This window comes from Halomonas sp. M4R1S46 (assembly GCF_025725685.1).
Taxonomy (GTDB): domain Bacteria; phylum Pseudomonadota; class Gammaproteobacteria; order Pseudomonadales; family Halomonadaceae; genus Halomonas.
This window is the reverse complement of sequence record NZ_CP107008.1, coordinates 2935951-2993034: the sequence shown is the minus strand read 5'-3', so window position 1 is coordinate 2993034 and position 57084 is coordinate 2935951. Positions and strand designations below refer to the sequence as shown.

Genomic DNA, 57084 nt, shown 5'->3' with positions numbered 1-57084 from the left:
CAACCCCTGAGCGGGGGCCGGCCCTTTCCAAGGACGACACAGCGCATCGGAGGTGACCCGCCCGGTCGGGGCGTGACCGCTCGGGTCCTCTGCATAGGAATTTATGATCCTTTTCTTCGAATTATAATATTTTATTTAATCAGGAGGCCGGGACTATCGTGACCCTAAGGTCGTGACACACGTCAATGCGATCCCGACAACAACGACTCTGACAACGGAGACCCACCCGATGGCGGCACATGATCTGTCCTTCTGGCGTGACCTGCGCTCCCGGCTGACCCTGCCGGATGGGGCCTTCATCGACGGCCGGCGCGTCCAGGCCGGCGACGGCGAGACCCTGACCACCTGGAACCCGGCCACCGGCGAGGCCCTGACCGAGGTCGCGGCCTGCGGTGCCGAGGACGTGGATCGCGCCGTGGCCGCGGCGCGGCGCAGCTTCGAGGCCGGTGACTGGTCGCGCGCCGCGCCGGCCAGCCGCAAGGCCGTGCTGCAGCGCCTGTCGGCGCTGATGATGGCGCATCAGGAAGAGCTGGCCCTGCTCGAAACCCTGGACACCGGCAAGCCGATCCGCGATGCCTTCGAGCTCGACATTCCCGGCGCGGCCGGCTGCTTCGGCTGGTACGCCGAGGCCACCGACAAGCTCTACGGCGAGGTGGCGCCCACCGATGGCGACAACCTGGCCACCATCACCCGCGAGCCCGTCGGCGTGGTGGCCGCGGTGATCCCCTGGAACTTTCCTCTCGATATCACCGCCTGGAAGCTGGCCCCGGCGCTGGCGGCGGGCAACAGCGTGATCCTCAAGCCCGCCGAGTCGTCCCCGCTCACCGCCCTGCGCCTGGCGCAGCTGGCCAGCGAAGCGGGCATCCCCGACGGCGTCTTCAATGTCCTGCCGGGCCACGGTCACATCACCGGCGAGGCCCTGGGCCTGCACGCGGACGTGGACTGCCTGACCTTCACCGGCTCCACGGCCACCGGCAAGCGCTTCCTCGAGTATGCCTCCCGCTCGAACATGAAGCAGGTCTGGCTGGAGTGCGGCGGCAAGAGCCCCAACCTGGTGTTCGCCGACAGCGATCTGGACGCCGCGGCGAAGACCGCGGTGCAGGGCATCTACTTCAACCAGGGCGAGGTGTGCTCGGCCAACTCGCGGATCCTGGTCCAGCGCGACGCCAAGGACGCCTTCGTCGAGCGCTTCGTGGCCGCCGCCTCCGAGCTGGTGGTCGGCGACCCGCTGGACCCGGCCACCGACGTCGGCTCGCTGATCGACGCCGGGCATGCCGGCAGGGTGCGCGACTACATCTCGCTGGGCCTGGAAGAGGGCGCGCGTCTGGCGCTGGGCGAGGCGCCGAGCGGCGAGGAACAGGATGCCTTCGTGTCGCCGACGCTGTTCGAGGCCGTGACCCCGGAGATGACCATCGCTCGCGAGGAGATCTTCGGGCCGGTGGCGGTGCTGATCGAATTCGCCGACGAGGACGAGGCGGTGGCCATCGCCAACGACTCCATCTACGGCCTGGCGGCGTCCGTGTGGACCGAGAACCTGTCGCGGGCGCATCGCGTCTCGCGCCGCCTGCGGGCGGGCACGGTCTCGGTGAACACCGTGGACGCCATCGACTTCACCACGCCCTTCGGCGGCTACAAGCAGTCCGGCTTCGGCCGCGACCTGTCGCTGCATGCCCTGGACAAGTTCACCCAGCTCAAGACCACCTGGGTGCGCCTATGAGCCGCCCCTGACCCCGCCCGCCGGTGCCTCACCGGCGGGTGCGACCCCCCACAACAACAAGAGGGTGACGACAATGCAAGATGCCATATCCAAATCGGCGGCGGCCACGACCGCCACCGACAAGAAGGCCCGAGGCGTCCTGGGTCTCAAGTCCCTGATGGCCGTGGCGGTCGGCCTGGTGGTATCCCAGGGCGTCATGGTGCTGATGCTCCAGGGCGTCGGCATCGCCGGGGCCGCCTTCATCGTGCCGTTGGCCATCGCCTGGGTGCTGGCGCTGTGCTATGCGGCGTCCTTCTCCGAACTGGCCCTGCTGGTGCCCCGGGCGGGGAGCCTTAGCGCCTACACCGAGGTGGCCCTGGGGCACTTCCCGGCGATCCTCTCGGTGTTCTCCGGCTATGTGGTGGTGGCGATGTTCGCGCTGTCCGCCGAGCTGATGCTGGTCAACTACCTGATCGGCGTGCTCTATCCGGCCGTGGAAGGGACCCACTACGTCGCCTTCGGCATCCTCGGCGCCTTCACGGTGCTCAACCTGCTGGGCATCGATGTCTTCGCCAAGCTGCAGAACGTGCTGGCCTTCGCCATGGTGGTGGCCCTGACCCTGCTCGGCGTCAGTGCCCTGACGGGCGGCTTCGCGCCTCATCGGTTCGCGGCCGCCGAGCTGGCCGCCGGCTTCAACCTGGGCGAGGGCGCCTTCACCCTGATCGCCCTGGCCATCTGGGGTTATGTGGGCGCCGAGTTCGTCTGCCCGCTGGTCGGCGATACGCGCCGTCCCGAGCGCTATATCCCGCGCTCCATGTACCTGGGTCTGACCGTGATCTTCGGGGTGTTCGCCCTCTACTGCCTGGGCGCGCTCTTCTACCTGCCGCGCGACGTGCTGATGACCGCCGAGCTGCCGCACCTGGAGTATGCCAGTGCCGCCTTCGGCGGATCGGGCACCTTCCTGCTGGCCGTGGCGGCGATCACCGCGACCTGCAGCACGGTGAACACCTCGCTGGCCGCCGTGCCGCGGATGCTGCAGGGCATGGCCGAGCAGGGCCAGGCCTTCCCGATGCTGGGCTGGCTGACCCGGTCCACCCGCGCCCCCTGGGTCGCGGTGCTGTTCACCGCCGGCGTCACCGGCCTGCCGCTGCTGATCTGGGGCAACGACGCCAGCACCGTGGGCCTGTTGCTGATCTCCGCGGCCATCGCCTGGCTGATCGCCTACATCATCGCCCATGTCAACGTCATCGCCCTGCGCATTCGCTACCCCGAGGCCGAGCGTCCCTACCGTTCGCCCCTCTATCCGTTGCCGCAGCTGATCGGCATCGCCGGCATGGTCTACGCCATCGTCTATGCCTCGCCGGCGCCGGAACTGACCGCGGAGATCTTCACCAACGCCGGCGTGGTGCTAGGCCTGGTCAGCGTCGTCGCCGTGGCCTGGATCAAGCTGGTGATGAAGAAGCCGCTGTTCAAGCCCGAACCCCTGGACCAGATCGCCAAGCGCTGAGAAGACAACTACGCGAGGCGCCGCCCGCCGCCGCCTCCCGACCCCGAAGGAGAATCACGATGACCAGTCAGAACGCGTCCGCCCAGCTCGAGAAACAGGAAATCTGGCAGAAGGATCGCGACCACTTCATGCACCCCTGGACCGACTTCTCCACCTTCAAGGAAAGCGGGTCCATGGTCTTCCGCCAGGCCGACGGCGTCTCCCTTCAGGACGCCGACGGCAAGCGCTACCTCGATGGCATCGGCGGGCTCTGGTGCGTCAACATCGGCTACGGCCGGGACGAGATCGCCGAGGCGGTCGCCGAGCAGATCCGCGATATCCCCTACTTCTCGACCTTCGGCCACCACACCACCGCGCCGGCCGCGCGCCTGGCCGCCAAGCTCGCCGAGTTGGCGCCGGGGGATCTCAACCACGTCTTCTACGGCTGTGGCGGCTCGGTGGCCAACGACACCGCCGTGCGCATGATCCACTTCTACTTCAACCAGCTCGGCAAGCCGAGCAAGAAGCAGATCATCTCGCGCAAGGACGGCTATCACGGCAGCACCTACATGGCGATGTCGATCACCGGGGTCGAGGTCGACCACATCGGCTTCGACATCGATCGCCAACTGGTGCACCACATCTCCAGCCCCAACCCCTACCGTCGCCCGGAGGGCCAGAGCCTGGAGGCCTTCTGCGACGAGAAGGTCCAGGAGCTGGAGGACAAGATCCTCGAGCGGGGCCCGGACAATGTCGCGGCCTTCTTCGCCGAGCCGATCCTGGGCGCCGGCGGCGTGATCGTGCCGCCCGAGGGCTACCACAGGAAGACCCTGGCGGTGTGCCGCAAGTACGATGTCCTCTATGTCTCCGACGAGGTGGTCACCGCCTTCGGCCGGCTGGGACACATGTTCGCCTCCGAGGACGAGTTCGGCATCGTCCCGGACATCATCACCTGCGCCAAGGGGCTGACCTCCGGTTACCTGCCGCTGGGAGCGACCATCTTCTCCGATCGCATCTATGAGGTGATCAGCGAGCCCCAGGCCGATGGCGCCATCTTCACCCACGGCTTCACCTACTCCGGCCACCCGGTGAGCTGCGCCGCAGGCCTCAAGAACATCGAGATCATGGAACGCGAGAACCTCTGCGATCACGTCAAGGACGTGGGTGCCTACTTCGAGGAGCGCCTCCATGAGCTCGAGGACCTGCAGATCGTCGGCGACGTCCGTGGCCGCAAGTTCATGATGTGTCTCGAGAACGTCGCCGACAAGGCGACCAGGGAACTGATTGCCCCCGAGGCCAAGGTGGGCAATCGCATCGCCGACGAGTGCCAGAAGCGCGGCCTGATCGTGCGCCCCCTGGCGCACATGAACATCCTCTCCCCGACGCTGATCCTGAGTCGCGAACACGTCGACTTCGTGGTGGCCACGCTGCGCGAGAGCATCGAGGCCGCCACCGAGTCGCTCAAGGCCGACGGCTACCTGCCGCGCTGATACCCGGAAGTCCCGCCTCCTGGGAGGCGAGGCTTCCCGCCCGCCTGGAGAAGTGCCCCGCCTCATCAGCCACGCGCCAACGAAAAGGGGGAGATGCCTGTCGGCATCTCCCCCTCGTGCTGCACGGCCGGAAGGGCGGCGGGAGGCCTCAGGCCTCCGGCAGCCACTCCTGGACCAGGTCCTGGTTGTCCTCGACCCACTGCTTGGCGTTCTCGTAGGGGTCGGAATCCTCCTGCTGGTTCATGAGCATGACCTCGCCCATCTGCTCGGGGGTCCATTCGAAGGCATCCAGGATGGCATGGGCCCCCGGCAGATCCTCCTCGAGGCCCTGGCGGGCGATGGTGTGGATCTGCTCGGCCCCGCCATAGACGTTCTTGGGATCCTCCAGGTACTTGAGGTCCCAGCGGGCGAACATCCAGTGCGGCGTCCAGCCGGTCACCGCGATCTCTTCCTCGTTGGCGATGGCGCTCTTGAGCGCCGCGGTCATGGTGGCGCCGCTGCCGCTCTGCAGATCCAGGTCGAGGCCGTAGGCGTCGATGACGTCCTCGGTGAGGCTCATGATCCCGGCGCCCGGGTCGATGCCGGTGATCTTGCCCTCGAAGGCCTCGGCGTGCTCGTTCAGCTCGGCGATGGAGTCGACCTCGCTGTAGGCCGGGACCACCAGGCCGAGCTTGGTACCATCGAGGTTCGGGCCCAGGTCATCGACCTGATCACCGACACGCTCGAGGTAGTCGGCATGGGTGGAGGGCAGCCAGGCGGCGACGATGGCGTCGGTGTCACCACTGGCCACGGACTGCCACATGGCGGCGGCGGACAGCGAGGTGAGTTCCACCTCGTAGCCGGCCTGCTCGAGCACCGCACGGACCACGTTGGTGGAGGCGACCTCGGAGGCCCACTCGACATAGGCGAGATGCACGGAACCCTTGTCCTGGGCCTGGGCGGTCGCGGCGGTGAGGCCGGCGCCGGCGACCATGGCCAGGCCGGCGAGACGCATCGGTTGCTTGGTCATCGGATGTGCCTTTATTAGGAATACGATCAAGAGGATGCAGGGGCGAGCCGCCGGATGCAACCGGCGGCTCGCCCATGCTGGATCAGGCCTTGCGCTGCTTGCGCAGCGACTGGGTGAGGCGGTCCAGCAGCATCGCCAGGATCACCACCGCGATGCCGGCCTCGAAGCCGTCCCCCGGTCGCAGGCGCTGGATGGCGCGCCAGACCTCGCTGCCCAGGCCGTCGGCGCCGATCATGGCAGCGATCACCACCATCGACAGCGCCAGCATGATGGTCTGGTTGATGCCGGCCATTACGGTGGGCAGCGACATCGGCAGCTGCACCTTGAGCAGCTTCTGGCCGCGGGTGGCGCCATAGGCGTCGGCGGCCTCGACCAGTTCCACCGGCACCTGGCGGATGCCCAGGGTGGTGAAGCGGATCGCCGGGGGCATCGAGAAGATCACGGTGGCGAAGATCGCCGATACCGAGCCGATGCCGAAGAAGGGGATCGCCGGGATCAGGTAGACGAACGCCGGCATGGTCTGCATGAAGTCCAGTATCGGCATGATCGTCTTGTAGAGCCGCTCGGAGAGGGCCGCGGCGATGCCCACGGGCAGGGCGATGACCACCGCCACCAGGGTGGCGATCACCACCAGGGTCAGGGTCTCGATCATCGGGTCCCAGAGATCCAGGTTCCAGATCAGCGCCAGGCCCGCCACGGCGCCGATGGCCAGGCGAACATTGGCCAGCCACCAGCACAGGCCGGCGATGATCACCAGCAGCGACCAGTCGGGGAGCCACATCAGGGCATCGTTCAGGCCGTCGATACCGGTCTGGGTGACCCGGGAGATGGCGCGGGTGACGATGGAATACTCGCTGGTCAGCCAGTTCAGGCCGTTCTCGATCCAGTCACCCAGCGGCACGCGGGGAATTTCGATAGCCATCAGTGTTCTCCTGCCTGTGCGAGTTCATCGAGCACGGCGCCCTTGACGACGACGCCCTGCAGCACCTGGTTCTCGTCCACCACGGCGATGGGGAAGCGGTTCTCGTGGAACATGGCGAACAGGTTGTGCAGCGGTTCCTCGCGGACCACCTTGCGGAAGTCCTGGGTCATGGCGTCCGTCACCCGCTCCTTGCCGTCTTCCAGGGCCTGGCTGGCGGACTCGGCATCGATCAGGCCGATCAGGCGACGCTCGCGATCGAGGATGTAGATGGAGTCGAGGCTATGGTCGCGCATCTTGCGCAGCGCGGTCCTGGGGCCGTCGGTGTCGCGCACGGTGGAACGCACCTTGCGCATGGCGCTCTCGGCGCTGAGGATCCGCGACTTGTCGACGCCCTCGATGAAGCGCCGTACGTAGTCGTCGGCCGGCTTGGTGAGGATCTCCTCCGGGGTGCCGATCTGCACGACCTCGCCGTCCTTGAGCAGCACGATGCGATCGCCGATGCTCAGGGCCTCGTCGAGGTCGTGGGTGATGAAGACGGTGGTCTTCTTCATGCGGTGCTGGAGTTCCAGCAGTTCCTGCTGCATGTCGCCGCGAATCAGCGGGTCCAGCGCCGAGAAGGCCTCGTCCATCAGCAGCACGCTGGCGTCGTTGGCCAGTGCCCGGGCCAGGCCGACCCGCTGCTGCATGCCGCCGGAGAGCTGGTTGGGATAGGCGTCCTCCCAGCCTTCCAGGCCGACCTGCTTCAGGGAACTGGCCGCGATGTCACGGCGCTCGGCGGGATCGACCCCGCGGATCTCCAGGCCGAACTCGGCGTTCTGGCGCACGGTGCGGTGGGGAAAGAGGGCGAAGTTCTGGAACACCATGGAGAAGTGGCGGCGGCGGCATTCCAGCAGTTCCTTCTCCTTGAGGCTCGGGATGTTCTCGCCGTCGATGACGATCTCGCCCTCGGTGGGCTCGATCAGCCGATTGAGGCAGCGGATCAGGGTCGACTTGCCCGAACCGGAGAGCCCCATGATCACCAGAAGTTCGCCCTCGTAGACGTCGAAGTTGATGTCGGACAGGCCCAGCGTCTGGCCGGTCTTGTCGAGGATCTCGGGGCGCTTGAGCCCCTGGTCGCGCAGTTCCAGCGCCTTCTTCGGCTGATTGCCGAAGACCTTGCTGAGCTGTCGGACCCGAATCTTGACGTTTCGGTTGTCACTCATTGGCTGTGCCTTGATGTCGCCCGACCCGGCGCTGGCGCCGGTGGAGGCGGGTTGACGGGGGGTAGGGTGTCCTGAGCATGCCTGTTGGCCTGCGTTGACACGAATCGAGGCGCTACACCCTAGCGGTTGTTGAACAGCCATTCAAATTTGTGCGGGAGCACTGACTGATTGGGCGGTGTACCTGGCGCGCCACGGGAAGGCCCCGAGGGACGGGGCGCCGGCACCGGCTGACCGAGGCTACTGGCAGGGGGGAGATCGAGCAAGCACGGCGCCTCGTCGCCTTCGACCGCCAGGCGCCGCGCCACCCGCCATCGGCGGTCCGGCCTCGAGCGGATCGCCGTCGGCGCGGTTGCGCACAGGCGCTGCGGAGGCAGCCTGGCTACATCAGCAGGACCAGCAGCAGCGGCAGGTAGAGCAGCGACAGCAGGGTGGAGCAGAACACCAGACTCGCCACGTATTCCGGCTCGCGACGGGAACGCTGGGCGAACAGGTAGTTGAAGACCGCCACCGGCATGCTCATCTGCAGGACCAGGATGGCATGGCCGGTGGGCGGCAGCGCGAGCAGGCTGCCGATGGCCCAGGCCACCCCGGCGGCGAGTGGCAGGCGCAGCAGGCTGAAGCCGAGTCCGGAACGCAGGCTGCGTACCTGGATGTTGGCCAGCGAGACCCCCAGGGTGATCAGCATCAGCGGCACCGTGAAGCCCGAGATCAGCTCCACGCTGTTGGCCAGCCACCGTGGCAGGTCGGTATCGGTGAGCAGCAGGGCCAGGGCGATCAGGATGGCATAGACCGTCGGCGTCGTGGCCAGGATCTTCAGTGGGTTGCCGCGCCCGGCCATCAGCGAGCCCAGGGTGAACTGGAACAGCGTCACGGTGACCATCACCGTGATGCCGAACACGAAGCCGGCGCTGCCGAAGGCGTAGAGCACCACCGGCAGGCCCATGTTGCCGGTGTTGGGATACATCATCGGGGCCAGCAGTACCCGCCAGTCGCGGCGCAGCAGGCGTGCCACGAGGCCGGTGGCCGCCGCCATGCACAGCAGGACCAGGGCCGTGGCCAGCATGGTCCGGCCGAAGCTGCCCGCATCGATCTCGGCCTCGGCCAGCGAAGCCAGCACCAGGGAGGGCGTGCCGATGTTGAAGACCAGCCGGGTGACGAAGGCCACGGGATAGTCGTGGCCGAGGCGAACCCAGCCGAAGCCCAGGCCGGCGCCGGCGAGGACCGGGGCCATGACGGCGAAGAGTTCGGCAAGCATCAGGATCTCCCGTGTAGAGGATGAGGGGCGGCGTGGTCCCTGTCCGCCCGGATCTCAGGTCGGCGCCGAGGAGGCGGCCGCGGCGGGTGGGGACTGGGCGGTCCGCGCCCGCTCGGCCTGAAGGTGCAGCGCCAGGTCGAGACGTTCCACCAGCCCGGCGATCATCGCTCGGTGACGCGGGCTCAGCGCCTGGTGCTCCTCGAGGGCCGCCACCAGGGCGGCCCCGCTGCGCCGCACCTCGCGGGGAGGACGCCCCCGGGCACTGTCCGCGAAGGCGCTCGCCAGGGCGGCGAAGAACGCCTGCCGCGTCCGGCGCAGGTCGGCCCCCGGCAGGTCGTCGAGACGCCGGCGCAGCTGCAGGCAGGCATAGCCGATATCCAGTCCGGTCAGGCCCAGGCTGAACAGATGGCGCCGGTCCTCGGGCAGCATATCGTCGTGTCGGGCCAGCTGCAGCAGGCGGTCGGCCATGCCACCGATGAAGCGGGTCTCCGCCTCGGGCACGGGGGCGGCCGGCAGGGTGCGCAGGTCACGGCCGATGGCGCCGACCAGCCGGCGCTTGTGCAGGTGCGGCCCGACGCCCGGAATCAGGCGAAAGCCGGCGACCACCGCGCCCAGCCCGACCATCACCGCGATGGCCCGGTCGAGGAAGCCGTCGAAGGAGAAGTCCATGGCGTTGCCGGGCATGGTCAGCAGGATGTTGCCGATGGTGAAGGCCAGGCAGTAGCCCATCAAGCGGGGCGAGGCCGATCCCAGCAGGCCGAGGAACAGCGGCGGCAGGAGGAGCATGGCCAGCAGGGGAAAGCCGCTGGCCTGGGCGAGCAGCACATGGCCGAACAGGAAGGCGCTGGGGATCGCCGCCAGCATGCCCTTGGCGAACATCAGGCTCACCGCGGCGGGGTTGTCCCGGCTGGCGAAGAAGGCCGAGCCCAGGGTGCCCATCAGCATGGCCACCTGGCCGTTCGTCCAGCCCGTGGCCAGCCAGAAGGCCGCCAGCGAGAGGAAGACGACCCCCGCGCGCAGGGCGTTGAGCCCGGCGGCCAGGGGGTCGCGGTGCCAGGCGAGGGCCGCCCCCCGCAGGCGCCGGCGCCCGGGATGGGTGATCGCCTCGCGGGCATCGAGCATGACCAGCGCATGCCCCAGGGTCTCGCGCAGTCCCAGGCGGATGCGCTGCTCCAGCGGCGTGATGTCGGTGTCGGGGCCCTCCAGGGCCCGGTGGCGCAGGGCCTGCAGGCGCCGGCGGGCCTGGGCAACCCCCGAGGCCTCCGCGGCGTCACGCAACTCCCGGGCCAGGTCGTCGGCCAGGCGGCGGTTGGCGGGATCGAGGCGGTCGCCGGCGTGGTGCAGCAACTGCTGGAGGGCGTGGAGCGTGGCCAGCAGGCGCAGCGTGCGGCGGGTCAGCACGTGGCTGGCGCGAATCCGTCCGGGCCCCTCGGGCCCCTCGTAGCGGGCGGCCTGGCTGTCGGTCTCGAGTTGGGTGAGGGGCGCCAGGCTGCCGGTCAGGCTGGCCTGCAGGGCGGCGAGGTCGTCGCTGTCCGACAGCCGCTGCCCGGCATGCCGGAAGGCCTCGTTGATCACCTGGTCCGCCTGGCCGGCCAGGTGGTCGCGGACCCGGATGGGCCACAGCAGGGCGCTGACCAGGGTGGCGCTCGCCGCGCCGAGTGCCAGCTCCGACAACCGGGCCACGGCGACGGCGAAGATGCCGTCGGGCTGGCTGGCGCCGATCACCACGATCAGCATGGCGGTGACCCCGCCCATGATGCAGCCGTAGGAGGCGTTGTTGCGCAGCAGCGAGCTGCCGTAGGTGCAGATCATGATCCACAGCGTCAGGCTCGCCAGTGCCGGCACGGGGGCCTGGGCGAACAGCGCCATGATGGCGATCCCGGCCCCGCAGCCCACCAGGGTGCCGGTGAGCTGGCTCAGGCCCTTCTCGATGACCATGCCGCTCATCGGGCGGATCTGCAGGAAGGCCGCCGAGATCAGCGCCCAGTAGGGGCGCTCGAGGTCACACCACAGCGCCACGTAGAGCGCCAACAGCATGGCCAGCGTCGCCTTGACGGCGAACTTCACGGCCGGCAGGGACGGGGTCAGGTAGGCCTCGAGCCAGGGCGACATGCACCGTTACTCCGTAGGCTCGATGTGCACCGAGGCCGTCATGCCGGCGCTCAGGGTGGTCTCCTCGGGAATGTTGTCGAGGGCGATGCGCACCGGAATGCGCTGGGCCAGGCGCACCCAGCTGAAGCTGGGCTCGACTCGGGGCAGCAGCTGGGCGTTGGGCTCGGTGTTGGCGTCGGCGATGCCGCGGCCGAGGCTCTCGACATGCCCGTCGAGCACGGTATCGCCGCTCATCAGGGTCACCCGGGCCGGGTCGCCCACGTCGATCCGGGCGATCTTGGTTTCCTCGAAATAGCCGGTGACATAGAAGGAGTCCGCCTTGACCAGCGCCATCACCGGGGTGCCGGCGTTGACGTAGTTGCCCTCGGCCAGCTGGAGGTTGAGCACATGGCCCGCGGCCGGTGCCCTGAGGGTGGTCCGCGCCAGGTCGAGGCGCGCACGCGCCAGCTCGCTGCGGGCCTGGGCCAGGGCGGCGGCGGCCACGCGGCTGTCGATGCGCGAGATCTCCCGGCTCTCGGCGCTGATCGCCTGGCGGCTCAGGCGGTTGCGGCGCGAGGCCTCGTGCTGGCGCAGCTCGAGCTCGGCCTGGCGCTGCGCGACCACCGCCTCGGCCTTGTCCACCGCCGCCTGGTAGCGCGCCGGGTCGAGCTGGAAGAGTGTCTCGTCCGCGGCGACGCGCTGGTTGTCGCCGACCGGAAGCGACACGACCCGGCCCGAGACGTCGGGGGCGAGGGTGACGATATCGGCCCGGACCCGGCCGTCCCGGGTCCAGGGGGTGTAGAGATAGTAGTGCCACAGCCAGAGGCCGGCGGCGATGGCCAGGGCCACGATGGTCAGGGTCACGAGACTGCGTAGCAGGGTGCGCATGGCTAGAGGGCTCCGGCGGCGGATGACAGGAAGGCGACGGCGGCGGTGCAGAGCACGAAGAGGGCGGTGTCGAACCAGGCCTCGAACCACGGGCGCGTCGGGCCCAGCAGGCGGTGGAGCAGGGCGCGCACCAGCAGGGCGGCGGCCAGCCCGAGCAAGGCATAGAGCAGCAGCGGCGACAGATAGAGGCCGCCGATGGCGATTTCCCGGAGTCCCATGTCGGCTCCCGACTGGATGATTAGGCCGCTATCTTAACAAGCCCCGGTGCGGCCGGCACGGGCCGGCGTCTTGACGCTCGCCGGGGGGCTTCCTAGATTTTGGTGTACAGGATCCATGTCGCCATGATGACACGGGTCCCGGCCTGCGTCCGGGCGCGCGATGCTCGGCGCTCCTCCTTGCGACCATGTCGGCAGGAAGCCGGCCGCCCGAAGCGGCGTCGAGCCTCCGTTCGCCCTGCGCGCGAAGGGGGTGGCGTGAGCGCTGATACCACATCGCACCAGAAGGTTGGCGTGGAGCACCTGTACAAGGTCTTTGGCCCGGACCCCGAGGAGACGATCCGCCGGCTGCAGGCCGGCCAGGAGAAGGATCGCATCTACGCCGACACCCACTCCGTGGCCGCCGTCGCCGACGTCTCCTTTACCGTAGAGCAGGGCGAGATCTTCGTGGTCATGGGACTCTCCGGTTCCGGCAAGTCGACCCTGATCCGCTGCATCAACCGTCTCATCGAGCCCACCCGAGGCCGCATCCTGCTGGATGGCGAGGACGTGGTGTCCATGGACGCCGATGCCCTGCGCGAGCTGCGCGCCCACAAGCTCTCCATGGTCTTCCAGCACTTCGCCCTCTTCCCCCACAAGACCGTCGGCGAGAACGTCGAATTCGGCCTCAAGGTGCGCGGGGTGCCGCCCGGCGAACGCCGCGACAAGGCCCTGCGGGCCCTGGAGCAGGTGGGGCTCGAGGCCTACGCCGATGTCCCGCCGGCCACCCTCAGCGGTGGCATGCAGCAGCGGGTGGGGCTGGCCCGGGGGCTCGCCGTCGACCCCGAGATCATGCTGATGGACGAGCCCTTCGGCGCCCTGGACCCGCTGATCCGTCGCGACATGCAGGACGAGCTGCTGGCCCTCCAGGAGCAGCTGCACATGACCATCCTGTTCATCACCCACGATCTCCACGAGGCCCTGCGCATCGGCGACCGCATCGCCATCATGAAGGACGGCCGCTTCGTGCAGACCGGCACGCCCGAGCAGATCGTCGCCGACCCCGCCGACGACTACGTCGCCGCCTTCACCCGGGATGTGGACCGCGGCCGGGTCTTCCGCATGGGGCGGCTGAGCCATGAGGCGCCCACCGTGAGCCCGGACGAGGACCCGGCGACGGCCCGGCGGCGCTGCGACGAGCACCGGGTGGCGGGCCTTCACGTGGTCGACGCGGACGGCTACCCGCTGGGCATCCTGGTGTGCGCGGACCTGGCGTCGGCCGAGGACGGCGCCCTGCGTGACTTGATGCGGCCCGACTACCCGGCGGCCCGCGCCGACCAGGAGCTGATCGAGCTCTATGGCGCCTGTGCCCAGGGCCTGCCCATCGCCGTGCTCGACGAGGCCGGGCGCCTGCAGGGCACCGTCGACCCCCTGCGGGTCTTCGCCTTGCTGGCCGGGGATCAGGGCGAGGACGAGACGTCCCGCCGCGCCGCGGCCGCCGCGCCCCTGGCAGCGAGGGAGGAGTGACCATGGCCGACAGCATCTCCGATTTCTATACCCTGCCCCTGGACGACTGGATCGAGGTGGCGGTCAAGGAGTGGCTGGTGCCGAACTTCCGCCCGGTCTTCCAGGCGCTGCAGTGGCCGATCGACCAGGTGTTGAGCGGCCTCGAGGGTTTCCTGCTGTGGCTACCCTTTCCGGTGTTCGTGGTGGTGGTGCCGCTGATCGCCTGGCGGGCCGCCGGCACGGGGGTGGCCATCTTCGCCCTGCTGGCGGTGCTGTTCCTCGACCTGCTGGGCATCTGGCGGGAAACCATGATCACGCTGGCCATGATCGTCACGGCGGTGACCTTCTGCACGATCGTGGGGGTGCCCCTGGGGATTCTCGCGGCCCGCAGTGATCGCTTCGCCGGCCTGATCCGGCCGGTGCTGGACATCATGCAGACCATCCCGCCCTTCGTGTACCTGGTGCCCATCGTGATGCTGTTCGGCGTGGGCATCGTGCCCGGCGTCATCGCCACCATCATCTTCGCGCTGCCGCCGATTATCCGCCTGACCAACCTGGGGATCCGCCAGGTGCAGGGGGAGCTGGTCGAGGCCGGCCTGGCCTTCGGCGCGACCCGCCGCCAACTGCTCTTCGAGATCCAGATCCCGCTGGCCTTGCGTACCATCATGGCCGGGCTCAACCAGACGTTGATGCTGTCGCTGTCGATGGTGGTGATCGCCGCGTTGATCGGCGCCGGCGGCCTGGGCCTCACGGTGTTCACCGGACTGGGCCGGCTGGACATCGGCCGGGCGACCCTGGGGGGCATCGGCATCGTGCTGCTGGCGATCCTGCTGGACCGCGTCACCCAGGCGCTGGGGGAGGGGGGCCAAGTCACCGCCTCGGGCGAGCGGCGGACCTTCAAGGGGCTGTTCAAGGGACACGGGAAAGGGAGGCAGGGAGGCAACGACTCGTCGTGAACCGGACGCGATGCGGCGCACCGCGCGTGTCCCTCAAGCAGGAGGACGTCTCATGCATCCGATCGTGAGTACCATAGGCGGGCGCAAGTGGGCCGGGCTGGCCCTGTCGCTGGCGATGCTCCCGGCGCTGGTCGCCGCCCAGGGCACCCCCGGGGAGGGCGTGACGGTGACGCCGGCCCGGGCCACCTGGGATACCGGCTGGTTTCCCGCCGCGGTCTACAGCCGGCTCCTCGAGGAACTGGGCTACGACGTGCAGCGCCCGACCACCCTCGACAACCCGCCCTTCTACCAGTCGGTGGCCCAGGGCGATGTCGACTTCTGGGTCAACGGCTGGTTCCCGTTGCACAACACCTACCGCAGCACCTTCGAGCAGGGCGCCGAGCTGATCGGCTACGTGGCCCAGGGGGGCGCCCTGCAGGGCTACCTGGTCGACAAGAAGACCGCCGACGAGCACGGCATCACCGGCCTGGAGGACTTCAAGGATCCCGAAATCAAGGCCTTGTTCGACAGCGACGGCAACGGCAAGGCGGAAATGGTCGCCTGCCCGCCGGGCTGGGGCTGTGAGCTGGTGATCGCCCATCACCTCGAGGCCTATGGCCTCGGCGAGCATGTCGAGCCGATCAAGGCGAGTTATTCCGCCTCCATGGCCGATGCCCTGGGACGCTACCAGGAGGGCGGCTCGATCTTCTTCTACACCTGGACCCCCAACTGGACGGTGGGGCTGCTCAAGCCGGGCGAGGACGTGGTCTGGATCACCGTGGACGAGGCCAACCTGCCGGAGGACCAGAAGGAGTTCGAGGACGCGACCGTGGTCGAGGGCCTCGAGGGCTGCGTGGAGGATCCCTGCAACCTGGGCTGGCCGGCCAACGATATCCGTCCGGTGGTCAACAGTGAGTTCGCCGCGAACAACCCGTCGGCGGCCAGGCTCTTCGAGGTGGCAAGGATTCCCATCGAGGCGATCTTCGCCCAGAACGCCAGGATGTTCGATGGCGAGGACAGCGAGGAGGACATCCGGCGGCATGCCGATGAGTGGATCATGGGCCACCGCGACGAGGTGGATGCCTGGCTGACCCAGGCCCGGGAGGCCGCGATGGCCGAGGGCGAGTAGGCGCCGGCTGCCCGGCACGCCCCACCGGGCCGAAAGCGGCCCGGTGGGGCGGTCGAGTGGCGTGGCCGAAGGGCGGCGTTACTGGGTGGCGCCCTCGGCCGCCTGCTGGGTCTTCTCGCCGGCCGCCTTCAGGGCGTTGCCGATGCGATCCAGGGCCTGTGAGGCGCCTTGCTGGGTGGTGTCCCAGGCACTGGCGGCGCCTTGCTTGGTCTCGCTCCAGGCCTGCTGCATGTTCTGGCGGGCCTCGCTCCACCAGGTGTCGGTGTATTCCGGCTGCTGGGTGATGGCCTGCTCGCTGAGGTCGACGTGGACGCGATACTCCATGGCCTCGAGACTATTGCCGTTATGGGTCTCCACGGTGAAGTGGCCGGTCTCGATGACGTATTGCTTCTGGCCCATGTCGAGCAGGTTGCCGGTGTCGATGACCAGGGCGCGCAGGCGCATGTCGTTGTCGAGCAGCACGTCCTCCACCTCGCCGATCTCCACGTCGGGATTGGCCTGGGTGTAGACATCGGCGTCGAGCAGCTCGTCGGCGGAATAGAGGCCCTGGGTCTCGGCCTGGGCGGTCGCGGTGACGGCCATGCCGCCGGCGATCAGCGTGGCGGTCAGGGCGCGGCTAAGCGGTGTGTCGAGGGTCATCCTGTCTCTCCTTTCATGAGGGTCCATTCATGACGCCTGACGTGGCCAGGCAGTCGTTAGTGTCCTCATCGGCGGCCGGGTTCAGTCCGTCCGGTAACGAAGTGTTAAATGGACCGCTTTTACTCGGGGCCACGGCGGATGCTATACCTGCGTCGTCAATGCATGGCTTCGGGAGAGACGCGATGAGAGTCGGGCGATGGGCAATGGGGATGCTGGTGCCGCTGTGGCTGGCAGCCGGCGGGGCCGGCGCCCAGCCGCCCGCGCCCGTGGAGGCGGTGGTCACCACCGGCATGATCGGCGACGTGGCCCGGCGGGTCGGGGGGGACTGCGTCACGGTCACGGCCATCATGGGGCCGGGGGTCGATCCCCATCTCTACCAGGCCAGTGCCCGGGATGTGGCGACCTTCCAGGAGGCCGAGATGATCTTCTACTCGGGCTATTCCCTGGAGGGCCAGCTCGGCGAGGTGCTGGGGCGTTTCTCCGAGATCAAGCCGACCCTGGCGGTGGCGCCGTCTTCCATCGAGCCCGCCGACCTGATCACCGTCCAGGACGTCTACGGCATCGACCCCCACCTGTGGATGGACGTCTCGCTGTGGGCCAGGACCCTGCCCACCATCGCCGCGGCCCTCAGCGAGGCGCGACCCGAATGCGAGGCGGCGATCCAGGCCAACGCCGAGGCCTTTGGCCGCCAGCTCGAGGCGCTCCACGCCTGGATCGGCGAGAGCATCGCCACCATCCCCGAGGCCCAGCGCATCCTGGTCACCGCCCACGACGCCTTCAACTACTATGGCCGCGCCTACGGCATCGAGGTCGCCGGCATCCAGGGCATCAGCACCGAGACCGAGACCGGCGTGGCCGATATCCGTGCCATGACCGAGGTGGTGGTGAAGCGTGAGGTGCCGGCGGTGTTCATCGAGAGCACCATCAACCCGCGCACCGTCCAGGCGGTGATCGATGCCGCTCGCCAGCGGGGCCAGGAGGTGGAGATCGGCGGCCAGCTCTATTCCGACGCCATGGGCGAGGCCGGCACCGCCGACGGCACCTATATCGGCATGCTCTACGCCAATACCCGGCACATCGTCGAGGCGCTCGGCGGCACCCCGGCGCCGCTGCCCGAGGCCCTGGGCGAGTGGGCCGAGCGCTGGGACGTTCCCCTGCAATAGCGGACCTTCGGCCCGCCGGGAAGAGGAAGGCACCACCATGACCCAGTCGCTGCATGAACCGGGCCTCGCCCTGCACATCGAGGACCTGACCGTCAGCTACCAGAGCAAGCCGGTGCTGTGGGACATCGACTTCGACGTGCCGCCCGGGGTGATGGCGGGCATCGTCGGCCCCAACGGCGCCGGCAAGAGCACCCTGATCAAGAGCGTGCTGGGGCTGGTACCGACGGTGGCCGGCCATGTGCGGCTGTTCGGGCTGCCCTACAAGGCCCGCCGCCGGCGGGTGGGCTACGTGCCCCAGCGCTCCAGCGTCGACTGGGACTTCCCCACCACCGCCCTGGACGTGGTCACCATGGGGCTCTACGGCCGGCTGGGCTGGCTCAAGCGCCCGGGGCGGCGGGAACGCGACGAGGCCATGGCGGCCCTGGAGCAGGTCGGCATGGCGGACTTCGCCCGCCGCCAGATCAGCCAGCTCTCCGGCGGCCAGCAGCAACGGGTCTTCCTGGCCCGGGCGCTGGTCCAGCAGGCCGACGTCTACTTCCTGGACGAGCCCATGGCCGGGGTCGACGCCACCACCGAGCGGGCCATCGTCGATATCCTTCGCCGCCTGCGCGACGACGGCAAGACGCTGATCGTCGTCCACCATGACCTGCAGACGGTGCGCAGCTACTTCGACTGGCTGCTGATCCTCAACGTGCGGGTCATCGCCCAGGGGCCGGTGCGCGACGTCTATACCGCCGAGAACCTCAAGCGGGCCTATGGCGGCCAGATCGCCCTGCTCGACGAGACCGGTTTCCTGTCCAACCAGGCCTCCGGCTCATGACGGGCTTCCTCGCCCTCCTGCAGGACTACACCATCCAGAACGTGGTGGCCGGGGCGGCCCTGCTGGGGCTGATCAGCGGGGTACTGGGCAGCTTCGCGGTGCTCCGCCAGCAGAGCCTGCTCGGCGACACCATGTCCCATGCCGCCCTGCCGGGCGTCTGCCTGGGCTTCATCATCGCCGGCACCCGGCACATGGGCAGTATCCTGCTCGGGGCACTCGCCACCGGGGCCCTGGCCGCCCTGCTGATGCTGTTGCTGACCCGCATGAGCCGGCTCAAGACCGATGCCGGCCTGGGCATCGCCCTGAGCGTCTTCTTCGCCCTGGGCGTGGTGCTGCTGACCCATATCCAGGGCATGAACAACGCCGCCCAGGGCGGCCTCGACGCCTTCCTGTTCGGCCAGGCGGCGGCCACGCTGCGTTCGGACGTCTGGATCATGGGCGGTATCACGCTGGCGGCGCTGGCGCTGGTGGCGGCCCTGTGGAAGGAGTTCAAGCTGGTCACCTTCGACCCGGAGTTCGCCGCCTCCCTGGGCATGCCGGTGGTCTGGCTCGAGGTGCTGCTCACCGTGATGATCGCGCTGGCCGTGGTGGTCGGCCTGCAGATGGTGGGGGTGGTGCTGATGGCGGCCATGGTCATCGCCCCGGCGGTGGCGGCCCGCCAGTGGAGCCATCGCCTCGAGGACATGGTATGGCTCGCCGCGGCCATCGGCGTGGCCGGCGGCGTGTTCGGCGCGCTGCTCAGCGCCTTGTCCCGGGGACTGGCCACCGGCCCGCTGATCATCCTCAGCGTCTCCGTGGCGGTGCTGGTGTCGATCACCCTGGCCCCGGGGCGCGGCCTGATCTGGGAGGCGTTGCGGCTGTGGCGGGGGCGGCGCCGGCTGCGCGACCAGCAGGTGCTGACCACCCTCTACCGGCTCGCCGCCCACCACGAGGATCCCGTCTATCGTTCCGAGCAGGGCATGCTCGACACCTACCATGGCCTGGGCACCCGGGCCGCGCTGCGCAAGCTCGAGCGCCGCGGCCTGGTGGAATGGGGCGAGGCGCGCCCCGGCGAGCCCGGCCCCGAGCGTCGCTGGGTGCTGACGCCGGCCGGCATCGCCGAGGCCGAGCGCATCCTGGCCTCGCTGAGCGGGGAGGGCAGCTGATGCTGGCCGCGCTGTTCGACAACGTGCCGCTGATGATCATGCTGGTGGGCGCCCTGGTGGGGATCGCCTCCTCCCTGGTGGGCACCTTCCTGGTGCTGCGCGGCAACAGCATGCTCTCCGATGCCATCGGTCACGCCATCGTCTTCGGCATCGTCATCGTCTGGCTGCTCACCCACCAGCAGAGCGGCCCGCTGCAGATCCTCGGCGCCGCCCTCACGGGGCTGCTCACCGTGGTGCTCACCGAGCTGCTGGTGCGGACCCGCCGGGTCAAGCAGGACGCCGCCATCGGCCTGGTGTTCCCGGTGCTGTTCTCCATCGGCGTGCTGCTGCTCAACCTCTACGCCCGGGACGTGCACATCGACACCCACACGGTGCTGCTCGGCGAGATCGGCTTCGTCTGGCTGGATACCGTCACCCTCGGCGATGTCCGGGTGCCCCGGGCGCTGCTGTCCATGGGCGCGATGACGCTGCTCAACGCCGCCTTCGTCGGGCTCTTCTACAAGGAGCTCAAGCTCGCCACCTTCGACGAGACCCTGGCCCGGGCCCTGGGGCTGGCGCCCGGGGTGCTCTTCTACGGCCTGCTGCTGCTGACCAGCGGCACGGCGGTGGCGGCCTTCGACGCCGTGGGGGCGGTGCTCTTCGTGGCCTTCGTCATCGTCCCGCCCGCCACCGCCTACCTGCTCACCGACCGGCTGTGGCTGATGTTCCTCTACGGCACCCTGGTGTCCATCGCCGCCAGCGTCGCCGGCTACTATCTGGCGGTGGCCTGGAACGTCTCCATCGGCGGCATGATGGCGGTGATGACCGGTGTCCTGCTGATGCTGGCCTTCCTCGCCGGTCCCCGCTATGGCCTCGTCGCCCAGTGGCTGCAACGCCGCGGCCAGCGTCGGCTCAACGAGATCCGCACCCTGGCCGTGCACCTCTACAATCACGAGGGCAGCCCGGAGCAGCACGAGGAGAACGTCACCCGGGCGCTGCGCGAACACCTGCTGTGGGACGACGCCAGGGCCCGCCGGGTGGTGGAGCGCAGCTGCGAGCGGCGCCTGATCGTGCGCGCCGGCGAGGCCCTGAGCCTGACCCAGGCCGGTCGCGAGCTGGCTCGGGAGATCCTCGAGCCGGGGCGTCGGGGAGAGCGCGCGGGAGGCCGTTAGTTCGTAGATAAGCGCCAGCCGTGATCTCTCGGTGCCGGCACGCGGCCATCGCGGGTGCGCTTGCAGGCTCGCTTACCCGCCCTACGATGGCCATCGGCAGAGGCAGGCCGGACACGCCCGTTTCGCGGGCGTGTTGGGCGGACCGATATGCCGCCTATGTCGGCAGGGGCTCGACCCCCGTGGCGCGCCACACTTCGCTCGGCGTGGCGCCATCGCCCTCCAGGTCGGCGCAGGTATCGAGGCGCACCACCGTGTCGGAGCGGCAGGTCACGGCGAGCCGGCCTCCCCGGGCGCCGTCCCGCCAGCCGAACACCAGGCGCCGGGAGTCGGTATCGCCGGCGTCGTCCGCCAGGTGCGGGGTGGCCGAATGCCCCCGCGCCTCGAGCCACTCCAGGGCGGCCAACTGGGCGCACTGCGCCACCGGCGTGAGCCGGGCGTCACCCCGGTAGCAGGGCAGGTAGGGTCGGCCGCGGGCCTCGGCCTCGAGCAGAGGCCCCACGTCCTCGGCGCCGATGCGACCATACTTGCGCAGGGCCGGGAACAGCATGGCGCTGGCCGCCAACCGGCAGCCGCCGAGGTGGCTGCTCTCCCACACCTCGAAGGGCAGGTCGCGATCCACCACCGCCGCGGCCAGGGCCTTGTAGGCGGCGAAGCCGAACTTGGCGCAGCACTTGTCCTTCTTGCCGTGGGTGCAACACAGCAGCAGCGCGCCCGCGGGCGGCTCGGCTGCCCAGCGGGCGAGCGAGTCGCCGCGTTCGAAGGCCGTCAGGAAGTCGGGCAACGCCTCGCGCTCGACCTCGAAGCCGCGGTTCTCGGGCATCAGGTAGAGGCGGTGGCGGTGGCTGGGCCGGTCTCGACGGTGGATCAGGTTGACCCGGCGACCGGCGGCGGCCAGTGCATCGAGCCGTTCGGAGACGGCCTCGGGCATGTCGCTGGCGTGGCGCAGGTTGCGGCGCCACTTGGCCCGCGGCCAGGCGAGCAGCAGGTTGCGTTCGGCATGGGTGGCGGTGCCTGCCAGCGGGTCGCCGACGGCGGTGCTCTCGACGGCGCAGAAGCGTTGGTTCATATCGCCACCCGGGCGTCGTGTGCAGGGTCCGTGGCAGAGGCGCCTCGCGACAGGCTGGGCACGCACACCAGGGCCTGGCTGTGGGGGTCGCGGATGACGTGGGCGTCGAGGTCGAAGACCCGCTTCAGGTTGTCGGCGGTGAACACCGCCTCCGGCGTGCCACTGGTGACGATGCGCCCGTCGCGCATCATGACCAGGCGATCCGCGTAGGCCGCCGCCAGGTTCAGGTCATGCAGCACCAGCAGCAGGGTGCGGCCGTGCTCGTGGGCCAGGCGAGACAGCAGGTCCAGCAGGTCCACCTGCACCTTGAGATCGAGGAAGGTGGTGGGCTCATCGAGCAGGATCAGATCCGTCTCCTGGGCCAGCACCATGGCGATCCAGCAGCGCTGCCGCTGGCCGCCGGAGAGCGCGTCGACACCGCGGTCGGCGAGGTCGGTGACATCGGCATAGGCCATCGCCTCGCGGATGGCGCGGGCATCCTGCGCGGCATCCTGTCGCCACAACCGCTGGTGGGGAAAGCGTCCCATGCCGACCAGCTGCCTGACCGTCAGTCCCTCCGGGGCGGAAGGGCCCTGCGGCAGGATGCCCAGGCGGCGGGCCACCTCTCGCGTATTGCGGCGGTGGATATCCTGGCCATCGAGACAGACTCGCCCGGCACTGGGCGTCAGGGTTCGCGCCAGCGTCTTCAGCAGTGTCGACTTCCCGCTCCCGTTGGGGCCGAGCAGCACCGTCAGCTTGCCCTCGGCCACCGCCAGATCGACGCCGTCCAGGACGCGTCGGGACTCGTACCCGGCGCGCAGGGCTTCGCCCGTCAGTCGAGGCGGCGTGGCAGGGATCGAGGGCATGGGAGGGGCTCGCCGGTGTGGTTCCTGAGTCGGAGCACGGTAAGGCAAAACATTCTCATTTGCAATGTCTGCCGGAATCCCCACAGGGCTATCGCCGTTGGGCATGACGAGGGGCGCCGGGGACAGATCGAAGAGGGGGTCTTTTGCCATGGGTGAGGCGGACTCCGCCGAACGGGTTGGCCATGGAAGGCCAACCCGGGTCCTGCAAGTGAAGCAGGACGCGAGAGCGCCGCAGGGAAAAAGTAGCGCCTAGGGACGGGTCCACAGCGCCCCCTCGTAGATCTGTCGACGGATCAGCCCCGAGTGACAACGCGGGTCCGATGCAGCAGATAGACGAAGAAGGGCGCGCCCACGCCCGAGACGAAGATGCCGGCGGGCAGGTCCTCGGGCAGGAACGCCACCCGGCCGAGCAGGTCGGCGTAGAGCACGATCAGGGCGCCGATCAGGGCGGCGGCGGGCACCAGCCGGGCGAGGCCCCGCCCCACCAGGCGGGCGGCGATATGGGGCGCGATCAGGCCCACGAAGCTGAGCCCCCCGGCGAAGGCCACGGCCGCGCCCGCCAGTGCCACGCTGCAGGCCATCAGCACCAGCCGGCTGCGCAAGACGTTCACGCCCAGCCCCTGGGCCACATGATCCCCCAGCGCCATGGCATCCATGTGCCGTGCCCGGGTCAGGCACAGGGGGACGGCGACCAGCAGCCAGGGCAGCATGCCGAGCACGTCCTGCCACTGGGCGGCGTAGAGGCTGCCGGTCAGCCACACATAGGCGGCCATGGCGGCGGCATCGTCGCTGATCACGATCAGCAGGGTGGTCACGGCGCCCATCGCCGCGGAGAGCCCGATGCCGACCAGCACCAGGCGCGAGGGCGTGATGCCGCGCTTCCAGGCCAGCAAGAACACCAGCAGGGCAGACAGCAGGGCGCCGAGCAGCGCGGCGGCCGGCAGCCAATGGATGCTCAGGCCGGTGCCGAAAATCGCCAGGAAGGCCACGGCGGCCATGGCGGCGCCGCTGGTGATGCCGATCACGTCCGGCGAGGCCAGGGGGTTGCGCACGATGCCCTGCAGGATGGCGCCGGCCACGGCCAGGGCCGCCCCCACCAGCACGGCCAGCACGATGCGCGGCAGGCGCAGCTCCCGGACGATGAAGGCGATGTCGCTGTCCTCGGGCGCGGCCAGCGCGTGCAACACCTTGCCGAACGGGGTGGGGAAACTGCCGAGGGCGAGCGACAGGCCCATGCTGGCCACCAGCAACAGCCCGAGCAGGGCCATGATGCCGAGATCGCGAGTCCGGTGGGCAGCGAGGGTGCCGTCGCCCACGTATTTCAGGGAAGGGGAGTGCGTCATGGTCAGGCCGGCTTCCTGCGCGCCAGATAGATGAAGAAGGGCGTGCCGATCAGGGCGGTCATCACCCCCACCGGGACATCCTGAGGGGGCATCAGGAAGCGCGAGGCCACATCGGCCAGCAGCAACAGGCTCGCGCCCAGCAGGGCACAGGCCGGCAGCAGCCAGCGGTGGTCGACGCCGAAGAGCCCCCGCGCCATGTGCGGGACGATGAGACCGACGAAGCCGATCATGCCGGCGAGCGCGACCGAACTGCCGGCGAGCAGGATCACCACCAGGCCGAGCAGCAGCTTGATGGTGCCGGCGCGCATGCCGAGGCCCTTGACCATGTCATCGCCCAGCATCAGGGCATTGGCGTGCCTGACGAGCAGGGCGCACAGCAGCAGGGCGCCGCCGAAGAGCGGCAGCAGCGGCACCACCAGCGACAGCTCGCGTCCGGAGACGGAACCGGCCAGCCAGTACAGCACGCTCTCGAAGCTCTGGCGGTCGATGATCAGCAGGCCCTGGCTGAACGAGACGAACATGGCGGTGATGGCCACCCCCGCCAGCACGACCCGCAGCGGCGACAGCTCCCCCTGGCGACCGCGGCTCAGCATCGCCACCAGGCCGGCCGCGACCAGGGCCCCCAGCAGCGCCGCCCAGACATAGTCGGCCGGCGTATGGAGGGGCAGCAGCGAGACGGCGATCACCACGAAGAACATGGCCCCGGCGTTGATCCCCAGGATGCCCGGCGAGGCGAGGGGATTGCGGGTCATGGTCTGCATCAGGGCCCCGGCGATGGCCAGGCTCGCGCCGACCAGGGCGGCGATGACCGCGCGCGGCAGGCGCTCCGTGCGAATGATGATATGCGCGACCCGGACGGGGTCGTAGTGCACCAGTGCCTGGGCGAAGGTCGGCGGGGCGATCTCCGTGGTGCCCAGCATGACGCTCGCCGCGAAGGCCGCCGCGACCAGCGCCATGCCCAGCAGCAGCCCCGCGACCCGGGAAAGGCGGCCACTCAGCATGCGGCGGGCTCCTCGTCTCTGGGGGACATCGCGGCGGTATCAGCGGCGCAGGCGGCGCTGGGCGCCACTCCCGACGGGGTATCCGGCGCAGGCGTCGCGGGCCCGCGGGGGGTATCCAGCCCGTAATGGCGGTAGAGGTCATCCAGCATGGCATTGGCGGCCAGGATGCCGCCGCCCATGATCCAGTTCACCGCATCCACCTCGAAGACGCGTGCGTGCTGCACGGCGTCCAGTCGCTGCCAGAGGGGATGGGCGGTCCAGTGCCGGTAGTTCTGGGCGATGGCGGGATCGTCCGGCTCCAGCAGCACGAAGATCACGTCGGCATTCATGACCGGGATGTTTTCCTCGCTGGTCAGCTTCATGCCCCAGCCTTGGTCGTGCACGGACTCCGGCTGCTCGAACCCCAGCTCATCCAGGATGGAGCCGGCGAATCCCGTGGAGTAGATGCGCACATGGTCGCTCTTGAAGCGGACCACGGCGGCCTTCTGCGGCCAGTCGTCGCCCAGCGTGTCGGCGATTCGCCGGCGAAAGTCCGCCACGCGCTCGTCCCAGTCCCGCAACCACTCGCGGGCGCGGGCCTCCCGCCCCGTGGCCTCGGCCAGCAGCGCCAGGGTGGCCTTGAAGTCGAAGACGCTGCCGGTGGCGACCGTCGGCGCGATCTTCTCCAGCAGTGGCCGGACCCGCTCGTGGCGAAAGCGCGTGGCCACGATCAGGTCGGGGTCCAGCCAGGCCACCTTCTCCAGGTTGGGCTGGGTCTCCAGGCCGACGTGCTCCACGCCGGCCAGGGCGTCACGCAGGTAGCGATACATGGGCCTTTCCAGCCAGGAGTCGACGACGCCGACCGGCGTGATGCCCAGCGCCACCGCGCTGTCCGTCGCGCCCTGGTAGAGGGTGGCGACGCGCTGCGGGGTGGCGGGGATGGGCGTGTCGCCGAACGCATTGGCGACGCTGCGCCTGCCTTGGGTATCGTCGTCGGCGAAGGCGATGGGCCCCCACGGCATGAGGGCCACCAGCAGTACCCTCAGCCACCGGCGTCGGGTCCGTGTGCAACTCTTCACTCCGGCCTCACCCTAGAAGTCGAGCTGGTAGCCCAGGGTGAGGGTGCGGCCGCGGCCCTTGAAGTAGTAGTCGTCGCTGACCCGAGCCGCCTGGGAGTAGTAGGTGAAGTAGTCCTCGTCGGTGAGGTTCTCGATGCCCAGGCTGGCGTGGCCCACCGGCAGGCGGTAGGTCAGGGAGGCGTCGACCAGGCCGTAGCCCTCGAACTCGAGCTCGGGATCGTCGACGCTGCGGTCGAAGTAGTAGCGGTACTGGAGGTGCGAGGACAGTGTCTGGTTCCAGGCCGCGCTCCAGGCCAGCTTGAGGGTGTCCGGGGCGATATTGATGCCGGTCAGCTCGGTGTCCACGTTGCCGTCGCCGTCGGTGTCCGACTCGCCCTCGGCATGCGTGTAGGACAGCCTCAGGTTATGGGCATCGTTCAGCTGGGCCTCACCGGTGATCTCGAAGCCCTGGATCTCGGTCTTCTCGCGGTTGCCGACCCAGACGCCGTTCTCCTCGGTGAGGCGCTCGCCGAAGTCGGCGTTCGACTCGTAGTAGCTCAGCTCGAGGCCGTAGCGCTCCCAGTCGAAGCGGGCGCCGATCTCGCGATTGTCGGTGACGATGGGCTGCAGCGTCAGCAGGGTGTCGACGTCCTGGCCTGGCGTCTCGATGCCGCGCAGCACCCGGCCGACGTCGGGCATGCCGAAGCCTTCCGAGTAGTTGGCATAGAGCTGGGCCCAGTCGGTGGCCTGGTAGACCAGGCCGGCATTGAACAGCGTCTCGTCGAAGTCGGGGTTGCCGCCGTCGACGCTGACGTTGTCCTGGGTGACGTTGCTGCGATCGATGGTCGAGAAGTCGTCGACGTTCAGCTCGGCCTGCTCGTGGCGTACCCCGGCGTGCAGGCTCAGCGCCTCGGTCAGGTCATAGTCGCCCTGCAGGAAGGCCGCGTAGTTGCGGAACTGGCTTTCCGGCACATAGGTGCGCTCGGTGTGGACCAGCATCTGCCGGGTCTCGTCCTGGAGCAGGTCGAGGCCGGTCGTCAGGGTCAGGCGGTCGTCCAGCAGGCCGTCCCGGGACAGGGTGAACTTGGCACCGACCTTGTCGGACTCGTTGCGGGTCTGGTCGAAGCGAGTCTCGCCGTTGGCCTGGTAGGGGAAGTAGGGGGTGGTGGCGAACCGGGCGCGGAAGCGCTGGGTGTAGAGCTGGGCGTCCAGCTCGTTGCCCAACCAGTCGGCATGGGAGTAGGACAGCCGGGCCGTGGTGACATCGTTGTAGCCGGGCTCCCCCACCGGATCACCCTTGCGCGCGGTGGTCGGCACGCCGGCGTCGCGATCGCCGGGCACCGGCACATGGTCGCCCTCGCCCTCCAGCTCGAAGTGGTTGAAGGACGCCTCTATGTTCTGGTCGTCGTCGATCCAGTAGCCGATCTTGCCCAGCAGGTCGTAGCTCGTGGAGTTCTGGAGCTCGCCGGGATAGGCGATGCCCACCCGCTCGTCGTTGCCGTCGAAGAAGACCCCGCGTTCCTGGCGGCTGGCCGCGGCCAGCACGTCCCAGTCGCCGTCCTGCCGGCTGATCCGATAGTCCAGCTTGTGGCCGAAGCCTTCCGACTCGAAGTCGTCGTCGCTGGTCAGGCTGATCCCGGCATGCTGGCGGACGCCGGCGCCCTCGGGGCGCTTGGTCACGTAGTTGATGATGCCGCCGGTGGCGCCCAGGCCGTGCTCGGCGCTGGCGCCGTGGATCACCTCGATGCGCTCGACCATGGAGAGGTCGATGGTGTAGCTGTCGCGGGCGCTGTCACGCAGCGGATTGCTCTGGGGCACGCCATCGACCAGGAACAGCGGGGAGCGCCCGCGGAAGGTCTCGCCGGCATTGGAGAGCTTCTGGCGGCTGGGCGAGTAGGAGGGGATCAGGTTGCTGAGCACCTGGCCGGGGTCCTGGGTGATCGCCAGCTGCTGCTCGATCTGCTCCCGGGTGATGATGGTGACCTTCTGCGGGGTCTCGCCGGCGAGGCTCTTGTTGCGGGTCGCGGTGACGACGATGGGGTTCAGCTCGTCGCCGCCGGAGGAAGCGCGCTCGGCCTCGGCGTTCGCATCGGTCTGGGCAAGCGCCGTGGCGGGCAGGGCGGAGCACAGCATGAGGGGGAGCAGCCGCACATGACGAGGCTGTCTGGTGATGGGCATGAGCGAGGGAAGTTCCTTGTCTGATCCTGGGTGACAGGCATCGGCATGGTGGATGATTGTTCTGGCCGATGCGGGCGTCGTTCGAGTTGGTGTTGATGCGCATCAGAATGATAATGTTTTGCATTAGCGGGTGCAACGCGGCGCTTCATCACCGTGGGGCCAGCGACTGGCTTCGAGCGATCCGGCAAGGCCGCCATGATTCGGCCCGACGAGCGAAGCGCCGCCAGCGGCGACTGGTGCCAGTAGGGTGAGTCGCGCCGCGGGACCGGCAGCCCAGCCCATCGCGTCTGAGTGGTTGCCCGTCGAGGCACGAGCGACGCCTGGCCCGTCGCCGGGCATTCGGCAGGGAACTACCCGCCGAATGGCGAGGAAGAGGGCGAAGGGCCCAGGGACGGTGCGTCGAGAAGCGGTATGTCCGCGGGGGCTCGAACGCCGGCCATGAAGAGGGAGAGACCCAGGATCAGGATGAGCAGGCCCCCCGCGAAGCCGGCCCACCGGAGGCATCGCGCGAGCCTTGTCCAGCGCAGTGAGCGCTGCAGGCGACGCTCGGCCCATTCCCTGGCCATCACGCTGGCCAGGGCCAGCGCCGAGACCGTCAGGGCCGTACCCGCGGCCATGGCCAGCACCGCCAGCACCCCGGCCCAGTAGTGGCCCAGCAGGGAGGCGGCCCCGACCAGCAAGACGCTGCCGCTGCAGGGCCGCATGCCGATCGACGCCACCACGGCCAGGGCGCCACGCCAGTCATCGGCCTGTCGGGGCGTCAGATGGTGGGCGCAGTCACACTCGTGGTGGTCATGGGCGGTCGCCTGGTGAAGGAGACGCGAGTGGGCCAGCGCGCGCCAGCACAGCCAGAGCCCCAGCATCGCGACCAGCAGATAGCTGGCCTGCTCCAGCCAGACCACCGACCCCATGGCCTGGCGCGTCAGCCACCCCAGGCCATGGACCAGCACCGTGACCAGGGCAATGGCCACCAGGGCCTGCAGCAGCGAGGCCAGGCAGGAGAGCAGCAGGGCACGGCGCAAGGCGCCGCCCTGGCTGAGCAGATAGGTGGTGAGCACCGCCTTGCCGTGGCCGGGGCCGGCGGCATGGAAGACGCCGTAACCGAAGCTGAGGCCGAACAGGCTCATCCAGGCGGTCGCACTCGGCACGGCGTCGAGGTAGGCGATCGCCTCCGTCAGGGCGCGGTGGAGATCTCGCTGCCAGGCGACCAACTGCAGGCCAACGCCCTGGCCGCTGGTGAACCAGGCCAGGCCGATCACCGCCATCGACAGCACGCCGAGTCCGACGAGCCAACGCCAGCGGGGACGGGACGGGCGTGTCATGGCGCCACGCATGGCCGTCGCGGGGTCACGCGCCGGCGGCGCGGCGCCCCGGGAGGTGGCTAGGGGAGGTCGCATCGCACCTCTCCGGTTTCGGCGAAGAAGCGTCCCAGTCCCTCCGGCGCCTGTTCGCCACGGTCCAGGCTCGCCGCCTCGGCGACCTGGACCGGGTCGGGGTCGGCGGCGATGATGCGCGTGGCACAGTCGGCTCCCGTCACGCGCAGCGCGTCCGCCCGGGGGATTTCGCCATCCGCCTCATGCAGCACCTCGATATAGTAGGTCGGGTCGTAGATCCGGTAGTGCATCGCGGCCTGGTCCAGTGGCAGGGGCTCGGCCAGCGGCAGCCGGAACATGAGGACGACGCGGCCGTCTCGCGCCAGGGTGGTGAAGTCGTCGACCTCGCCCAGCGCGACCGCCTCTCCGTTCCGGGTGACGTGGGTGAAGTAGTGCTGTGGAGACAGGTTGTGACGTATCTCCACGCCGAGCTGGTCGAGGCGGGCCTCCATCGGGGCCTCGCCCTGGGCGGCCCGCAGTTCCTCCAGCAGCAGCTGACTGTAGAAGGGGTCGAGGCGCCAGCGTTGGTGCAGGGCCTCGACCCGGCCGTGCTCATCCATCAGCACGCGCACCGTGACGTCCACCCAGCCGTGAGGGTGGGCCGGGCTCAGCCGTGGCCAGAGAGCCAGGGCGCAGGCGAGGCCGAGGGCCAGGAGGCGGCGCCCGGCCTCGCCCCGTGATGTGCGTGGAGGCGGCATGGTCGACATCCTATGGCAGCAGCGGGAGGGCGGCAACGCGGGGCGATGCCGCCCCAGGGTTGACGCAGTTAAGGTTGTCACTCGGGGCTGATCCGTCGACAGGTCTGCGAGGGGGCGCTGTAAACCCCTCCCTGGGCGCTACCGACGCCATCCATGGCGTAGGACCCCCTCTTCGATCTGTCCCCGGCGCCCCTCGTCTGGCCCAACAGCGATAGCCCGGGCTATCGCTCTCGGTCGTACATCGTTCATAGTCGCCGCAGCCCCCACATGAAGTAGGCGCCGCCGAGCAGCGAGGCCACCAGGCCGGCGGGGATCTCCTCGGGGAACAGCAGCTGGCGGCCCAGCCAGTCGGCCAGCACCATCAGCAGCGCTCCGGCCAGGGCGGCGCCGAGCAGGTGCGCCCCGGCCCGCGAGAAGCCCAGCAGCCGGGCCAGGTGCGGGGCCAGCAGGCCGACGAAGGACAGCGGGCCGACCACCAGGGTGGCGCCGGCGGTGAGCAGGGCCACCAGCAGCAGCAGCACCAGTCGCGCGCGGGCCAGGGGCAGCCCCAGGGCGGTGGCGCTGGCGCCGCCCAGCGGCAGGATGTCCAGCCAGCGGGTCAGCGGCGCGGCGGCCAGGGCCAGCAGCAGGGCCGCCGCGGTCACCACCAGGGCGCTGGTCAGGTCGACGTAGTAGGTGGACCCGGACAGCCAGGCGATCACCTGCTGGCCCCGGGGGTCGCCGCCGGCCAGCACCACGGCCCTGACCGCGTCGAACAGCGCCGTGATGGCCACCCCGGTGAGCAGCAGCCGCTCCGGCTGGAAGCCGCTCCTGCGGTTCAGCCCCACCAGCACCGCCAGGGTGACCAGGGCGCCGAGGGTGCCGGCGGCCACCAGGGTCAGGTTGCTCGGGGCGGGCAGCAGGAAGATGGCGCCCATCAGGGCGATGGCGCTGCCGCCGCTGATGCCCAGCACCTCGGGGCTGGCCATGGGGTTGGCGGTGAGCCGCTGGATCAGGGTGCCGGCGATGGCCAGCATCACCCCGCAGCCGGCGGCGGCCAGGGCCCGGGGCAAACGCCACTGCAGCAGCGCCCAGTCGGTCGGCGCGGCCCACTGCCAGCCGGTTCCCGCCTGACCGGCGAGCAGCGCGACCACGGCGAGCCCGGCCAGGCCCAGGGCCAGCCAGGTGGCCAGGCGCCCGGGGGCCGGGTGGCGGGTACCGATGGCTCGGGCCTCCCGGGGCGGGGCCTCGCCGCCCAGGCGCAGCCGCGGGATCAGCCACAGCAGCAGGGGGGCGCCCAGGGCCGCGGTGGTGGCGCCGGTGGGGATCAGGGTGGGCAAGCTGCCCGAGACGCGCTGCAGCAGCAGGTCGGTGGTGGCCAGCAGCAGGGCGCCGAGCAGCGTCGACCAGGCGAGCCGCGCGCCCAGGTGCCGGGCGCCGGCCAGGCGCACGATGTTGGGGGCGGCCAGGCCGATGAAGCCGATCACCCCGACCACGCTGACCACGCAGCCGGTGAGGAAGATGGCCAGGCCGAGGCCGGCGAGGCGCAGGTGCTTGAGCGACACGCCGAGGCTCCGCGCGCCGGCCTCGTCGAGCTCGAGCACCGCCAGGGGGCGCAGCAGCCAGACGGCGGCCAGCGCGCCCAGCGCCAGGCGCGGCGCAAGGAAGGCGGCGTCCTGCCAGCCGTTCTGGGCCAGCGAGCCGGCGCCCCAGATCAACAGCCCCTTGAGCTCCTCCTGATGGAAGAGCAGCAGCACCATGGACAGGGCGCCGAAGTAGAGGTTGACCACCAGGCCGCCGAGCACCACCACCACCGGCGCCAGGCCGCGCCGCCAGGCCAGGGCGAGGACCAGCCCCATGGCCAGGCCGCCACCGGCCAGCGCCACCCATTCCCGGCCCAGGCCCAGCAGGCCGGGCGCCATCAGGGTCGCGGCCATCAGCGCCAGGTTGGCGCCGCTGGCCACGCCCAGGGTGGTGGGCGCGGCCAGGGGATTGCGCAGCACCTGCTGCATCAACACGCCGGCGAGTGCCAGGCCGCCGCCGGCGAGCAGGGCCATGGCCAGCCGCGGCCACCAGGCGAAGTGCAGCACCAGCGTCGCGGCCGCCTCGGCCCGGTCCGGCGCGCTGAACAGGGCGGCGAGCCCCGGCCCCAGGCCGGGGCCGGCGAGGAGCTGGTCGAGTCCGAGCATCAGCAGCCCGAGCGCGAGCGGCAGGCAGAGGCGTCCCGGGGTCAGCCGGGGGCGCCACGGGCGGCGGGGGGCGAGGGCGTCAGACGGCATCGTCGTGCTCCAGGGCGGTCACCAGCCGCTCGGCGAAACGCGACGCCGAGGGCAGGGCGCCGAAGCTCCACACCGGGGGCAGGACGATCGGCGTGTCCCGGCTCGTTTCGACCAGGTGGTGCCAGAGGCCGCTGTCGGCCAGGGTCTCGTGGACGCCGGCGGGGTAGGGCTCCACCACTACCAGACGGGCGTCGAGGCCGGCCAGCGCCTCGATGCCCACCAGCGAGAAGCCCCAGGCGTTGGTCGACCCGCTCCAGGCGTTGTCGAGTCCCAGGCGGTCGAGCACCGCCTGGTAGAGGCCGCCCGCGCCGAACACCCGCACATGGCGGCTATCCATGAATTGCACGATCAACAGGGGCGGTGTCGTCTCGTCGAGTCGCTGGCGCAGGGCGTCGAGCCGGGCCTCCGTCGTCTCGATCAGCCGCGCCGCCGCCTCGGGACGCCCGACCAGGCCGCCGAGCGAGCGGGTCAGCTCGCGCATCTCCGTCCAGGTGTCGCGCCCGGGACGGTAGAGCGGCAGGTTCTCCACCGGGGCGATGCGCTCGAGACGCGGGGCGAGGTTGGCGAACATCGGCGAGATCAGGATGCGCTCCGGCGCCAGGCTCGCCAGCCGCTCGAGGTTGGGCTGGCTGCGCAGCCCCAGGTCGGTCGTGGTGTCGGGCAGGGCGGGCTCGACCACCCAGGCGTGATAGGCCTCGACCTGGGCCACGGCACGGGGCGGTGTGCCCAGGGCCACCAGGGTCTCGGCCAGGGTCCAGTCGAGGGTGGCGAGGCGGGGCGAGCCGGCCGTGGCCGAAGTGGCCAGGAGTCCGGTCAGCAGGGCGACGATCCAGCGGCGCCAGGGGGGGCGGTCGGGACGGCGAAGGCGAAGCAAGGCGACCTCCGTGCCTAGTGGGCGATGGCGACGCGGTGCTCGCCGGACGGGTGGGCCATGACGTGCATGGGAATGCCGTAGATGGCCTTGAGGGTGTCGCCGTTCATCATCTCCGCCGGTGTGCCCTGGGCCAGCAGTCGGCCGCCGTGCAGGGCCACCAGGCGGTCGCAGTAGCGCGAGGCCATGTTGATGTCGTGGAGCACGATGATCACCCCGAGGCCCAGTTCCCGGCACAGGCGGCGGGTGAGGGCCAGCACCTCCACCTGGTGGGCGACATCCAGCGCCGCCAGGGGCTCGTCGAGCAGCAGGAAGCGGCTGCCCTGGGCGAGCAGCATGGCCAGCCAGACCCGCTGGCGCTCGCCGCCGGAGAGGGTGTCCACCTGGCGGTCGGCGAAGGGCTCGGTGTGGGTCAGGGCCAGGGCGCGGTCGATGGCCGCCTCGTCCTCGCGGCCATGCCGGCCCAGCAGGCCGTGCCAGGGATAGCGGCCGAAGCCCACCAGCTCGCGCCCGGTGAGGTTCTCGGCGGCGGGCAGGTGCTGGGGCAGGTAGGCCACCTGGCGGGCGAAGGCGCGATGGCCCCAGGCCGTCAGCGGCTTGTCGTCCAGCCGCAGCTCGCCCCGGCTGGCGGCTTGTTGGCGGGCCAGCAGCTTGAGCAGGGTCGACTTGCCCGACCCGTTGTGGCCGATCAGGCCATGGACCCCGCCTTGCTCGAAGGCGAGGTCGAGGGGATGCAGCAGGCACTGGCCGTTGACCTCGAAGGAGGCGGCACGGGTTTCGATCATGGGAGGCTCCGCTCGCGGGATGCCGCCACCGGGGGGCGGTCCATTGCGCGGCCAAGCGTAAGACAAACGAGAATTCTTATCAATGTTGTCGGTTGGTCCGGCGCCGTGCTTGCCGTAGGCTTGGGCCTCCGTCAACGAGGAAAGGCCCGATGTCTTCCACTGCTTCCAGCTTCCAGGCCCTGGGGCGCCTGCTGCGCTATGCCCGGGGGTACCGGCGCCGCATCATCGCCGCCAGCGTCTGCTCGATCCTCAACAAGCTGTTCGATATCGCCCCGGAGATCCTGATCGGCGTGGCCATCGACGTGGTGGTCAACCAGGAGGAGAGCTTCGTCGCCGGGCTGGGCTTCACCACCGCCCAGCAGCAGATCCTGGTGCTGGGCGGGCTGACCTTCTTCATCTGGGTCGGCGAGTCGCTGTTCGAGTATCTCTTCCAGATCCTCTGGCGCAACCTGGCCCAGCGCCTGCAGGCCGACCTGCGCCAGGACGCCTACGAACACGCCCAGCGCCTGGACATGGGCTTCTTCGAGTCGCGGAGTTCGGGGCAGCTGGTGGCGACCATGAACGATGACGTCAACCAGCTCGAGCGCTTCCTCGACGGCGGCGCCAATGCCATGATCCAGGTCGCCGTCACCGTGGTGGCGGTGGGCGCGGTGTTCTTCGTGCTCTCGCCGTTGATCGCGCTGCTGGCCTTCACCCCGATCCCGCTGATCGTCTGGGGGGCCTTCTACTTCCAGCGCAAGGCCGGGCCGCTGTATGCCGACGTCCGCGAACGGGTCGGCGACCTGTCCAGCCGGCTGGCCAACAACCTGGCGGGCATCGCCACCATCAAGAGCTTCACCGCCGAGGCCCGCGAGGCCGAGCGCCTCAGGGCCGCCAGCGAGGCCTACGTGGAGGCCAACCGGCGGGCCATCCGCATCAGCTCCGCCTTCATCCCGGTGATCCGCATGGCGATCCTCACCGGCTTCCTGGCCACCTTCACCGTGGGCGGCATGATGGCGCTGCGCGGCGAGCTCAACGTGGGCGCCTACGGGGTGCTGGTGTTCCTTACCCAGCGCCTGCTGTGGCCGCTCACCGGCCTGGCCCAGGTCATCGACCTGTTCGAACGCGCCATGGCCAGCACCCGGCGCATCCTCGACCTGCTGGCCACTCCCATTCGAGTGCGCGACGACGCCGGCCGCGAACTGGCCGAGCCGGTGCGCGGCGCGGTGACCTTCGAGCGGGTCGCCTTCCGCTACGGCGAGGGCGCCGCCGGGGTCCAGGACATCGACCTGGCGGTGCCGGCGGGGCACACCCTGGCGCTGGTGGGCGCTACGGGCTCCGGCAAGTCGACGCTGATCAAGCTGCTGCTGCGCTTCCATGACCCCGACGCGGGGCGGGTGCGGATCGACGGCCAGCCGGTCGATTCGGTGAGCCTGCAGTCGCTGCGCCGGGCCATCGGCCTGGTCAGCCAGGACGTCTACCTGTTCGAGGGCTCGGTACGCGACAACATCGCCTACGGCAAGCCGGACGCCGCGGAGGCCGAGATCGTCGAGGCGGCGCGCACCGCCGAGGCCTGGGACTTCATCCAGGCCTTGCCAGAGGGGCTGGACACCCCGGTGGGCGAGCGCGGCGTGCGCCTGTCCGGCGGCCAGCGCCAGCGCCTGTCGCTGGCCCGGGCGCTGCTCAAGGACCCGCCGATCCTGGTGCTGGACGAGGCCACCAGCGCCGTGGACAACGAGACCGAGGCGGCCATCCAGCGCTCGCTCCAGCGCATCGGCCATGGCCGCACCGTGATCATGATCGCCCACCGCCTCTCGACCATCGTCCATGCCGACGAGATCGCCGTCATCGAGGCCGGCCGGGTGGTCGAGCGCGGCACCCACGGCGAGCTGCTCGCCCGGGACGGTCGCTACGCCGCCCAGTGGCGGGTGCAGACCGGCGAGATCCAGGCGGCGGCCGCGCCCCTGGCCTGACGGCCCTCGGCGCGCGTCGTGATCCCCCAGCCGGTAAGCGGCCGTCGGTGTCGCGCCACCGACCGCCCGGTCCCGGGCACGAAAAAACGCCGGCAGCCTGGGGCTGCCGGCGCGTCCGGAGGGAGGACGGATCAGAAATTGTAGCTGACCGTGGCCTTGATGCTGCGTTCGGCGCCGAAGTAGCAGAAGTCGAGGTCGCTGCAGCCGGCGACGTACGCCTCGTCGAGCAGGTTGCTGACGTTGAGCCGGGCCGAGACGCCCTCGAGGCCCACCTCGGCCAGGTCGTAGCCCAGGGTGGCATCGACCAGGGTGTAGCTGGGCAGCGTCTCGGTATTGGCCTCGTCGGCGTAGCTGTCGGCGTAGTAGCGCACCCCGAGACCGGCGTCCAGGCCGGTGAGCCCGCCCTGCCGGAAGGCGTACCGTCCCCACAGCGAGGCCTGGTGGCGCGGCACCCAATTGTCGGTGTTGCCCTCGTTGGCATTGCCGGTCTTCTCGAGGGTGACGTCGGTGTAGCTGTAGCCGGCCTGCAGGCGCAGGTTCTCGGTCAGCCGGGTATGGGCTTCCAGCTCGACGCCTTGGGACTCGATCTCGCCGGTGGCGCGGAAGAAGGTCTCGCTGGCACGCTTGGTGGCCAGGTTTTCCTGGGTGATATGGAAGAGCGCCAGGCTGTAGCGATCCCGGGTGCCGGCCGGCTGGACCTTCAGCCCTGCTTCGACCTGCTCGCCCCGGGAGGGCGCGATCAGGTCGCCGTTGCGGTCGATGGCGGAATTCGGGCTGAACGAGGTCGTGTAGCTGGCATAGGGCGCCAGGCCGTTGTCGAACAGATAGAGCACCCCGGCGCGACCGCTGAACTGGGTATCGTCCAGTTCGCGGGTCACGCCGCTGTCGCGGTCGGTGTTGGCGATATCCACCCAGTCATGGCGCCCGCCCAGGTTCAGTCGCCAGTTCCCCAGGGCCAACTGGTCCTGGAGGTAGACGCCGGTCTGCTCGAGCTCCCGCTGGCGGCGGATGTCCGGGAACATGGCGGTAGGCTCGGCGCCGTACTCGGGATCGAAGGCGTCGATGGCGGGGAAGGCGCCCGAGCCCCAGACCACGTCGTTGTCGCGTTGCTGGTAGTCGACGCCGGCCAGCAGGGTGTGCTCGGCGCCCCCGGTGGTGAGACGTGCCTCGAGCTGGTTGTCGAGGGTCAGGGCCTCGAGCGACTCGTCGCCGCTGGAGAAGAAGCGGTTGAGCTCGGTGTCGCTGGCCCAGCCGAAGGCATAGACCTGCTCGAGCTCGACGTCGGATTCGGTGTAGCGCAGCTTCTGACGGCCGGTCAGGGCGTCGTTGAAGCGATGCTCCAGCTCATAGCCCACCATCTGCTGCTCGCGCTCGAACCTGTCGAAGTCATCCTCGCCTTCGAAGAAGGTGTTGGCGATGCGACGCCCGGCGTGATCGACCACCGTGCCCTCGAAGGGCAGGCCCGAATGGTAGCCGCCCTCGGGATCCTGGTGCAGGTAGGCGTGCAGGGTCAGGCTGGTGGCGTCGGTCATGTCCCAGGTCAACTGGGGGGCGAAGGCGTAGCGCTCCTCCTCCACCGGGCCGAACTGGGTGTCGGCGGCCCGGGCCAGGCCGGTCAGGCGGAAGGCGACCCGACGCTCGTCGTCCAGCGGGCCGGTGAGGTCGAAGGCGGCACTGCGCTGGGCGTGGTTGCCGGCGCCGAGGCGCAGCTCCCCGCTGCGCTCGAACTCGGGGCGCTTGCTGGTCTGGGCGACCAGGCCGCCGGGGGAGGCGCGGCCATAGAGCACCGAGGCGGGCCCCTTGACCACCTCGATGCGCTCCAGGAAGTAAGGGTCGATGACCAGCGAGCTGAAGGAGCCGCCGTCGCTCATCACCTTGAGGCCGTCGAGGAAGGTGTTGCTGACGCTGCCGTCGGTGAAGCCGCGCAGCACCAGGTAGTCGTAGCGGTTGGAGGCGCCAACCTGGTTGGTGTAGACGCCCGGGGTATAGGCGGCGGCGCGCTGCACGGTCTCTGCCCCCCGGGCCTCCCACTGCTCGTTCTCGATGACCGAGACCGACTGTGGGGTCTCGTTGAAGGGCGTGTCGGTCTTGGTGGCGGCCTGGCCGGTGACGGTCAGGGTCGAGAGCTGTTCGGTCTGCTGGGCCTGGGCGACGAGCGATGCACCGGCGGCCACGAGCGACACCGCCAGCGCCAGGGGGCGGGGAGTCGGCATGGTGGTTTCCTGCGGGATAGGGAATGTCATTCGAGTAATGAGAATTATTCCCTTTTGTAGTCGGGACAGGGTATGCGCGATGCTCACCCGGCTATGCGGGGTGCTCAGCTCGCCGATGGCAGGGAACTCGGCGGGTAGCCGAAGTGGCGGCGGAAGGCGGTGGCGAAGTTGCTGGCGTGGCGATATCCCGAGAAGTGGGCGGCCTGCTGGACGCTGAAGCCCTGGATCAGGTAGTCACGGGCCAGGGTCAGCCGGCAGTCGCGCAGGTAGTCGAACACCGAGCGGCCGAAGGCCGCGCGGAACTTGCGCCGCAGGCTGGCGGGACTCATGGCGGCGAGCTCGGCCAGCGCCTCGAGTCGATGCTCCCGGGCCGGCGCCTGGCGCAGGGCATCGCGGACCCGCTCCAGGCGCCGACGCTCCCGGGGCGCCAGGCGCGGCGCGGAAGCCGACGCCGGCCCGTCGATGCGGCCGCCATGGGCCAGCAACTGGAGGCTCAGTCCCTCGAGCAGCAGGCGCTGGGCCATGTCGGGGAGCGGGGCGGCCAGGGCTTGCTCGAGGCCCTGGCGCAGCGGCTCGGGTAACGGCCAGGCATGCATGCGGGAGGCGCCTGGCTCCGGGGCGACCGTCCCCAGCCGGGCCAGGCAGGCCTCGTCGAGGCTCAGGGTCAGGGCGCGCAGGCGCTGGCCGGCGGGCTGGGACGCCGCCAGACCCTGGTCGGCCTCGAGCCGCAGGCTCAGCGCCATGCCGGGGGAGAGCGTCAGCGGACGCCCATCGCCCAGGGCCACCTCGGCCCGCCCCTCCAGCAGGACGATGATCGACAATGGTGAGTTCGCCCGGGAACGGGAGTCGTAGCGGTGCAGCACCTCCACGTCGGAGGCGACCAGCTGCATGCCCGGGCGCGGCGAGAACTCGCGCACCACGCCGCGCACCACCGGCGCCTCGGCCCGGGGCGAGAGGCCCGGCACCCGGTAGTCGAGGCCGTAGCGCCGGCCATAGGCCTGCAGGTCCCGGGGCGTGTGCGGGCGCACGCCGGCGTCGGGCAGGCTCATCCGGCCGCCTTCGCCGCCTTGCCGGCGCGCCGGCATGCCAGCGGGCAGTTGCCGCAGTAGCCAAGCTCGTCGATCAGGTAGCGGATGCAGCACAGCCGGCGCACCCGGGTGGGCTTGTCCGGCTCGGCGGGCGTGAGGTAGCGCACCGGGCGATAGAGCGGGTTGCGGCGGCCGTCGGACAGGGTGCGGCTCTCCATCAGCGCCCGGGCGGGCTCGCCCACGTCCGGTGAGGCCATGGGGTGGCCGGCCAGGGCGCCGGCGAAGTACTCGAAGTAGTTGCCGGCGTTGCTCCAGAACACCTTGGTCGAGGCCCCGGTGGCCGCGGCCAGGGCCTCGACCAGCGGGGTCAGGTGGCCGTCCAGCAGGGTTGCGAAGCGCGAGAGGGCGCCGAGCTCGGACAGCGGACGGCCGGCGTGGCGCAGGACCAGGCCGGTGGTCTGGCCCTCGGCGGACTGCTCGAGAGACAGCGCGTCCAGGCCCAGCGGCAGGTCCCGCTCGAGCAGCAGGTTGGCGGCCAGGCCGTGGGCCGCCAGGCCGCTGAAGTGCCACTTGGACCACAGCGAGGCCACCGCCCGGCGGTCGCCATGGGCGTACCGGGCGCCGAAGCGGGCGAACAGCGCGTCCAGGTAGGCCGGGTCGAGCAGCTCGCGGGCGGCCAGAAGCTCGGGCCCGGGCGCCGCCGATACCCGGGGCGGTGTCAGGCCCGCCAGGGGGCCGATGTAGAGTCGGGTGAGCGCGGAGGTCATGGGCATGCGGAACCGAGCCAAAGGGAAACATGCTAATCTAAGCAATAACGGTTATCAATTGAGGTGTCGCGGCCCCGCTTCCCGGCCATGACACCTCGGCTCCTAGATGACCTGGGCCAAGTCGGCGGCCGCCGCGGGCTGCCAGTCGATGGGGCCGGCGTCGTCGCGCAGGTCGAAGACTTCCCGGCCGGCGGCATGGTTGAGGATGGTCGCCGAGCGCCAGGGCATCAACGACAGCTGGGGTTCGGCGATGCCGTGGCTGTGCCGGCCGGCGTTGACCGCATAGAGACGGTGGGCGGCGGGGCCGTCCCAGCGCACCTCGAAGTGCGGTCCCAGCACCAGCTCGTCATGTTCGTCACGCTCGAGGCGTTCCGCCAGGGGCGCCAGGCATTCCGGCAGATGGGAGCGGAAGCCGGTGGCGAAGATGACGATGTCGGCCGCGAAGTCTTCCCGCTGGCCGGTGAGGCCATGGGCGGTGGTCAGCTCGAACCCCAGGCCATGACGCTTCAGGTCGATGGCCTCGCGATGGGGGTGGAGGCTCGCCCAGCGGGGCTCGCCGAGCACGTCGAAGCGGTGGTACAGCTCGCGGTACAGGGCTTGCAGGGCGGCCGGGGTGATGCCGTCGCTGGCCAGCTTCTGGGCCGCCACCTCGCGCTCGCGGACGTCGCGGGGCAGGCCGTGGAACAGCCGAGTGTAGTCCGGGGTGAAGTATTCGTTGGTGAAGGCCGTCTCGTCGAGGGGCTCGAAGTTGCGCCGCCGCGAGACCCAGCTTAGTGCCCTGGGCTGCCCCCAGTGACCGCGCAGGGCATTGAGGAAGACGTCGGCGCCGCTCTGCCCGCCCCCGACGATCACCACGCGACGTCCGCTGAAGTCGCGGCGATGGTGGGCGATGTCGGCGGCATGCAGGCAGTGGGGCCCCTGGTAGGCACTGGCGAAGTCCGGCAGCCAGGGCCGCTTGCCGGTGCCCAGGCTGAGGTGGCGGGCCCGGTAGTCGCCGTGGTCGGTACGCAGCCGGAAGCCGGCCCTGTCCAGCATGACCTCGCGCACCGGCTCGCCCAGGCTGACGTTGTCCAGGCGCCGGGCGGCCCAGCGCAGGTAGTCGGAGAACTCGGCACGGCTCACGGTGCCCGTCTCGGTGTTGAGGAAACGGTAGAAGCGCCGATGGGCGACCAGGTAGCTGAGGAAGGAGTGGCGGCTGTCCGGGGCCACCGCCGTGACCAGGTCCTTGAGGAAACCGGTCTGCAGATGGGTGTCGGGCAGCATCAGGCCGGGGTGCCAGGAGGGGTCGCGGCGGCGCTCGAAGAAGCGGGTGGCGAGGTCCGGCAGATGCGAGTCGGCCAGGGCGGCGATGCTCAGGTTGAAGGGGCCGGCCCCCAGGCCGGCCAGGTCGAGAACGCGGGAATCAGTCATCGGACACCTCCTGTGCGAGGGGCGCGTCGGCGGCATTCGGCCGCGCGGCGCGATGCAGCGGGTTGTCGACCCTCAGGTCCATCTCCGCCAGCATGCGGTCGGCGGCGCTGTCGGTGGGGTGCAGGAACTTGGCGCGATTGAGGGTCAGGCGCAGGATGCGCGGCGCGAACAGGTCGAAGCGGGCGAAGCGCTCGGCCAGCGCCGGGTGACGGGCCCGATAGGCGTCGAGCACCTCGCCGCACAGCCGGTAGAAGCGGGCTTCCGAGACGCCGCCGTGCGCCGCCAGCGGGGCGATGAAGCGCAGGGTGGTGACGAAGTGCCCCGTCTGCAGGTCGTGGATCAGCTTCTCCGGGGGCAGGCGCACCGTGACCGCCTTGAGCTCGGCCGGGAGATCGGCGGCCTCGGGGAAGTCCTCGTCGACCAGGCGCAGGTCGCCCTGGAAGTCCTTCAGCGCCAGCCGGTGCGGCCAGCCGTCGCGCAGGATCAGGGTGAGGTTCTGGCCGTGGGCGATCAGCGACATCCCGTAGCGGCACATCAGGTGCCAGAGGGGCACCACGCTCACCTCGAACATCCGGCGCAGCCAGGCCTCGGCCGCCTCGCCTCCCTCGGCGCCGGCCGCCGCCAGGTAGGCGGCCAGCCAGGGGCGCCCGGCCTCGTCGCTCTGCATCAGCTCGGCCATCAGCAGCGCCTGCTCGTTGGCGGCCAGGCGCGGGGCCAAGGCCTCGCGCCAGATCACCCCGAAGAGTTCCCGGTAGCGGTACGGCGCCTGATCCAGGCGGGCGTACTGGGCATGCGGCAGCACGGCCCCGGCGGGCTCGGCGAGCACCTCCAGGTGGATCCGGGCGAACTCCTCGTCGTCGCGGCTCCTGGCCTTGAGCCAGGCCGAGGCGGCCGGCCCGGCGAGCAGGAAGCGGCCGGGGATGCCGCGGTAGCAGGAGGTGTTCATGATGGTCAGCGGCAGCTTGATGTCGTAGGCCGCCGGCCGGCTGACGTTGGTCAGGGTCCGCAGCGATTGCTGGGGGGCGTAGGCATCGCCGAACTCGCCGAGGTAGTGCAGGCGCCCTTGGGCGATATCGGCGACGTGCAGGGGGCCGAGCCATTGTTGCCACTGCCAGGGGTGGACCGGCAGCAGGCGGTAGGCGGCGGGCTCGGCGACCCGGGCGGCCAGGGCCTGCTCCAGGCGGGTGCGTTCGGCGGCGTCCAGGGCCGAGTCGAGCAGGGCGGCGGCATCCACCGGCCCGCTACCGCTCTCCAGGGCTTCGGCGGTCACGGCCACCCAGCCGAGGCGGAAGCTGGCGCCGTGCTCGGGGGCGAAGCGCGCCAGGGCCTCCAGCCCCCAGCCGCGGCGGCCCTTGTTGAACAGGAACTTGGGGTGGCCGTCGAGCAGGCGCTGGCGCTCTGGCTCGGCCAGGCGAATGGCGTCGTCGGCGCTCAGGTCGCCACGCGCCTCGCGCAGCCGGCAGTCGGCCCGCAGGGTGGCGAAGAGATCCTCCAGGTGCTCGGCCACCTGGGCGTCGCTCATGCCCAGCACCGGGGCCAGCTGGAGGAGGAAATCGGCGGCCTCGAGGCCGGTATCGGGCGGGGGGCTCAGGCTGTCCGGGTCCACCCGCAGCTGGCCCCACAGGGTGGGCGTGGCCCGAAAGCGCCAGGCGGCGCCGCCGAGGTCGAGACGGAAGCCCTCGCCGTCGGTGTCGGGGCCGATCACCTGCTCGTAGCCCAGCTCGCCGATCATCTTGGCGATCAGCGCGCGGTTGGCCGCCGCCCAGTGGGGCGCCAGGCTGTGGTCGAGGCGCTCCATCACATCACCTCCGCGAAGAAGCGTTCGCGCAGGCCCATCACCAGGCTGGAGCGCTTGTGGGGGAAGTCGAAGTCGCGCAGCCGCAACAGGCCCAGGCGCTCCAGGTGCCGGAAGAGGCGCTGGTTGTCGTGGCGCGGCTCCAGCACCAGGCGCCGGGTGCGCGGCTCGGCCAGGTAGGCGTAATGGGACAGCCCGCCCAGCCAGGCGTCGACGAAGGCCGGGCCGCGCACGTCCTCCTCGCCCACCAGCAGGTGCAGGCCGCGATCGAAGGGGGCCCAGGGGTAATGGGGCGCCAGGCGATCCTCGGCGGCCCAGTAGACCTCGAAGTAGCCGAAGGGCCGGTCGTCGAACTCGCCGATCAGCGGCAGGGTGTGCGGGTCGGCGAGACGCTCGGCGAGGAAGTCGGCGAGCTCGGCCTCGGGCCAGGCCTGCTCCCAGAACTCGGCGACCCGCGGCAGGTGCATCCAGCGCACGAAGCGTTCCAGGTCCCGTTCGGGCTCGACGAGCCGCAGGGAGAAGGTGCGTTCCAGGCGGGGATCGAAGCGCCGGTAGAGGGGACCCTGGGGTTGCGGCGGACGCCGCGGATGACCGGCCTCGGCATCGAAGGGCGTGTCCTGCGGCGTCGCCGGCGGGTGCTGGAGCCAGTGCCAGGGCTGCTGATAGAAGTCGCGGCGCAGGATGCGCCCGCCGCCGAGCGTCTCGCACAGGCGGGACCAGTCGGGGTGCGAGTGCCAGGCATCGTCCAGCACCAGCAGCGACAGGCCCGGGTGGCGGGCGAAGACGCCATCGAGCCGGTCGATCAGGGCGTTCGCCCGGTCGCCGTCGGCGTCGCGGCGCTGCAGGTGGGCCGCGTCGTCCGGCAGCGGCGACAGGGCGGTTTCCGGGGCGTGGGCGGGGGTGTCCAGGGTGAGGGTCATGCGGGGACTCCTGTGTCGCGGGGAAGCGAGGCGACGTCGCTGGCCGCCAGGGGGTTGTCCAGCGGCAGGTAGAGGCGGGCCGGCTCGGCCAGGGTCGCCTCGTTGACGCCGCTCAGGTAGCAGAAGAAGTTGCCCTTCGCGTCCAGGCGTGGCGCGTTCAGGGCGTGATCCAGGCAATCCGGGTCGCCCTCCAGGCGCTCGCGCAGCGCCGCCAAGTGGGCGCGCAGGTCGTCGAGCAGCAGGCCCTCGTCGATCAGGCCATCGGCGGCCAGGGCGCTGGTGACGGCGAAGGTCGAGTTGATCAGCAGGTAATAGTGGAAGTAGCGGCGCACGGTGGCCGGCGACCAGTGGTTCTCGGGAGGCGTCGCCTGGGCGGCGCGCTGCGCCAGGAAGCGGTCGCTGACGCCGCTGCCCTGGCAGTCGCGATAGAACATGCCCACCGGCCAGCCGTCGTCGAGGCGCACCACGATGTTCTGCTGATGGGCCAGCAGCACGATGCCGTCCTCCACCGCCAGCCCCAGCAGCGGGGTCAGCACGTGCTCGCAGAAGGCGGCGAACCAGCGGCGGGTCACCTCGGCCGGCGACTCGTCCCGGGCCTCGGCGATGGCGCGCAGGCGGGCGGCGAGCAGCGTCTGCCCGCCGGGCGTCAGGGGCTGCTGGGTCAGGGTGGCGAGGACCACGGCCTCGCTGTCCGGGGCCTCGGCGAGCCGGTTCTCGCGCAGCACCACCAGGCTCTCCGGGTCCACCTCGCCGTTGTCGTCGCGCCAGCCCAGCCAGGCCGGTTCCTGCATCACGGCGAAGCCCGGGAAGCGTCGCTCCACCGCCAGGTCGCGCATCCAGGCATCCAGGTTCAGGCCGCGCTGGACCTCCTTGACGCTGAGCAGGCGCAGCGAATTGGTCAGCCTGGCCGACAGCGAGCCCTTGACCATCCAGGGGGCCCCGGCGGCGTAGAGCGAGCGGTGCGACGAGGTCGGCAGCCACTGGGCGTCGCCGAGGCCCAGCCACTGCAGGCGGCCTCGCCGCTCCTGCTCGGCCACCCAGGGCCGGCGGCGCAGTCGCTGGGCCTGCCAGGGGTGCATGGGCAGGGCCACGAAGTCGCTGGGCAGGCGCGCGGCGAGGGCCTCCGGCAGCAGCTCGCGGGCCAGCTCGGCGGCCCCGCTGGCGCGGCTGGAGTCGCCCGCCGCCAGCTCCGGGGCCACCGCCCACCAGGCGAGCCCGAAGCGGGCGCGGTGCTCGGGGCAGAAGTCGCGGGCCTCGGCCTCGCTGAAGGGCGCCCGCGACTTGGGGGCCGGGTGGAAGGCGTGCCCCACCAGCAGGCCCTGTTCCGCCTCGGCGAAGGTCAGCGGGCCCCGCTGCAGGTGCGCGATGTCGTCGCGTTCCGCCAGGCTGGCCCGGGTGTTGGCCCGGCTCTCCAGCACCCGAGCCTGGAAGGTGGCCCGGCTCTCGGCGTCCAGCTCGCCGACCAGGGCGGGCGTGGCCAGGATCCGGGGCAGGGCCTGGTCGAAATCGATGGGCCGCGTCTGGCCCTGGTGGTGCCAGAGGATGGGCCAGGCGAAGCGGCACTCGTTGCTGGCGCTGCGGTGCAGGAGGCTCAGGTGCAGCTCGCCCGCATCGACGGGCAGCTGGATGCGTTCGCCGTGCGGCGTGGTGGCGAGCCGCCAGGCTTCGGTCTCGCGCAGCAGCGCGTTGAAGAAGCAGCTGGCGGCCGGGTCGGTCTCGGCGGGGGAGCAGGGGCTGGCGGGTGTCGTCATCGAGCTACCTCGGTAATGTTAATCTAAAGACGAATGATAATAGTTAGCATTAAATATTGAAGCAAGGTCTCTTCCGGTGATGGCACCTCGGGTCAGTCGTTCGACGGGGGGGTAGAGGGGGCCGTGACCGGCCGCGCGAAGTGCGTCCTGGCCGCGGGCACGAGCAGCAGCAAGAGCAGGGCCGCGACCAGGGTCAGCAGGAGCAGGCGCGAGGGGGCCACCAGGCTCACCGCCAGGGTCGCCGCCCCGTAGCCCAGGGTATGGGACATGGCGAGCATGCCGGCGCTGGCGCCCGGCGCGCCGCCGCGGGTGGCGGCATCGGTATAGCCGGGGACGGCCATAGCGGTGCCGATGCTGGCGACCAGCACGCCCGCGGCGAAGCCCGGCATGCCATCCGCCTGGACCAGGAGGGCGTAGCCGGCCACCAGGCACAGGGCGCCGAGGAACAGCAGGACGTAGCCGCCGAGCCGCTGATGGCGCGTCACGCCGAGCTGGATGGCCAGGGCGCCCAGGGCACCGAGCGACAGCAGCACGCCCATCAGGTGGCCGGCGCGGGTGGCCTCGATCTCGAGCCGGGCCTGCAGGGCATCGGGCAGTCCCAACTGCATCAGGGATACCGACATCGCCAGCAGCAGGGCCATGGCCAGGCAGGGAAGACGCTCGAGGAGCGGCTGGGCAGGCGGCGCCGGCCGCTGGCCGGGGGCCGACGCCCGGGGGCGCGCCACGCCGACCACCAGGCCCAGGGCGAGCAGGCCGCCACCCAGCATGACGCCGAAGGGGGCATAGGCGGAGAGGCTCAGGCTGGCCGCGGCGAGCAACGGGCCCAGCAGGCGACCGGCGCTGAGGCCGGCGCTGACGGCCGCCAGGGCGCGCAGGCGCTCCTCGCCCCCGTGCAGCGCCAGGGACCATTGCTGGCAGGCCGGCACCATGCCCGATACGGTCAGGCCATAGAGCACCCGAGCGATGACCAGCAGCGGCAGCAGCCAGCCCTCGGCGAGGGAGCCCCGAGCCTCGGCCCAGAGGGCGATGCCGATCAGGGTGAAGCTGGCCAGATAGCCCGAGAGGGCCTGGATCACCACCAGGCGCGGTCCGTAGCGATCGGCGACGCGCCCCCAGAAGGGGCTGCCGACCAGGAACAGCATCGATCCCAGCAGGATCAGGCCGGCCCACTGTGACAGCGGCAGGCCGAAGCGCTCCACCAGTACCGGCAGCGCGACCAGCAGGCCGTTCTGGCCGAGCCCGAGCAGGGCCGCGCAGGCACTGATTCGCCACAGGGAAGGGAAGCGCATGGGTAACCTCTCGACAATTGATATTGAGAATTATTCTTATATAAGGAAGTGTTGTCAAGCCTCGCTGATGTCGCATGGCGGGCGGTCGTCGCTTGGCCGGCGATCGAGGGTTAGGGGGGAGAACAGGCGCGCAAGAAAACGCCCACCGCAAGGGTGGGCGCAGGACGATCGAGGCGCGCGTGTCGGCGGATCAGTAGTTGAGCGACCAGTTCAGGGTGTAGGTGCGGCCGCGTCCCTGGTAGTCGTAGAGGTATTCCGGCCCGTAGTAGGGGGAATAGAACATCGCCGCGCGCTGCCCCCACACCGTGGAGTACTGCTTGTCGAGCAGGTTCTGCACGCCGAGGCTGAACCTGCCGAACTCGGTCTGCTGGCCGAGGGTCAGGTCCACGGTGGTGAAGCCCTCGATCTTGCGGTCCTCCTCGTCTTCCAGGTCGAAGGCGCGGCTGGCCTGCAGGCGCGCCGAGCGCTCGAGGTCGGACCAGCCGACGAAGGCGGTGGCGGAGGAGAGCGAGGCGTAGCGGGCGTCGCGCTTGTCCCACTCGCCGTCGGCATTCTTCTGCTCGGAGCGGACCAGGTGCAGGGTGCCCCCGGCCTCGAAGCCACGGTCGAAGTAGCGGGTCACGGCGCCCTCGAAACCGTAGTCGCGCTTCTCCTCCTCGACCACGACGACGCTGAGGTCCTCGTCATTTTCCACCGCCTTGTCGGACCAGGCGTAGTAGACCGCCGCCTGGCTCATCCATTCCGCCCCGTTGTAGCGCCAGCCGAGCTCGACCTGATCGGTCTCGATGGCGGAGAGCGGGTTCTCGTCCACGCTCACCTCGGCGCTCTTGCCGTAGTACTTGGCCGGGTCCGGCAGCTCGAAGCCCTGGCTGTACTGGAGCCAGCTCTGGTGACCGTTGCCGAAGTCGTAGAGGGCGCCGGCATTGGCCAGGGTGGCGTCGTAGTCGTTGGCGCCGCCGGGGACCCCATTGAAGTCGTCGACCTCGACGTCGACGTGCTGTCGGCGCACGCCCGCGGAGAGCTGGAGCCCCTCGGTGACCTGCCACTCCCCCTGGGCGAAGGCGGCGAGGGTGTCGATCTCGTAGCCGGGATAACGCGGCTCGATGCTGGACTCCTCCTGCACCAGGCCACCGCTGGCATCGGTGGTGGCGCGGTCGAAGATCATCTGGTTGGCATCGAAGGTTTCCCGGTCGTAGTCCACGCCGTAGGTCACCGACAGCGCATCGCTGGGGGCGGCGTCGAACAGCGCCTTGAGGCCTTGCACCTCGGTGTTCTGCTTGGAGGTCCGGAACTCGTAGAAGTCGGGGGCGCTCCAGCTGGGGTCCGGGTAGGGGAAGGCGTGGAAGCTGGCCTCCTCCTCGCGATGGAAGGCCTGCAGGTAGAAGTCCTGGCCCAGCAGGTCGGCATGGTGGTACTGCAGGTTGGCCATCGTGCGGTCCGTGGCCGGGTCGCGGTCGGACTCGAGGCCGTCGCGGATCTCGGCGTCGTTCAGGTTGGGGCTCGAGGCATCCAGGTTGGGGAAGTAGACGCCGCGGTCGCCTTCGAAGCGCGAGCGATAGAGCTGGGCGCCGAACTTGAGGGTCTGCTGCTCGGCCAGCTGGACGTCCAGGCTGCCCATGACGTCGATGCTGCGGTTGTCCTGCAGGTCGGTCTGGGCGATGTCGGGGAAGATCTCATCGCCGCTGGCGTCGAAATGGCGGCCGTTGTCCTGGTAGGCCACGGCGAGACGCCCCTTGACGAACTCGTTGCCGCCGCCCACCGACTGGGCCAGGCGATAGTCCAGGTCGTCGCCATCATTGAAGCCGGTGGTCAGCCCGGCCTCGCTGGAGAGCTGGGGGCCGTCGCCTGCTTCGGGCCGCTTGGTGATGATGTTGATGAGGCCGCCGGTGGCCCCGCCGCCATAGAGGCTGGTGGCGCCGGAGAGCACCTCGATGCGCTCGATGTTGAAGGGGTCGATGGCGTCGAACTGGCGGGAGAGGCCGCGGGAGCTGTTCAGGGAGACGCCATCGATGAGCACCTGGACACTGCGGCCGCGCATGTTCTGGCCGTAGTTGGTGCGCCCCTGGGGCGCCAGGTCCAGGGCCGGCACCAGCTTGCCCAGGGCGGTCTTCAGGTCGGCGCCGGTACGGATCTGCTCGTGCAACTGCTCGCGGTCGATGACCCAGACCGCGCCGGGAATCTGGCTGATCTCGGTAGGGGCCCGGGAGCCGACCACCACCATGGTGTCCTGGACGTCCGGCTCCTGGGTTCCCTGGGCGAGTGCCGGGCCGGCCAGGGCGCCGGCCAGCACCGAGAGGCTGGCGGTGAGATGGCGTGAGTTCATGATTTCCCTTGATGAATGATGCGGTATTGGATGTATTAGCGGCGCCCGAGTATAAAGAATGCTATTACAAATGAGAAGTATTTTTATTGGGTGCGGCGGCAGCGTGCCGGCTGGCGCGACACCATGGGGATTGCCGCCGACGCCGTGAGCGCCGTCGGGCGTCGCGTTCGACTGGTACGGGCCAGGCCCGCGACGGCTGGCCGCCGCCCGACGCGGCGGGCGAGAGGGGACAAGGGCCGGTGGTGGAGAAATGCCGGGGCGTGCCGGCCGCTCGTGGTCCGTGACGAGGAGCGCGGTGGGCCGTCAGCGGTCGATCAGGGTGGCCTCGAGGGTGACCGGCACCTCGTCGCCGATCTGCTCGTAGCCGAGCAGCAGGATCACGGTGCGCAGGGTCGGGTTGGCCATCAGCTCGCGGCCGTCCACGGCGATGCGCTCGGCATTGGCCACCCGGATGCGATCCGTCGCCACGCGGGTGAAGCGCAGCGCCAGCGGTTCCTGGCGGCGGACGCCCTCGGCGTCGACGCGAAAGGTCAGCGTCTCGGTCAGCGATTCGCCCACCGCCAGGCCATCGAGGCGCGCCGGCGGCAGCCGGGTGACCAGGGTCGCCAGGGGCCGCTCGGTCACGCCGTCGAGCCAGGGCGGCAGGGGGCCCAGGCGCTCCAGCACATCGGTCTGGTTGAGTCGCAGCGGCAGGCGCAGGGTGCCATCGGCATCGATGCTGCCCGAGAGCTCACGCACCTGGTGGCGGTGGGGCACCGGCCCGGTGGGGGTGATCTCGATCACGGTGGCCTCGAGCCGTGAGCGTGACGGCTCCAGCTGCCAGGCCGCCTGGGCGGGCAGGGCCACCAGCCCGGACAGCGACAGCGCCAGTGACGCCACTCGCCAGGCGAGGCGGCGGCATCGTACGGCTTGGGTGGTCATCGGGGCGATTCTCCCGGCGGGCATGTTAGCGTAGGGATCTCGAGAGTAATCAATGCCGGAGGCAATCGCGATGCGTAGCGCCAGGATCCTGCAACAAGGCACCATCCACTGTTTCCCCGCCGGCCTGCGCAACGAGCGGGGCGAGCTCGTCAACGCCGAGATCTCCGCCGTGCTCTACGACGGCGAGCGGCTGCTGCTGGCCAGCGACAAGCCGGTCCCCGGCGAGGCGCGCTCCGCGGTGTTCGCCCTGCCGCTGACGCCCGAGGGCCCGGATGACATGCGGCTGGAATATCTGACTGCCGCGCGGTTGCAGCAGGCGGTGAAGTACGAGGACTTCGCGCTGACCACCGACGGCCGGCACGTGCTGGCGGTGACCGGCTTCGATCGCATCGACGACCAGAGCCACGCCCTGAACGACTACAACCACCTGCTGATCTGGCCGCTCGGCAGGCCCGACGAGGTGCAGGTGGTGGACCCCGACCCCCGCGATGGCGTGGAGGGCTCGCTGGAGCTGCGCCGCAAGCTCGATGCCGCCATCGGCTTCCCCTACTACAAGATCGAGGGGCTCGCCGCGGTGCCCGGCGACCACGGCGACGGCCTGCTGCTGTTCGGCGTGCGCGAGCAGGGCAACGCCCATGACGACTTCCACTACGTCTCCCGGGTGGTGGGCGCCCACTACCAGATCACCGAGGGCGGCAACATCGAGCTCATCGATGCTCTCCGCGAGTACTTCCGCTTCGACCCGGATGCCCAGGAGGGCGTGCGCTTCGCCTGCGGGCTCTCGAGCCTCGAGTACGATCCCTATCACGCCAGGCTCTACCTGCTGACCAGCTTCGAGGTGGAGGCGCAGGGCGAGGAGCACATCGGCGGCTACCTCTGGGTGATGAGCCTGGAGGACTTCCGCGCCGGCAGGACCCCGGCGATGGTGACCACGCCGGAGGGCCTGCCGCTGGAGTTCGAGCACAAGGCCGAGGGCCTGGCCGTGCTGGATCGGGAGCGCCTGTTCGTGGCCTACGACAACGACCGCAACCTGGCCCTGGGCAGCGTGGACGAGCGTGACGAGCGCCACGCCTGCGAGGCGCCCTACACCATCCTCCGCATCGACTGAGGGCCGCGCCGCTGGCCTCGGCCAGCGGCTTTCGCTATCATACGCCCGCGCTTCCGGGCCTATAGCTCAGTTGGTTAGAGCAGGGGACTCATAATCCCTTGGTCGCTGGTTCGAGTCCAGCTGGGCCCACCAGAATTCAAGCAGTTACGCTTGCTTTCTTCCCTCCTCGCGCTGTTCTTGGCTGTACCTGTCTACATCGTGTCCAAGTAGCCAGCAATCAAGATTTCGTAGCGATGCGTGCTTAAATCTAATGAACCCGCCTCATTCATCAGGGTGCCGAATGAGGGTGTTGAGCCAATGGGTTGCCGGTATCGACCCACTTCAACGTCGTGCGGCCGCGTGGTAGCCGGTTGACCTATACCCGACTCAGCTTTTGGCCGGCCTTTTTTATAGCTTTTAGGAATCAATGTCGATCGCCGGCACAGCCGTGGCCGTCGACCTCCACTGTGGTCGCCTTGCCTGCTGCGTGGGATGTGGTGACGCCGAAGATCAGACCAGAGCCGTCAGCCGAGGCAGTCCCTTCAGCAAGGTGGGCCACCATTTGTCGGCGGCATCGCCGAGGTGAACCGTGATGCGCCGGGCGTGTACCGTCAGCGTGGCCGCGACCTTGAGCACCTGTTCGCGCATCCGCATCAGGCTCCAACCCTGTAGCGTCCGGCTCTCCAGCAGGCGCCTCAGCCCATGCAGCACCTGGTAGGCGTAGAGGCTCAGCAGCAGGCTCACCTCGTTGCGGGCCATGACGTCCTGGACGGTGGAGGCGCCGCGATCGGTCGACGAGAGATGCACATCCAACGCCGACTTCACCTCGCCCATGTGCGCTTCGGCGCTGCCGCGCTTGCGGTAGAGCGCCAGGACCTTCTCCGGCGGCCAGTCGAACTTGCCGAGGTTGGTGACCAGGAAGAAGGCATGCAGCAGCAGATCATCGGGGCGTTCCTGCACCACCAGCACCACGCGTCGCGGCGCCGGCCAGGAACCGGCTTGGTACTCAAGGTCGTGGCACCACTCCCGAGGCTGCTCGGGTGGGCGGCCTCGCGGCCGCTTCAGGTACGGCGCCGCCAGCTTCTGAAGCCCCGAGTGACTGCGCAGCCGGCCCAGATACTCGATGCCGCGATCTTCCAGGGCCTCCAGCGTGTCGTTGTCGGTGAAGCCCGCATCGATGCGCACCCGGACACTGGCCCCGAGGCTCTCGTTGAGCCGGCGTACCAAGTGCGGGATCCAGGTATCGGCATTCTCGGCCGGGCCGGCGTTGCCCTCGCGCAGCAGCCCGCCCAGCATGTCGCCGGTCTCGGCCAGCGAGGCGATCAGCGGCGAGTAGATCCGTGCACCGTAAAGACCATGAAACGCCGAGCCGCCCTGGTGACCATGGACCTCGATCGGAAGGCCGTCGATGTCCAAGGTCAATTGCTCGGGGCGTTCGCCATTCTTCAGTGAGGTCAGACGCCAGACCACCAGTCGCAGCAGGCCCTCGTGCACGGCATCGATGTTGTCGTTGCGCCCGAGGCAGGTCAGCAGACGCGACAGCGTGGCTTGAGACGGTCGATCTTGCGCCAATGGCGTCGTCCCGCGAGCATCGCTGCAGGCCAGCTGCCAGAGCGGGTCACGACGCAACGTGTCGGTATCGCTGAGGTCGATCCATCCCATCGCACGCTGCAACACCAGGGTGCGCAGCTGACTGGCCAGCGAGTGGCGGATACGCAGCGGGTGGCGCGGGTCGACCAGGTTGTCCTCCAGCGCCTCGATCACGCCACTGTTATCGAGGGCTTCACGCAGCAGCAGAGCGCCGCTGTCGCTGGTCGTGCGCTCGCCGGTCAGCTCAACACGGACGGAGCCGTTGCACGAGGGCGACCAGGTCGTTAGGGTTTCACCCATGGCGAGTGGTCCTCTTGAATCGTGTTCTGCCAGGAACATCTTGATTCTACAAGAGGAAACCACTCGCCATCTTCATTTTCAGGCCTGCCTCATGAATAAGCCGGGATGAAGAAACTCCTACTGAGTGATAGGTAAAAAATCAGGGGTGGATTCTACGTCTCTAGTAGATGTCGTAAGAGAACTCTACTTTTGCGAAATTAATGGCCAGTATCTAAGATGAATTTGTCGCCATAAAATTCGGGAAATGTTCTCTTGCCGAGGAGGGAGTATGCCTGGAGAGTATAAGCCTCAGATTACGACGGATCCTGTGGGCGGATTATCTGCATACGGGATAATTTCGCAAAACCTTTTAGGGGAAGAAGTGGTTGAGGTTTTGCCCCCGTTGTTTACGCCTCATCGAGATGGATTTTATATTCCGAGTGAAGCAGAGTATGCTGCAAGAGAATCTTCAGCTTTTGATAGATTTGATATAGATAACCATGTAAAGGCTGAATTTTTGTCTTTTTTATGTCGCCATGCAGGGATGCATGTAAAAAAGATTTTCGGATATAAGGCGTTCAACTATGATCGAGATGGGGATAGTTTGACGCCCTATAATCCAGATAACAAAAATAATACTAAGACTGTTGAGTTTGAGATTGGAAGATTTTTGTTGCCAAAGTGCTCTGATTTTTCTTTGATAGCTGGATTAAAGGAAGGGTTGAGTGGAGACGCTGCGTTGACTATCCGTTTTGGTTGTCTGAACGGAGGCCCTTCTATTAAAAACTCAGTCTCTGTTGATCAGGAGTTTGTTTTTAATAATATCTCTTCCAAGCTTGTTCTCTCCTATGATATTGATTTGGTTAGGCTTTATAAAGAAGAGACAGATCATGATATTGTTCATGTTAAAGAAATGCGTAAACATGGTCCGATTAGGATGAAGAAAATTGAAAATGAGTCTTATGATGGGGTGCAAGGTTTTAAAAAGATGAGGGAGAAGTATAAGACTTTTATTGATTTTCCTTATCATGGTTATCCTGAAAGCTCTCCAGTAAACTGGAAGTATAGTAAAGGGTGTTCGGTGAATTTTTCGCTGGGAGTGAATGTCTTCTCGCTAGTAGGTGTTGAGTTTTCTGGGGTTGTTGATTTCGAGAAAGAGTTTGTTTTGAGGTATAGTATTCCGCCGTCTAACTTTATTGCTCATTGGGGGAGTGGTGAAATGGTTCATGCGTGGATGAAAGTTCCTAGAGGTTTCTCGAGTTGATTTCATCCATTTGTAAATGGGGAAAAGATTTAGGGTATGTTGTTTTTTGATATTTTTGCTTATCTGTTAATCAAAAAATGGAGCATGGGGACTGAATTTCACTGCTTCACTGAGATGCTCAGGGGACAGGTGTGCATACCTCATAGTCATCTGGATCGACTGGTATGGACCTTTCCTTGATTGAGAAGCTAAGAGGATTGGATGTTCTTTAATAAGACAGCGAAGCTTGTGTAAGCTTCGCTGTTCTATATTGCACACATCCTATGTGGAAGGAGAAATTATCCTGTCAAGTAATCTTCAAGTAAGGGCTCAAGGATATGAAGCGGAACGGGGTGGCGGTAATAGCGGCTTGCTATAAGTGTTAAAGGTAGGTAGCCATTTTTTACAGCACTAAGTTGCCAAAAATCACTAGAATGTTTGCAATCTTCATAGCAATGTTCAATGACGGCTTTGGCACTTGGGTCATTGATCACTGATGAAGAACCGTGTGCACTAGTGTTGGTGTAAAGGTTTTCCTCACTGGAGGAGTTTGGATGCCAGTATTGAAGTGTGCAATGGCTCAGCTCTTCTCTAATAAACTTTTCGATGCTCTGACTGAGTGAGTTCTGTTGGTGGAGCTCAGAGAACAATAGCAATGTCGGGTAAAGAATGCTTCCTCTAGTGATTTTCTCTTTATAAGAAGCAGTGTGTTCTTCTAGGTTTTTGTGGCTAAGGAGTTGTTCGTATGTATACAGGTTACAAGGGTACATGCTATTTGTTTTGTACGAGAAAGTGCTTCTGTCGACTAAGTGTTCTAGCCAGTCTTTTACAAAAATATCATGATCGGAGTTTTGAGTAAGCAGGTGAACAGCCAAAAAAATCTCAATAGCTTGCGAGTCAGAATAAGGTGACAACAAGGCAGGGTTGTTTACCACCATTAGTTTAATTGATCTTGTTGTGCTTTCCAATTCTTTTCTGATGGCTTCCTGTTCTTGATTTTCTCCGTTGGTAGGAGGGTTTTTTATATAGTTTTGTGAGAGGTGGTGAAGCAGCCACTGTCCTTTTACTGCTAAGCGGCCGAGTAAGTCAAAAAGCTTCAAGTTAATGTCAATTGAACAAGGAGAGTTGACGGCTACAGAAATTGCATGCTGTTGATCAACAAAAGGTATTATGCATTCATCAAGGAAGTTGTTTGTAATTTTGTTGTATGTTTCAAGGAGCCCCTCATAAGCTGAAACAACTTTTGTCTTGCTACTTGCTTTTCTAACCCTCCAGGCATACAAAGCTGAAAATTCAGCAGATAAGTAAGCGGATTCTAAATTTCTGCCTTCGCGGCACCAAGAAAAAAGCACCCATAAGCAAAGGTTTACACAGTTTAAAGAGCGGGTGATTTTGTCAGTGTCATCATCTATTCCATTAAGTATTTCTCTAACAAGTCTCTGGAAATGTATATGCGAAGCTTGAGGTTCATCAAGTAAGGCTAATGATTTTCTAAGAAGCGACTGCCAGTCATTAGGAAGTAGCTCTTGTTGAAGTAGGTTTTCAATAATTAAGTCTGAAAGCTTGTCCCCATTCCATTCCTCAAAGTTCAATGAGTCATTGCTCATCCGGCTTGTGTAACCTGTAACTTCTTGTCTAATCCCTGAGCTTACATCGCCGCCAAAACACATACAGATCACTATAGGCTTAGTTTTGTGCTCAGGAGGTATCCTGCTAGGTATAAACGCATCAAGTATCTCGTCCAAGGAAGGACGCAATGCCTGATCAGTATTTCCACTCCAGGTGCTGCGTGTTAAGTTGCCAGCCTTGACGGAAAACAAATAAACTTTTTCTTGCGCGTCTCCAATCTTTCCAACGGCTGCAATGTCAACACCATATTCTTTTACTCCACGCGTTGGTGAGATAAATACATTGAGCCCCATTTGGCTCAACAGGCAGGGCAATATAGCGTCAAGCTCGCTTCGTTCCTTAAGGCCAGAAAGGTACTGTTTAAGAATTAACTTCATGATGGGGCCTCTCTAAGCGAAATGTACGAAGCTGAATGTCTAAGCCGATGGGATCTATAACAGTCATTCGTGGAAGTTGTGATGAGTGAGAGACTGTCTGCATAGGCACTTCAGATCGATGAGCCTGTCCAGAAGCATCATAGATATGAGAGATAGTGGTATTCCCATAGAGGAGGTGCTGAACAGTACAGATTTCCTCAAAAATACTCTTCTTTCCCTCATCCTTGGCTTTCTCAACCAAGCGGCCGAACTCTTTCCAGTAAAGTTCGATGTTTTTCTCTGGTGCTGTTAGCTCTTTCCTTCTAGAAGCGCTTTTTAATTCTTCGAAGTATGC

Annotated in this window: 46 protein-coding genes and 1 tRNA gene (2 of these 47 cut by a window edge); 15 read left to right on the top strand and 32 right to left on the bottom strand. The window is 68.2% G+C overall.

The window, feature by feature from the left end; all coding sequences use genetic code 11:
- The 4 genes from OCT48_RS13965 to OCT48_RS13950 form a co-directional block, all read left to right on the top strand.
- Positions 1–10, top strand: the 3' end of a protein-coding gene (locus OCT48_RS13965) for a LysR family transcriptional regulator (protein ID WP_263589737.1). It extends 941 nt beyond the left edge of the window; 10 of the gene's 951 nt are visible here — the last part of the coding sequence; its start codon lies beyond the left edge, outside the window; its stop codon occupies positions 8–10.
- 219 nt (positions 11–229) lie between these two features.
- Complete coding sequence (locus OCT48_RS13960; protein ID WP_263589736.1) at positions 230–1717, top strand: aldehyde dehydrogenase; 1488 nt, start codon at positions 230–232, stop codon at positions 1715–1717.
- A 73-nt stretch (positions 1718–1790) separates the two neighbouring features.
- Positions 1791–3203, top strand: coding sequence for an APC family permease (locus OCT48_RS13955; protein ID WP_263589735.1), 1413 nt, complete (start codon positions 1791–1793; stop codon positions 3201–3203).
- 59 nt (positions 3204–3262) lie between these two features.
- Entirely contained in the window at positions 3263–4672 is a 1410-nt protein-coding gene (locus OCT48_RS13950; protein WP_263589734.1) for an aminotransferase, read from the top strand.
- A 148-nt stretch (positions 4673–4820) separates the two neighbouring features.
- On the opposite strand, the gene OCT48_RS13945 is transcribed toward OCT48_RS13950, so the two are convergent.
- From OCT48_RS13945 to OCT48_RS13915, 7 genes are all read right to left on the bottom strand, one after another.
- A complete protein-coding gene (locus tag OCT48_RS13945) occupies positions 4821–5681 on the bottom strand; it encodes a glycine betaine ABC transporter substrate-binding protein (RefSeq protein WP_263589733.1) in 861 nt (286 codons plus the stop codon).
- 82 nt (positions 5682–5763) lie between these two features.
- Positions 5764–6597 carry an ABC transporter permease gene (locus tag OCT48_RS13940; RefSeq protein ID WP_263592626.1) on the bottom strand — a complete coding sequence of 278 codons (834 nt, stop codon included), beginning with the start codon at positions 6595–6597 and terminating at the stop codon, positions 5764–5766.
- Positions 6598–6602: 5 nt separating this feature from the next.
- Positions 6603–7805, bottom strand: coding sequence for a quaternary amine ABC transporter ATP-binding protein (locus OCT48_RS13935; protein ID WP_263589732.1), 1203 nt, complete (start codon positions 7803–7805; stop codon positions 6603–6605).
- A gap of 379 nt (positions 7806–8184) precedes the next feature.
- The gene (locus OCT48_RS13930) at positions 8185–9060 is read right to left on the bottom strand and encodes an AEC family transporter (RefSeq protein ID WP_263589731.1); all 876 of its coding nucleotides are present in this window, start codon (positions 9058–9060) and stop codon (positions 8185–8187) included.
- A 54-nt stretch (positions 9061–9114) separates the two neighbouring features.
- Positions 9115–11172: an FUSC family protein gene (locus tag OCT48_RS13925; protein ID WP_263589730.1), complete on the bottom strand. Its 2058-nt coding sequence runs from the start codon at positions 11170–11172 to the stop codon at positions 9115–9117.
- 6 nt (positions 11173–11178) lie between these two features.
- On the bottom strand, positions 11179–12039 hold the full coding sequence (locus tag OCT48_RS13920; protein ID WP_263589729.1) for an HlyD family secretion protein: 861 nt from the start codon (positions 12037–12039) through the stop codon (positions 11179–11181).
- A gap of 2 nt (positions 12040–12041) precedes the next feature.
- Positions 12042–12257, bottom strand: coding sequence for a DUF1656 domain-containing protein (locus tag OCT48_RS13915; RefSeq protein ID WP_263589728.1), 216 nt, complete (start codon positions 12255–12257; stop codon positions 12042–12044).
- A gap of 255 nt (positions 12258–12512) precedes the next feature.
- On the opposite strand from OCT48_RS13915, the gene OCT48_RS13910 reads away from it, so the two are divergent.
- From OCT48_RS13910 to proX, 3 genes are read left to right on the top strand one after another with little or no spacing between them, the layout of a single operon-like run.
- Positions 12513–13760, top strand: coding sequence for a quaternary amine ABC transporter ATP-binding protein (locus tag OCT48_RS13910; protein ID WP_263589727.1), 1248 nt, complete (start codon positions 12513–12515; stop codon positions 13758–13760).
- Between the two features lie 2 nt (positions 13761–13762).
- Entirely contained in the window at positions 13763–14695 is a 933-nt protein-coding gene (locus OCT48_RS13905) for an ABC transporter permease (protein ID WP_263589726.1), read from the top strand.
- A 52-nt stretch (positions 14696–14747) separates the two neighbouring features.
- Positions 14748–15803, top strand: a complete 1056-nt coding sequence (gene proX, locus OCT48_RS13900; protein ID WP_263589725.1) for a glycine betaine/L-proline ABC transporter substrate-binding protein ProX — start codon at positions 14748–14750, stop codon at positions 15801–15803.
- 78 nt (positions 15804–15881) lie between these two features.
- Here the strand turns inward: proX and OCT48_RS13895 are convergent, their stop codons facing one another.
- Complete coding sequence (locus OCT48_RS13895) at positions 15882–16442, bottom strand: PRC-barrel domain-containing protein (protein WP_263589724.1); 561 nt, start codon at positions 16440–16442, stop codon at positions 15882–15884.
- A 182-nt stretch (positions 16443–16624) separates the two neighbouring features.
- On the opposite strand from OCT48_RS13895, the gene OCT48_RS13890 reads away from it, so the two are divergent.
- Genes OCT48_RS13890 through OCT48_RS13875 form a run of 4 tightly spaced genes read left to right on the top strand, consistent with a single transcriptional unit; the run spans position 16625 to position 20721 of the window.
- Positions 16625–17605, top strand: coding sequence for a metal ABC transporter solute-binding protein, Zn/Mn family (locus tag OCT48_RS13890; protein ID WP_263589723.1), 981 nt, complete (start codon positions 16625–16627; stop codon positions 17603–17605).
- A gap of 37 nt (positions 17606–17642) precedes the next feature.
- Positions 17643–18425 (top strand): metal ABC transporter ATP-binding protein, encoded by a 783-nt coding sequence (locus OCT48_RS13885; protein WP_263589722.1) that lies wholly within the window; start codon positions 17643–17645, stop codon positions 18423–18425.
- The gene (locus OCT48_RS13880; protein ID WP_263589721.1) at positions 18422–19570 is read left to right on the top strand and encodes a metal ABC transporter permease; all 1149 of its coding nucleotides are present in this window, start codon (positions 18422–18424) and stop codon (positions 19568–19570) included. Before OCT48_RS13885 ends, OCT48_RS13880 begins: the two co-directional genes overlap by 4 nt.
- A complete protein-coding gene (locus OCT48_RS13875) occupies positions 19570–20721 on the top strand; it encodes a metal ABC transporter permease (RefSeq protein ID WP_263589720.1) in 1152 nt (383 codons plus the stop codon). The genes OCT48_RS13880 and OCT48_RS13875 overlap by 1 nt, the downstream gene beginning before the upstream one ends.
- A 154-nt stretch (positions 20722–20875) precedes the next feature.
- Here the strand turns inward: OCT48_RS13875 and OCT48_RS13870 are convergent, their stop codons facing one another.
- From OCT48_RS13870 to OCT48_RS13820, 11 genes are all read right to left on the bottom strand, one after another.
- Positions 20876–21787, bottom strand: a complete 912-nt coding sequence (locus OCT48_RS13870; protein WP_263589719.1) for a sucrase ferredoxin — start codon at positions 21785–21787, stop codon at positions 20876–20878.
- Positions 21784–22632, bottom strand: coding sequence for an ABC transporter ATP-binding protein (locus tag OCT48_RS13865; RefSeq protein ID WP_263589718.1), 849 nt, complete (start codon positions 22630–22632; stop codon positions 21784–21786). The genes OCT48_RS13870 and OCT48_RS13865 overlap by 4 nt, the downstream gene beginning before the upstream one ends.
- 293 nt (positions 22633–22925) lie before the next feature.
- A complete protein-coding gene (locus OCT48_RS13860) occupies positions 22926–23975 on the bottom strand; it encodes a FecCD family ABC transporter permease (RefSeq protein ID WP_263589717.1) in 1050 nt (349 codons plus the stop codon).
- Positions 23976–23977: 2 nt separating this feature from the next.
- The gene (locus OCT48_RS13855; protein ID WP_263589716.1) at positions 23978–24976 is read right to left on the bottom strand and encodes a FecCD family ABC transporter permease; all 999 of its coding nucleotides are present in this window, start codon (positions 24974–24976) and stop codon (positions 23978–23980) included.
- Positions 24970–25977: an ABC transporter substrate-binding protein gene (locus OCT48_RS13850; RefSeq protein WP_263589715.1), complete on the bottom strand. Its 1008-nt coding sequence runs from the start codon at positions 25975–25977 to the stop codon at positions 24970–24972. The genes OCT48_RS13855 and OCT48_RS13850 overlap by 7 nt, the downstream gene beginning before the upstream one ends.
- Before the next feature lie 69 nt (positions 25978–26046).
- Positions 26047–28191, bottom strand: a complete 2145-nt coding sequence (locus OCT48_RS13845) for a TonB-dependent receptor (RefSeq protein ID WP_263589714.1) — start codon at positions 28189–28191, stop codon at positions 26047–26049.
- Positions 28192–28541: 350 nt separating this feature from the next.
- A complete protein-coding gene (locus tag OCT48_RS13840) occupies positions 28542–29525 on the bottom strand; it encodes a nickel/cobalt transporter (RefSeq protein ID WP_263592625.1) in 984 nt (327 codons plus the stop codon).
- Positions 29526–29572: 47 nt separating this feature from the next.
- Positions 29573–30262, bottom strand: coding sequence for a DUF1007 family protein (locus OCT48_RS13835; protein ID WP_263589713.1), 690 nt, complete (start codon positions 30260–30262; stop codon positions 29573–29575).
- A gap of 245 nt (positions 30263–30507) precedes the next feature.
- Positions 30508–32520, bottom strand: a complete 2013-nt coding sequence (fhuB, locus tag OCT48_RS13830) for a Fe(3+)-hydroxamate ABC transporter permease FhuB (protein ID WP_263589712.1) — start codon at positions 32518–32520, stop codon at positions 30508–30510.
- Complete coding sequence (locus OCT48_RS13825) at positions 32510–33394, bottom strand: iron-siderophore ABC transporter substrate-binding protein (protein WP_318152509.1); 885 nt, start codon at positions 33392–33394, stop codon at positions 32510–32512. Before OCT48_RS13825 ends, fhuB begins: the two co-directional genes overlap by 11 nt.
- Before the next feature lie 14 nt (positions 33395–33408).
- The gene (locus OCT48_RS13820; protein WP_263589711.1) at positions 33409–34176 is read right to left on the bottom strand and encodes an ATP-binding cassette domain-containing protein; all 768 of its coding nucleotides are present in this window, start codon (positions 34174–34176) and stop codon (positions 33409–33411) included.
- Positions 34177–34325: 149 nt separating this feature from the next.
- Here OCT48_RS13820 and OCT48_RS13815 point away from each other — a divergent pair, with 149 nt between their 5' ends.
- Complete coding sequence (locus OCT48_RS13815) at positions 34326–36128, top strand: ABC transporter ATP-binding protein (protein ID WP_263589710.1); 1803 nt, start codon at positions 34326–34328, stop codon at positions 36126–36128.
- 131 nt (positions 36129–36259) lie between these two features.
- Here OCT48_RS13815 and OCT48_RS13810 read toward each other — a convergent pair whose 3' ends face one another.
- From OCT48_RS13810 to OCT48_RS13765, 10 genes are all read right to left on the bottom strand, one after another.
- Positions 36260–38341: a TonB-dependent siderophore receptor gene (locus OCT48_RS13810; RefSeq protein WP_263589709.1), complete on the bottom strand. Its 2082-nt coding sequence runs from the start codon at positions 38339–38341 to the stop codon at positions 36260–36262.
- Positions 38342–38445: 104 nt separating this feature from the next.
- The gene (locus OCT48_RS13805; RefSeq protein WP_263589708.1) at positions 38446–39390 is read right to left on the bottom strand and encodes a helix-turn-helix transcriptional regulator; all 945 of its coding nucleotides are present in this window, start codon (positions 39388–39390) and stop codon (positions 38446–38448) included.
- A complete protein-coding gene (fhuF, locus tag OCT48_RS13800) occupies positions 39387–40142 on the bottom strand; it encodes a siderophore-iron reductase FhuF (protein ID WP_263589707.1) in 756 nt (251 codons plus the stop codon). The genes OCT48_RS13805 and fhuF overlap by 4 nt, the downstream gene beginning before the upstream one ends.
- A gap of 96 nt (positions 40143–40238) precedes the next feature.
- A complete protein-coding gene (locus OCT48_RS13795) occupies positions 40239–41546 on the bottom strand; it encodes a lysine N(6)-hydroxylase/L-ornithine N(5)-oxygenase family protein (protein ID WP_263589706.1) in 1308 nt (435 codons plus the stop codon).
- Positions 41539–43344 (bottom strand): IucA/IucC family protein, encoded by a 1806-nt coding sequence (locus OCT48_RS13790; RefSeq protein WP_263589705.1) that lies wholly within the window; start codon positions 43342–43344, stop codon positions 41539–41541. The genes OCT48_RS13795 and OCT48_RS13790 overlap by 8 nt, the downstream gene beginning before the upstream one ends.
- Positions 43344–44261 (bottom strand): GNAT family N-acetyltransferase, encoded by a 918-nt coding sequence (locus OCT48_RS13785; RefSeq protein ID WP_263589704.1) that lies wholly within the window; start codon positions 44259–44261, stop codon positions 43344–43346. The genes OCT48_RS13790 and OCT48_RS13785 overlap by 1 nt, the downstream gene beginning before the upstream one ends.
- Positions 44258–46012, bottom strand: a complete 1755-nt coding sequence (locus tag OCT48_RS13780) for an IucA/IucC family protein (RefSeq protein WP_263589703.1) — start codon at positions 46010–46012, stop codon at positions 44258–44260. The genes OCT48_RS13785 and OCT48_RS13780 overlap by 4 nt, the downstream gene beginning before the upstream one ends.
- Positions 46013–46104: 92 nt before the next feature.
- Positions 46105–47301, bottom strand: a complete 1197-nt coding sequence (locus OCT48_RS13775) for an MFS transporter (RefSeq protein ID WP_263589702.1) — start codon at positions 47299–47301, stop codon at positions 46105–46107.
- A 190-nt stretch (positions 47302–47491) separates the two neighbouring features.
- A complete protein-coding gene (locus OCT48_RS13770; RefSeq protein WP_263589701.1) occupies positions 47492–49624 on the bottom strand; it encodes a TonB-dependent receptor in 2133 nt (710 codons plus the stop codon).
- 303 nt (positions 49625–49927) lie between these two features.
- Positions 49928–50545, bottom strand: a complete 618-nt coding sequence (locus OCT48_RS13765) for a hypothetical protein (protein WP_263589700.1) — start codon at positions 50543–50545, stop codon at positions 49928–49930.
- Positions 50546–50615: 70 nt separating this feature from the next.
- Here OCT48_RS13765 and OCT48_RS13760 point away from each other — a divergent pair, with 70 nt between their 5' ends.
- Both OCT48_RS13760 and OCT48_RS13755 read left to right on the top strand, forming a co-directional pair.
- Positions 50616–51653, top strand: coding sequence for a hypothetical protein (locus tag OCT48_RS13760; protein WP_263592623.1), 1038 nt, complete (start codon positions 50616–50618; stop codon positions 51651–51653).
- A 55-nt stretch (positions 51654–51708) separates the two neighbouring features.
- Positions 51709–51785 (top strand) — tRNA-Ile (locus OCT48_RS13755).
- Positions 51786–52142: 357 nt separating this feature from the next.
- Here OCT48_RS13755 and OCT48_RS13750 read toward each other — a convergent pair.
- On the bottom strand, positions 52143–53561 hold the full coding sequence (locus OCT48_RS13750; protein ID WP_263589699.1) for an IS1380 family transposase: 1419 nt from the start codon (positions 53559–53561) through the stop codon (positions 52143–52145).
- Between the two features lie 229 nt (positions 53562–53790).
- Here OCT48_RS13750 and OCT48_RS13745 point away from each other — a divergent pair, with 229 nt between their 5' ends.
- Positions 53791–54765: a hypothetical protein gene (locus OCT48_RS13745; RefSeq protein ID WP_263589698.1), complete on the top strand. Its 975-nt coding sequence runs from the start codon at positions 53791–53793 to the stop codon at positions 54763–54765.
- A gap of 278 nt (positions 54766–55043) precedes the next feature.
- On the opposite strand, the gene OCT48_RS13740 is transcribed toward OCT48_RS13745, so the two are convergent.
- Together OCT48_RS13740 and OCT48_RS13735 are read right to left on the bottom strand one after the other, a co-directional pair.
- Positions 55044–56750 (bottom strand): hypothetical protein, encoded by a 1707-nt coding sequence (locus OCT48_RS13740; RefSeq protein ID WP_263589697.1) that lies wholly within the window; start codon positions 56748–56750, stop codon positions 55044–55046.
- Positions 56734–57084, bottom strand: partial view of a hypothetical protein gene (locus OCT48_RS13735; RefSeq protein WP_263589696.1) — the 3' portion only. 1398 nt of this gene lie beyond the right edge of the window; 351 of the gene's 1749 nt are visible here — the last part of the coding sequence; the start codon falls outside the window, past its right edge; the stop codon is at positions 56734–56736. Before OCT48_RS13735 ends, OCT48_RS13740 begins: the two co-directional genes overlap by 17 nt.

Bases quoted from the DNA above. Each gene is read 5' to 3' on its own strand.
- OCT48_RS13845 (WP_263589714.1), bottom strand. From the start codon at position 28,191: ATGCCCATCACCAGACAGCCTCGTCATGTGCGGCTGCTCCCCCTCATG.
- OCT48_RS13915 (WP_263589728.1), bottom strand. From the start codon at position 12,257: ATGGGACTCCGGGAAATCGCCATCGGCGGCCTCTATCTGTCGCCGCTG.
- OCT48_RS13875 (WP_263589720.1), top strand. From the start codon at position 19,570: ATGCTGGCCGCGCTGTTCGACAACGTGCCGCTGATGATCATGCTGGTG.
- OCT48_RS13790 (WP_263589705.1), bottom strand. From the start codon at position 43,344: ATGGAGCGCCTCGACCACAGCCTGGCGCCCCACTGGGCGGCGGCCAAC.
- proX (WP_263589725.1), top strand. From the start codon at position 14,748: ATGCATCCGATCGTGAGTACCATAGGCGGGCGCAAGTGGGCCGGGCTG.
- OCT48_RS13925 (WP_263589730.1), bottom strand. From the start codon at position 11,172: ATGTCGCCCTGGCTCGAGGCCTACCTGACCCCGTCCCTGCCGGCCGTG.
- OCT48_RS13930 (WP_263589731.1), bottom strand. From the start codon at position 9,060: ATGCTTGCCGAACTCTTCGCCGTCATGGCCCCGGTCCTCGCCGGCGCC.
- OCT48_RS13770 (WP_263589701.1), bottom strand. From the start codon at position 49,624: ATGAACTCACGCCATCTCACCGCCAGCCTCTCGGTGCTGGCCGGCGCC.
- OCT48_RS13780 (WP_263589703.1), bottom strand. From the start codon at position 46,012: ATGACGACACCCGCCAGCCCCTGCTCCCCCGCCGAGACCGACCCGGCC.
- OCT48_RS13960 (WP_263589736.1), top strand. From the start codon at position 230: ATGGCGGCACATGATCTGTCCTTCTGGCGTGACCTGCGCTCCCGGCTG.
- OCT48_RS13955 (WP_263589735.1), top strand. From the start codon at position 1,791: ATGCAAGATGCCATATCCAAATCGGCGGCGGCCACGACCGCCACCGAC.
- OCT48_RS13775 (WP_263589702.1), bottom strand. From the start codon at position 47,301: ATGCGCTTCCCTTCCCTGTGGCGAATCAGTGCCTGCGCGGCCCTGCTC.
- OCT48_RS13810 (WP_263589709.1), bottom strand. From the start codon at position 38,341: ATGCCGACTCCCCGCCCCCTGGCGCTGGCGGTGTCGCTCGTGGCCGCC.
- OCT48_RS13945 (WP_263589733.1), bottom strand. From the start codon at position 5,681: ATGACCAAGCAACCGATGCGTCTCGCCGGCCTGGCCATGGTCGCCGGC.
- fhuB (WP_263589712.1), bottom strand. From the start codon at position 32,520: ATGCCGTCTGACGCCCTCGCCCCCCGCCGCCCGTGGCGCCCCCGGCTG.
- OCT48_RS13870 (WP_263589719.1), bottom strand. From the start codon at position 21,787: ATGAACCAACGCTTCTGCGCCGTCGAGAGCACCGCCGTCGGCGACCCG.
- OCT48_RS13765 (WP_263589700.1), bottom strand. From the start codon at position 50,545: ATGACCACCCAAGCCGTACGATGCCGCCGCCTCGCCTGGCGAGTGGCG.
- OCT48_RS13905 (WP_263589726.1), top strand. From the start codon at position 13,763: ATGGCCGACAGCATCTCCGATTTCTATACCCTGCCCCTGGACGACTGG.
- OCT48_RS13795 (WP_263589706.1), bottom strand. From the start codon at position 41,546: ATGACTGATTCCCGCGTTCTCGACCTGGCCGGCCTGGGGGCCGGCCCC.
- OCT48_RS13855 (WP_263589716.1), bottom strand. From the start codon at position 24,976: ATGCTGAGTGGCCGCCTTTCCCGGGTCGCGGGGCTGCTGCTGGGCATG.
- OCT48_RS13840 (WP_263592625.1), bottom strand. From the start codon at position 29,525: ATGCGTGGCGCCATGACACGCCCGTCCCGTCCCCGCTGGCGTTGGCTC.
- OCT48_RS13885 (WP_263589722.1), top strand. From the start codon at position 17,643: ATGACCCAGTCGCTGCATGAACCGGGCCTCGCCCTGCACATCGAGGAC.
- OCT48_RS13920 (WP_263589729.1), bottom strand. From the start codon at position 12,039: ATGCGCACCCTGCTACGCAGTCTCGTGACCCTGACCATCGTGGCCCTG.
- OCT48_RS13880 (WP_263589721.1), top strand. From the start codon at position 18,422: ATGACGGGCTTCCTCGCCCTCCTGCAGGACTACACCATCCAGAACGTG.
- fhuF (WP_263589707.1), bottom strand. From the start codon at position 40,142: ATGCCCATGACCTCCGCGCTCACCCGACTCTACATCGGCCCCCTGGCG.
- OCT48_RS13785 (WP_263589704.1), bottom strand. From the start codon at position 44,261: ATGACCCTCACCCTGGACACCCCCGCCCACGCCCCGGAAACCGCCCTG.
- OCT48_RS13750 (WP_263589699.1), bottom strand. From the start codon at position 53,561: ATGTTCCTGGCAGAACACGATTCAAGAGGACCACTCGCCATGGGTGAA.
- OCT48_RS13820 (WP_263589711.1), bottom strand. From the start codon at position 34,176: ATGATCGAAACCCGTGCCGCCTCCTTCGAGGTCAACGGCCAGTGCCTG.
- OCT48_RS13745 (WP_263589698.1), top strand. From the start codon at position 53,791: ATGCCTGGAGAGTATAAGCCTCAGATTACGACGGATCCTGTGGGCGGA.
- OCT48_RS13865 (WP_263589718.1), bottom strand. From the start codon at position 22,632: ATGCCCTCGATCCCTGCCACGCCGCCTCGACTGACGGGCGAAGCCCTG.
- OCT48_RS13935 (WP_263589732.1), bottom strand. From the start codon at position 7,805: ATGAGTGACAACCGAAACGTCAAGATTCGGGTCCGACAGCTCAGCAAG.
- OCT48_RS13860 (WP_263589717.1), bottom strand. From the start codon at position 23,975: ATGACGCACTCCCCTTCCCTGAAATACGTGGGCGACGGCACCCTCGCT.
- OCT48_RS13760 (WP_263592623.1), top strand. From the start codon at position 50,616: ATGCGTAGCGCCAGGATCCTGCAACAAGGCACCATCCACTGTTTCCCC.
- OCT48_RS13740 (WP_263589697.1), bottom strand. From the start codon at position 56,750: ATGAAGTTAATTCTTAAACAGTACCTTTCTGGCCTTAAGGAACGAAGC.
- OCT48_RS13835 (WP_263589713.1), bottom strand. From the start codon at position 30,262: ATGCCGCCTCCACGCACATCACGGGGCGAGGCCGGGCGCCGCCTCCTG.
- OCT48_RS13805 (WP_263589708.1), bottom strand. From the start codon at position 39,390: ATGAGCCTGCCCGACGCCGGCGTGCGCCCGCACACGCCCCGGGACCTG.
- OCT48_RS13950 (WP_263589734.1), top strand. From the start codon at position 3,263: ATGACCAGTCAGAACGCGTCCGCCCAGCTCGAGAAACAGGAAATCTGG.
- OCT48_RS13895 (WP_263589724.1), bottom strand. From the start codon at position 16,442: ATGACCCTCGACACACCGCTTAGCCGCGCCCTGACCGCCACGCTGATC.
- OCT48_RS13890 (WP_263589723.1), top strand. From the start codon at position 16,625: ATGAGAGTCGGGCGATGGGCAATGGGGATGCTGGTGCCGCTGTGGCTG.
- OCT48_RS13815 (WP_263589710.1), top strand. From the start codon at position 34,326: ATGTCTTCCACTGCTTCCAGCTTCCAGGCCCTGGGGCGCCTGCTGCGC.
- OCT48_RS13850 (WP_263589715.1), bottom strand. From the start codon at position 25,977: ATGCCGTGGGGGCCCATCGCCTTCGCCGACGACGATACCCAAGGCAGG.